Genomic DNA, 57,671 nt, shown 5'->3' on the forward strand with positions numbered 1-57,671 from the left:
GGTATTCCTAACGTTAAGTTTAAGCCTGTTGCTGTGGCTGGTATTCCCAACGTTAAATTCATCAACTCTGCAACGGCTTAAGTTTAAAGGAAAATCATTATGTTGAAATCAATAAAGAAAGCTCTTGGACTTAATAACAAACCCGAACGGAAAAAAGTCAAACTACCACCAGGTCTGGATCGTCTAGAAGTAATCCCAGCTAAGGGATGGTGGAATTAATTCGCATCTTCAAGCAAGGGCTCACCAAATACAATCACAAAAAAAGGAGCATTTATGCTCCTTTTTCGTGATAGTAGTAATAACCGAGTGACTAAAGCGCTAAGCATTACAGGCGGATAATTGCAGCACCTTTACCTTGAGCACGCTTGATAGCTAAACGCTTATGAGTTGCTAACAAGGGGTAACCAGCCGGACCAATAAGCAAACCTAATAAGGCCCAACGTTTAACCCCAAGCCCAGCGCGAAACGCCATATTGCCCATGACCACACTACTAAATGTGAGAATACTACCTACCAATACAATCACTTAAACCCTCAACTGTTAACTTATTGACCCACTACTGCTCATCACTTGTGTCATGACACATTTAGCCATGTTTGCCCCAACGACTTTGCCAAGCATATTTACCAGCAGGCATGATAACGAAACCAAAGTGACAAGTGAATAAAAAATAGGCAATCATTTTCCTTAAGCCAAAAAAACGCGGCATAATGTTGCCGCGTCGTTAACAATAACCTATCATTTTACATTAAGGTTTGTATGGTTACTTTCAATTATTAACAAGCTCACTTATTAATGAAATTGTGCACCTGAAGTCGCCATTTCCAATAGGGTATCGCATGGTTTAAATCGTTCACCATGGACATTGGCATAGCGGTTCAATTGCTCTACTAATTTATCTGCCCCTAAGGTATCGATGTAGCGGAAAGGCCCACCTAAAAACGGCGGGAAACCTATCCCAAATATTGCACCGATATCACCATCACGTGCTGAAGCAATAATTCCCTCTTCTAAACAGCGCACCGCTTCATTGAGCATCTGCACAACACAACGTTGTGCCAATTCAGTGGCATCTGTACTGGCAGATGGACTTAACCCCAACAGAGTATATACCGTCTCATCGACCTGTTTCTTTTTCGATTTAGACCCGTATTGATAGAAACCTTTGCCATTTTTACGACCCTTACGCTCGTCAGCGAGCAACTTATCAAAGGCTGCTGGCGCCTTAAAACGCTCGCCAAGTTCTTTCTCTAAAATAGGCGAAATCTTAGCCCCAACATCAATGCCGACTTCATCGAGCAACGTCATGGGTCCAACCGGAAAACCAAACTTGACTAAGGCTTTGTCTAGATGATCAACACTTTGCCCTTCCAACAATAAGTTTGCAGCTTCATTCATGTACAAGGCTAAAATACGGTTGACATAAAAACCAGCGCCGTCTTGCACGACAATTGGTGTCTTGCCTTGCTTACGCGCAAAGGCCACTGTGGTCGCAATCGTTTGTGCCGAGGTTTTTTCATGGGCTATCACCTCGACAAGAGGCATCTTTTCGACTGGCGAGAAATAGTGTAAACCAATCACATTTTCAGGACGCTCTGCCGCCTCTGCAATTTGCGAGATAGGCAATGACGAGGTATTTGAGGCAAAAATGGTCTCTTCGCCACATTCACGCTCAATATCTTTAACCATCTGATGTTTTAAGGCTAAATCTTCAAATACCGCTTCAACAACGATATCTGCATCTTTAACGCCTGTATACTCAGTGGTCGTGGTCATCAGAGACATGATATTATCACGCACGGCCGGCGTCATGTGACGCCGCTTAACCCCTTTATCCAGTAGCTTGTAGGCATAGGATAATGCGTTGCTTAATCCAGTTTCATTGATATCTTTGACCCGCACCGGAATTTTAGCTTTAGTCGTGGTCACTGACGCAATGCCACCGCCCATTAAGCCGCCGCCCAAAATCACCGCTTTATGAACGGGTTTAGGCTGCACGTCACCTGCACCCGACTCTTTTTTCATCTCTGTGGTAGCAAAGAAAATACTTCTTAACGCTGCCGACTCGGCCGACACCACTAAGTCACCAAAATGACTCGCTTCGACATCAAGGCCTACGACCATGCTTTTGGTCATGCCTTGACGTACGCAATCGATGATTTTAGCGGGTGCAGGATAGTTACCTTGAGTCTTTTTATTCACTTGCTTTAACGCTTGATCGAACACAATATTGCGCCCAACAGGCGTGCCTTCTAGCAGACGATTGACCAGCGACACTTTACCTTTAGGCGCTATTTTTTTGCCCGTGAGCGCCATCTCTATGGCCGTTTGCAACAAAATCGATTCTGGTACCACATCGTTCACTAAGCCCATTTTCAAGGCTTGTTTAGGGCGAACTTGCTTACCCGTCAACATCATATCCAGCGCGGTAGTGATCCCCACCAAACGCGGTAATCGCTGGGTCCCGCCGCCGCCGGGTAATAAGCCTAACTGTACTTCAGGCAGTCCCATCATGGTTTTATTACTGTCACTGCACACACGCTGATGACAGGCCAATGCCAACTCTAATCCACCACCTAAGCAGGCACCATGAATGGCGGCAACCACGGGAATATTTAGCGACTCTAGAGCCTGAAACACCTCATGACCCTGTTTGGACAGTTGTCTTGCATCTTCGGCGGTTTGACACGCTGCCAACATAGAAATATCTGCACCAGCCACAAATGAATCTTTTTTACCCGATACCAAGACGATGCCACGGATCTGTGGGTCCGCTTTTATCTCGGCCAACATTTCACAGATCTCTGGGCCAAATTCGGCGCGCAGGGTATTCATTGTTTCACCAGGCACATCCATTGTCAGAACGGCAATACCATTTTCCAGACGGTTTAAACTAAAACTCTTTTCCATGAGATCACTCCACTTCTACAATCATTGCTGCACCAAGACCACCCGCGGCGCAGGCCGTGGCAAGGCCCGTGCCCCCACCGCGTCGTTTCAATTCACGGCACACTTGAGTGATCAAACGCGTACCTGTGGCGGCAAAAGGATGACCATAAGCCAGCGAACCACCCAGCACATTAAATTTACTCATATCAATTTCACCGATGGCGCGATCACGGCCGAGCTTTTCTGCGGCAAATTTCTTCGACGCGAACATCTGCATGTTAGCCAGAGTTTGCGCCGCAAATGCTTCGTGCATCTCGATAAGGGTTAAATCTTCCAGCTCCATTCCCGCTCGCTTAAGGGCTAACGGCGTAGCGTATGATGGGCCCATCAACATATCTTGCCACACATCAATGGCGGTAAAAGCGTAGCTCTTGATATAGCCAATGGGTTGATAACCTAAGGCTTTAGCACGACTTTCGCTCATCAACAACACCGCCGAAGCGCCGTCGGTTAATGGCGTACTATTAGCAGCGGTGACTGTGCCATGTTTACGATCAAACGCGGGGCGCAGTTTGGCATAAGACTCTAGAGATGAATTTTGACGAATATTATTATCCCGATCGATAAAGGACTTATAAGGCGGCACATGGGCTGTCATCACTTCATCGCGTAAGTTACCTGAATCCCATGTTTCTGTCGCCAAGGTGTGCGAGCGATGGGCCAGCGCATCTTGATCGGCGCGGCTAATATTATAGGTTTTAGCCATCTGCTCTGCCGTTTGCCCCATTGACAAGCCGGTTGAGTATTCGGCGACCGCAGGCGGAACGGGTAATAAATCTTTTAAACCAAGGCGTCTAAAGATAGCCAGTTTTTGGCTAAAAGTACGGGCTTTATTCAAATCCACTAGCGCATGAGCCAGTTTTTTTGACACACCTATAGGTAATACTGAAGAGGAGTCGGCGCCACCAGCAATGCCGATGTCGATATTGCCCGTCATGATAGATTCAGCCACATTCACGGTCGACTGGAAACTGGTCGCACATGCTCGCGTCACGCTATAGGCATCGGTCGCTACGCTCATGCCTGTGCCAAGCACTATTTCACGTGCAATATTGGGTGCTGCAGGCATCTGCACCACTTGCCCATAAACCAGTTGCTCAATCTCCTTGGGATCCAGCTCTGAACGGGCAAGCAGTTCGTTAACCACCATTTTGCCCATATCCAACGCCGATACACCATGAAACGCACTCGCTTGCTTAGCAAACGGGGTTCTCAGCCCCATTACAATCGCAATACGATCGCCCTTTGCATTCCTAACTTGCTGTAGATGACTCATTTTTTGCCCTCGTGTCACGCCTATTCGAATAAATTCTCATGGCGCAATTATTATTGTTCCCTTACCCACAGATTCAGCTCATTAACCCAAGCAATCAAACAGGTCAGACCATGAAAGTGTGATCTGATTCTAACTTCTTATTCCAAAGTTTTAAACACTTGTTTGGTTTATAGACAGTGAAATTAAAAAAATTCTGTGTTAACAATGTTTAATAAACTAATTACTCTGAGTGATTAGTGTAATTTCCACCACAAGCATGCTAACTTATTTTGTTTCTATGCCATTGCAATGGACAGCTCGAGGCCAATTGGTCCTGTATTTAGACTAGCCAAAACTGGTCTGAATTTTTTACCATATGCGCTGTCTATAGCTCACACAAATTAATATAACTGAGTAGCATCATGCCTTTAAGTCGATTTCATGCATTACGCGAATACCTAGACAATGTCATTCTAGGTCAGCCTGTTCTTACCGAAAATTTACTGATCGCATTAATTGCCGATGGACACCTATTAGTCGAAGGACCACCAGGTTTAGCCAAAACCCGCGCGGTGAAAGCGCTCAGTGATGGCGTTGAAGGCGATTTCCATCGCATTCAATTCACCCCCGATCTGTTACCAGCCGATCTGACCGGCACTGATATCTACCGCGCCCAAACGGGCACCTTCGAATTTGAAGCAGGCCCCATCTTTCATAACCTGATTTTGGCCGATGAGATCAACCGCGCCCCCGCCAAAGTTCAATCGGCGCTTCTCGAAGCTATGGCAGAAGGCCAAGTGACCGTTGGCAAACACAGTTATCCTTTACCTAAGTTATTTTTAGTGATGGCCACGCAAAATCCGCTCGAAAATGAAGGCACTTATCCTCTGCCCGAAGCGCAACTCGACCGGTTTCTAATGCACCTTAACTTAGATTACCCGAGCGCCGAAACTGAATTTAAAATCATGCGCTTATCACGTAGTGAAGCCCTAACTCACGATGCGCCCAGTGTCAGCCCAATTGCGCAAGCAGATATTTTTGCCGCCCGTGAAGCCGCACTTGGCCTCTACCTTGCTGAGCCGTTAGAGCAATACATAGTCAATATCGTGATGGCAACTAGGCAGCCGCAGCAATACAGCGACACTCTTGCCAGCTGGCTAGAATACGGCGTGAGCCCACGTGCCACTATTGCTATCGAGCGCTGTGCGCGTGCCCGCGCCTGGTTAATGGAGCGCGACTTTGTCTCTCCTGAGGATATACAAGCCGTGGTGCCCAACGTATTACGCCATCGATTGCTACTCAGTTATCAGGCTCAGGCTGAGGGCGTCTGCAGCGATCAGGTGATCAACCACATTCTTAGCCAAGTCGCGGTGCCTTAATGTCTGTCAGTGAATTACCGCTATTTGCCGATGGCGTATCACTCAATCAAAAAGAGCTACTTGCATGCCAGAATATTGCCCGCGCTCTGCCTGAAACGCCGACCAAAGCTCGTGCGGCTCTGGCAGGCCACCGCGCGAGCAACATCAGAGGCCGAGGCATGGAGTTTGCCGAAGTACGGCACTACCAAAGTGGTGACGATGTGCGCACCATAGATTGGCGCGTGACCGCTCGCACAGGTAAAGCCCATACTAAATTGTTTGTTGAAGAACGCGAGCGGCCAGTGCTGCTGCTACTGGATTTAAGCCATAGCCTCTATTTTGGCTCAAGCCTAATGCTGCAAGCAGTGCAAGCCGCTCATGTGGCAGCGACTTTAGGCTGGCGCGCCGTGGGCCATGGCGATCGACTCGGTGCGCTCATAGCCAGTGAGCAACAACATATCGAGCTCAAACCCCGTAGCCGTCAAAGTGCTATGCTGCCATTGATCTCGGCGATGCAAACGGTTCATCAAGCGCAGCTTGACGGTATGGGAGCTCACGTCAGCGAACCTGAGCATATCTACCGCGCCTGCCTGCGTTTACGCCGCATAGCCAAGCCCGGCTCACTGATTTGGATCATCAGTGATGGCAGCCATTTCACACCGCAATGCCTGCAGCCATTAACTGAGTTATCACGCCACTGCGATATAGGCGCCTTACTGATCACCGATCCCCTCAGACAAGGAGAGCTGCCTTTACCTGCTCAGTTTCAGCTGCCAGTTAAAGACGGCGCACAAGAGTTAGTGCTCAATCGAGCCAGTTATAACGGTTGGCTAACCCGCCAACACGCCCAGCAACAAGGTTTTATCGATATGATGCGCCAACTTAACGCGCGTTTACGTACAATCAGCGCAGCACAACCATTGAATCAACAGATTGGAGCCTTAAGATAGATGCAAACGGCCAACAATCCAGCCCTTGCTGCCATGAAAGACATTCAACTGCCCGAGCCTATCCATGCCTGGCCACCCGCTTACGGTTATTGGCTGGTACTGGCCGCATGCCTTACTATTTTGGCTGTCTGCCTATGGTGGTTCATCAAGCAATATCGACATCGCGCCGCGAAACGTGAAGCATTAAAGCAGTTAGCCCATCTGGCGCTCAACCACCCACAATTCGCTATTGAAGTTAACACCATACTCAAACGCAGCGCCATGAGCTACCTGCCCCGTGAACAGGTGGCATCACTTGAAGGTGAAGCCTGGTTACAATGGCTACAGCAGCAGGTCACCCACATAGACGATAACTTGCCGCTGTTATTAGCTAAACGCTACCAGTCCAAGGCACTCACTCCCACTCAAGCAGAGCAACTGCGCCAAGCTGCCATAGGCTGGCTTAAGCAGGCTCTGCCACTCAAGCACCGCGCATCGGAGGAGGCAGCATGTTCACATTAGCCTGGCCTTGGCTATTACTGTTACTGCCATTACCCTTGATGTTTAAAGGCTCAGGCGCCCAACAGCATCAAACGGGTGGCCATTTACACCTACCCGGTGTTGCCGATGTCGGTGCGCAGGTTAGCCAGCAGCGGCCACAGCGTCGGCGCTTACCCTATTGGCTCATTTGGTCACTGTTGGTGCTGAGCGCCGCGCGCCCATTGTGGATTGGCGATGCTATCGAGCTGCCCAGCAAAGGGCGCGACTTGATGTTAGCCATTGATTTATCTGGCAGTATGCAGATTGAAGATATGGTCGTCGAGGGTAAAACGGTGGATCGTTTTACCTTAGTGCAAGCGGTTATGAGTGATTTTATCCAGCGCCGTAAAGGTGACAAATTGGGCCTCATTTTGTTTGCCGACCATGCATACTTGCAAGCGCCGCTGACACAAGATCGCCGCTCTATCGCCCAGTTTTTAGCCGAAGCCCAGATAGGTCTGGTGGGAAAACAAACAGCCATTGGCGAAGCCATCGCCCTGGCGGTTAAACGCTTCGACCAACAGCAACAAAGTAACCGGGTGCTGATCCTCCTCACCGACGGCTCGAATAACTCGGGCAATATTAGCCCAGATCAAGCCGCCGCCATTGCCGCCAAACGCGGCGTGACCATCTATACCATTGGGGTCGGAGCCGAGATAATGGAGCGGCGTACCCTATTTGGTAACGAGCGCGTTAACCCGTCGATGGATCTTGATGAAGCCCAATTGACGGCGCTGGCCAGCGCCACAAACGGACGTTACTTTCGCGCCCGCAACGCCACCGAACTGGAACAGATTTATCAAATGATCGATAAGTTAGAGCCGACCAACAGCGATCAACTCACCTATCGTCCTCAATCAGAGCTGTTTTATTATCCATTAAGCGCTGCCTTACTTATCAGTGTTCTGCTGATATTGTGGCAGTTGCCGTTATTTCAGTCGCTGCCATGGTTAAGATCACGGGGAGCCTTATGATCCATTTTTTACGTCCCGAATGGCTATTGGCCCTATTCCCCTTGGCACTATTATTGTGGTTTGCCCGTCGTAGCCAATACCAGGTATCAAGCTGGAATCGCTACATCGCGCCTCATTTGGCCAAGGTACTGGTATCTAGCCAAACACAGTCAGGTAAACGCCATCTGCATGTGATTGGTTTTAGCTGGTGTATCGCGGTACTCGCGTTGTCAGGTCCTGCTTTTACCAAGCAAACCCTACCGGTATTTGAAACCAACCAAGGACGCGTGATAGTGATGGATATGTCACTGTCAATGTACGCCACCGACTTGGTGCCTAACCGCTTAACTCAAGCTAAATTTAAAGCCAACGATCTTATTACTAGCCTCACCGAAGGTGAAACGGGCTTAATTGCCTATGCTGGTGATGCCTTTACCATTAGCCCACTGACCCGAGACAGGGCGACCCTGTTGAATCTATTACCCACCCTATCGCCAGAGATCATGCCAGTCCCGGGCTCTAATTTGCCTGCGGCTTTAACCCAAGCAACCACTTTGCTTAAGCAAGGGGGCCATCTGCACGGCGATATCATATTATTCACCGATGGGGTAGCTGTAGAGCAAATTAATCAAGCCAAAGCACATTTACAAGGCAGCCAATATCGGCTCTCAGTGCTTGCCTTTGGCAGCCCACAAGGCGCCGCAATTCGTTTACCTGACGGACAATTAATGCGCGATCGCAGCGACCAAGTAGTGGTAGCCAAAACCGATTATCAACATTTAAGTGAATTAGCCAGCGCCAATGGCGGCAAGGTATTTACTTATCGCGCCGATGGCAGCGATCTCAGCGCGTTAAACCTATGGTTAGCCCAGAGCACAGCAACTAAAGCCAGCGACTTAGAAGGTGAACTGTGGCTCGATGCTGGCCCATATATCGCTTTATTATTGTTATTGCCAGCACTATTAAGCTTTCGACACGCCATTGCAGCACTTAGCTGCATCATCTTGTTCAGCCAACCTACGCCCGCCTACGCCAACAGTTGGCAACATCCTTGGCAGACAGACAACCAACGTGCCATGCAAGCTTATGAAAACCAAGATTATCAGCAAGCGGCAAGCTTGTTTTCCGATCCTAATTGGCAAGCGGCCGCCCGGTATCGCGGAGGCGATTACCAACAAGCCCTTAAGCTGTTTGAGCAAGACACAACTGCAACAGGCTTTTATAATCAAGGTAATAGCTTGATGCAGCTGCAAGATTATCCGGCTGCTATTGAGCGCTATCAACAGGCGCTAGCTCAAGATAACGACTTTAGTGATGCGCAGCATAATTTAGCCTTGGCCCAACAACTGCTGGCGCAGCAACAAACTGATAGTGAGCAGCAAAGTCAGAGCGAACAAAATCAAGACACGCAACAGCAAGCAGAGTCTGACAACAATCAGCAGCAAGGCGATGGCGAGTCAGGCGATAAACAACCAGATGAGCCAGACAGCAATCAGCAGCAAGGCAATGACAAGTCAGGCGATAAACAGAGCGCAAGTGAACAAAGCCAGCCGCCATCGGCTCAACAGCCCAGCGAGCCATCATCACAGCCGGATAATACGCCCTCCACTGGCGATGATGAACCAAATAACGAAGCGCCAATGAGCGCTCAAGCACCCAAGCCTGGTGAGAATGATGAGCAGGCTCAGCCAGATCAAGCACAAGCGCGCAGCGATACCAGCGCTAACGAAAACGACAGTTCCAATGCAGCTGAAGCGCTAAATGAAGACTCAAATAAAGACCCTAATGATCATACGCAGGCCCAAGCTGTTAGTCAGTCACCTCCGCCCGAGGAGCTGCCTGCCGAGATGCAACGCGCACTGAGCGGCGTCGTAGACGATCCGCAGGTTCTGCTGCGTAATAAGATGCTATTAGAGTATGAAAAACGCCGCCGTCAGGGCACTACATCAAAGGAAAGTGAACAGTGGTAAATCGATATTTTTTAACTTTCGCCTTATTGGCTCTGACTCTCGTCCAGCCAGCTTTCGCCTTAACTCTACTTGAGACCTCGGTTGACAGAAATCCTGCTATCGAGGGCGAATACTTAGTACTGACGATTAAGGCCGACGATGATATCAGTAACGGCAGATTAGACACCTCGGCGCTATTAAAAGACTTTATCGTGGGGCGCACCAGCGTCAATCGCAGCACCCAAATAATCAATTTTGATGCACGTAAAGAGACGCGCTGGCAAGTGTTATTGGCCCCCAAACGCACAGGGCAGCTGATCATTCCCGCGCTCACCATCGACAATGTCAGCTCCTCGCCCATCACGCTGACGGTCACGGCGCCTGGCAGTCAACCTGCGCAGATGAAAAACCTATTTATCCGCAGCTCGCTCTCCACCGAGCAGGCTTATGTCGGTCAGTTAGTTACCTACAAGGTAAAACTCTATCTGGCCGTTGAGCTGCAACGTGGCGTATTGAGCGCTCCCAATGTGGAGGGGGCGCAACTCAAGCAGTTAGGCGAAGACAGTGATAGCAGCGAAATTGTCGATGGGCGGCGCTATCGTGTCATCGAGCGCAGCTACAGCATTGTGGCCGATAAAGCCGGCACCTTACACTTATCGGGTGCGACTTTTTCTGGTGATGTATTAATTGAAGCCTCGCGGCGTGGTGGCATGTTCTCATTTAATGAAAGTCGCCCCATGCAAGCCCAAGCGGCGCCGAGTGAAATCACGATTTTGCCCATTCCTAGCCAATATCACGGCCAATGGTTAGTGAGCGATCTGGTGGTACTTAAAGAAGATTGGACTGATATCGATACCATAGAGGTCGGCACGCCCATCACCCGCAATATTACCCTGCTGGCCTCTAATACCGAGCAAACCAGCCTGCCAGCATTAACCATTGGGCTACCCGATGGCTTTAAAATGTATCCTGAAAAGCCCAAACGAGAAACCTTTGTGCGCGACAAACAGGTGGTGTCACAGCTAACACAAACGGCGGCGATAGTACCGACTCAAGCGGGCAACTACACCTTACCCGAGATCCGCGTGCCTTGGTTTAATTACCTCACTCAAACCCAAGAGTTTGCCACCTTACCAGCTCGCACAGTCAACGTGATAGCCGCCAGTGCCAACCCGGTAGCGCTCAACCCAAGTGCCACCATAGTGCAACCCAGCGCTGGCTTTTGGCCTTATCTGAGCGCATGTTTGGCACTACTGTGGCTACTGACTCTACTGCTGTGGGCTAAGGCGCGTGGTAAAACGGTGGGCAAAAGCATCTCGCCCACGACATCAGCACCTCAACGGACGACAACGGGCTTAAACGCGCTGCACCAAGCCTGTCAAACGGGTCATGCTGGGCACATTATCTTGGCCTTACAACAGTATTTTAGCCTGCAACAAGGTATGCCCATGTCCTTAAGTGACATAGCGGCACTCAGCCCTGCACTTAAACATAATATCGATAATATTCAACGCCACGCATACAGCCCTGCGGCACAGCCCATAGACACTGCAGCGCTACTTGATGCCGTCAAACAAGTTACAACGGCAATGCAAACGCAACCACCCAGCGCCTTGTCATCGTTAAATCCGAGCTAAGTCACTTGCTTTACCCAAACCAACAGGAATAAGGTTATTCCTGTTGGTTTGGCACCATATCAATGACGTGAACACCACGTATGCATCATAGCGAGTAAAAATGTTTAGCCTTAAACGAAAGAAAGTGCCGAGTCCCTCGGTCAATAATGACATGCTAAGTAAACAACGACGATACGATAGCCTTGTCAGGGCACTTCATGGCGATCTTTACCGTTACGCCTATTGGCTTTGCGGCGATAAACATATCGCAGAAGATATCACCCAAGAGACCTTTTTAAGGGCTTGGCGCTCACTCGAATCCCTTAAGGATGATAAAGCCGCGAAAGCTTGGTTAATTACCATTTTACGTAGAGAAAATGCCCGAAGGTTTGAACGCAAACAGTTTGACTACTCTGATGTCGAACAATCTGAATTGGCCGACAAAGTGTCGCTATCAACTGAAGACAATATGGAGCAACATCTGCTTCGACGGCAAATCGCTCGTCTTGAAGTCGAATACCGAGAACCATTAATCCTGCAGGTTATCGGTGGTTTTACCGGCGATGAGATTGCCAACATATTAGACCTTAACCGCAATACCGTTATGACGCGCCTCTTCAGGGCTCGCAACCAATTAAAAGATATGCTCGATGATACGCAAACAAGGGGGCACTCCAATGGATGAGTTGAAATTCCGCCGCGAGGCCTATGAAAATCCGCAGCGTCGTGATGCCGACTTCATCGCAGCCATGGGAGAGTCGAGCCAACGCGCTCAGTTTGTCAATGACTTAAAGCGCTTTGACAACCAAATTGAAGCGGCACTTAATATCGATGTCCCCACTGGCTTAGAAGCAAAACTGCTATTAAATCAACAGTTACATCAACACCAAGTACGTCGCCGCAAAATGGGCTTCACCTTGGCCATGGTCGCTTCGGTGGCTTTTGTCGCAGGCATCAGTTTTAGCCTATTTAGGCTGGGACCGGTCGATTTGGGTGAACATGCCCTAGCCCATGTTGCTCACGAGACCGTTGCGATGCAAAGCAGTCTCGATATCAGCTATAACACCATAAATAGTCAGTTAGCGTCACTGGGAAATTTTGCTAATGCTCGTTTTACAGAGCAGCCAGGGCGAGTGTTTTTCAGTACCTATTGCGACTTTCAAGGGGTGAGAAGTTTGCATTTAGTGATGCAAGGTGAGCAAGGCAAAGTCACCTTATTTATTGTGCCCATTGAAGAGCGCATGATCTTAGAACAAGCCTTTGCCGATAACCGTTATCAAGGGGAAGGCTTTACAGCAGACAACGCCTACATGTTATTAGTTGCCGAACATCACTCCGATATCGACAACATTAAAAACGAAATTCAGCAAACTTTCATCTAAAATAATTACAACCTATGGCGAGTTTTACTTGCCATAGGTTAGATCTTCATCACATTAGCCGCCTTTATTGAGCTGCAGAGCCAACATCTGCTAGCATAGCGACCTCTCAAAAAACATAACTATAAAATGGCACAAGCATGACTATTGAATTACCCATATTAATCACTTTTTTTGGCTATCTTGCCTTAATGATGGGGATAGGCCTATGGGCCTATAAAGCCACGGATTCGGTTGATGACTATATTTTAGGGGGCCGCTCTATGGGCCCTGCGGTTACCGCATTGAGCGTTGGCGCATCTGACATGTCGGGTTGGCTACTATTAGGCTTACCGGGCGCTGTCTATCTCGGTGGATTAGGAGAAGCCTGGATCGGTATTGGCCTAGTTTTTGGTGCATGGCTTAACTGGCTGTTTGTTGCCAAGCGCCTACGCATCTATACCCAATTTACCGACAACGCGCTAACGCTACCTGACTTTTTTGAAAAACGTTTCGACGATAAACATGGCGTGTTAAGGCTGGTCTCTGCGGTCACCATTTTGGTGTTTTTCACCTTTTATGCCTCCTCTGGTATGGTCGGTGGCGCCATACTGTTTGAGAAAGTCTTTGGTCTAGATTACACCTTAGCCCTTGTGATAGGTTCAACTATTATTGTGGCTTACACCTTTGTCGGGGGCTTTTTTGCAGTAAGTTGGACCGACTTTTTTCAGGGCTGTTTAATGCTTATCGCCTTATTGTTCGTCCCTGTGGCCATTTTCAATCAACCCGAAACCCAAAATGGATTACACCAGCTCGATCCCGCCATGCTATCAATGATAAACCCTGACGCTACAGTGTTTGGCATAGTGTCATTATTGGCTTGGGGACTGGGTTATTTTGGTCAACCCCATATTTTGTCACGCTTTATGGCCATCGCCAGCCCAGATGACATTGCAGTCTCCCGTCGTATCGCCATGAGTTGGATGGTTGTTGCCTTAATTGGCGCACTCGCCACAGGACTCGCAGGCTCGCTCTATTTTGCCGATGCGCCATTGGCAAACCCAGAGACAGTATTTATCCATTTAGCGCATGCCGCCTTTAACCCCTGGATTGGCGGATTGCTGATCGCCGCCATTTTATCGGCCATTATGAGTACTATCGACTCGCAGCTACTGGTGTGTTCGAGTGTGGTCACTGAAGACTTTTATAAAAAATGGCTGCGCCCAGAGGCGAGTAGCAAAGAGTTGATGCTAGTCGGCCGCATTGGAGTGCTCGCTATCGCGCTTATTTCAGGCATTATCGCCCTTAACCCAGAAAGCAGTGTTTTAGGCCTCGTCAGTTATGCATGGGCCGGATTCGGCGCCGCATTTGGCCCTGTGGTGTTACTGGCACTCTTTTGGAAACACTACAGCCGTAATGGTGCCATTGCCACCATTTTAGTGGGCGCGTTAACCGTGGTGTTGTGGAAACAAGTCAGTGGTGGAATATTCGAATTGTATGAGATTTTACCTGGATTTTTGTTCGCCACCCTTGCTGGCATAGTCGTGAGCATACTGTTTAAACCCACTGAAGAGATCACTGAGCAGTTTGAGCAATTTAGTCACAAGCTATGATGCGATGACAACCAGGCCTTGTCGCAATAAATCGTCGATGCCAGTCAAAGTTAAATGCAGTTTAAATCGACTACTGATGGTTAACGACTCAGTCAAATGACTGAGTGACACCCAAAAAGCGTACACATGTACGCTTTTTTTATTCCTGTCACTTTTTACAAAAAACCTCTTCATTACAATCTATTAACTTGTTAGTTAAACATGCTAGAACTCATGAATCACGCCATATCTAGTGTCACAAGCTAATTTCAGTCGCCATGCAATTTTTTTAATCATGCAAGTATTTTTATTCACAAAAAAACAACATAAAACTCGATCTGGTCGGAGTTGTTGGCGCATCGCCCCCCCCCTACTATGCACCCGACTAACAAAAGGATCTCGAGAGATTGCTCAGCCAACTCACTAATAACACGAGACCGATAATAATGAGAATTGATTTATGAAGCCTTTTAACAAGACAATATTAGCCGTTGCTGTTACGCTCGCGAGCTCACAAACGATGGCAGCCGGATTTCTGCTTAACGCACAATCAGCCACCGGTGTGGGCCGAGCCTTTGCCGGTGATGCCGTTATTGCCGATAATGCATCGGTACTCGCACGTAACCCAGCAGCGATGGCGCTGTTTGACAAAAAACAACTATCAATGGGATTGAACTACGCCGATGTTGAAGTGACTGTTAGCGATGTCTATATCAACGAAATTGATTACGGTGGTGTCGATGACGCCGCCGATGCCAAAATCATCCCTAACTTTTACTACGTTAGCCCGGTAAACGATAAATTCGCCTACGGGGTGGCGCTGTTCAGTAACTTCGGTACAGGTACCGATACCACAGACTTATCGACACAACTCGTGGATGGTACGCTACCCGCGCCGCTCGACCTATTAGGCAAGACTGAAGTCACCACGCTTAACTTCAACCTAAGTGCATCATATCGCTTTAATGACCATTTTAGTGTCGGTGCAGGCCTTGATATGATCTACGGTGAAGGCACGCTCACTCGTGGCGGTACAGTGCCCACGCAAGCTGGTAGCATTGAGCTAGTTGATGTCGATGCCGATGGCGTGGCGTTTGGTGGTATTATCGGTGCTGTGTATGAAATCAATGCCGATCACCGTTTTGGCATGAGTTACCGCTTTAGCCCAGACTTTAAAGCCTCGGGTGATATTAATATCTACAACTCTCAAGCACAGGCAGCTGTAGCCTTTGATGAGATCAATATTCCCCTGCCCGATATTTTCCAAGTAGCTGGTTTTCATCAGTTAACCGATAAGTTTGCGCTGCACTATACTGCGCAGTTAACCACTTGGGGTGATTTCCACGAGTTAACGGTAAACGATGGCACTTTAGGGCCAGTATCAGTTGGCTCGAGCAGCTTAAAAACCTACGCATGGGATGACTCGTGGTTGTTCAGTGTCGGTGGTACTTATAGTCTAAACAACACATGGACCCTGCGCGCTGGCTTTATGGCTGATGAGGGCGTTGTGGGTGAACTGAGTTCAATCTCTATCCCAGACTCTGATCGCAAATGGTATACCGCTGGCGCGACCTACGCCTTATCGACCAACACCAGCATCGATTTTGGTATCGCCGTGGTGCGTGGTGAAGATGTTCACTTAATTGAAAACAGCTCATTCACGGACGAGTTACCTATTGGGCCAAACACTGGTTTGGTCAATGCCACGACGCGCTCAAATGCAACCTATTATTCAATGCAGTACAACTACACGTTTTAAGTACAAGACTGTTGAAATTGTACTGAGCGATAACTGCAATAAAAAAACCGCACATCTGTGCGGTTTTTTTATATTGTAGCCACCATGCTCATATTCAAAAAATAAAATAGACCATATAGTCACAAAGCTGAATAAGACCAGCTTATCAGACAACCTTGATAATCAAAGCCATTACAAGCCTAATCTCATAAGAGTCAGGGTTGGCAAATAAACAGGCTGCCCCATCACAAGACAAGCCTAAAAAAATAGGCTAGATAAAATACCTTAACAAGCATATGCTTTATAAAGCACAACAAGCAATTAGGACGCTTTTTTATGCAAAAATCACTCTCCACTGTACTACTGGGCGCGTTTATCTGTATTGGTCTCTATCTGCTGGGCAGCCAAGTGGGTAATAGCCTCATCACTATGCGCGCCATGGAGCGCACCGTCACGGTAAAAGGCTTGGCTGAATTGGAAGTCAATGCAGATACTGCCATTTGGCCCATCCGCTTCACAGAGGTGGATAACGACTTAAATAATCTCTACCTCAATGTGCAAAGCAAAACCGATAAAGTGGTTGCCTTCCTAATAAAACAGGGTTTTAGCAGTGATGAGGTGTCGGTCTCATTGCCTTCAATTCAAGACAGGCAAGCGCAAGGCTATGTTGACCCTAATGTGCGTTATCGCTACGCCGCACAAGTGACTATCTCCCTTTACACTCAGCGCGTTGAATTATTACTGCGCATACAAAGCAATCTATTGGAATTAGCCAAAGAAGGTATTGCCATATCGAGCCAAGATTATGATAGCCGCACCGAATTTATTTTTACTCAGTTAAACGACATTAAACCGCAAATGGTGCAATCTGCCACTGAGAATGCGCGCCAGACAGCAGAAAAATTTGCCATCGATTCGGCCTCAAAACTGGGCAAAATCAAACAGGCTTCTCAAGGGCAATTTACTATTTCCGATCGCGATAGCAATACACCCAGCATCAAAAAAGTAAGAGTGGTCTCGACACTGACCTATTACCTTAATGATTAAGCGCACAAACAGAATCTCGAACAGTACCACTGACCTAACTGGTGTAAATGCAATATGAAATACCGTAAGTCCTTACATGAGGTCGTCAAATGTCTTAGATGAAGTCGAAACGTAACGCTATCGCATAACTTCATCGCATTTTTCTAATAAAAGATTGCACAAGCTTGAAAAGTTCATTAGAATTTTCTTATGAAACTTTTGGAGGTCGTTAGTCTCATGCGTATTCAACATCTATTATCAATCACATTGCTACCATTACTGCTTAATGTTGCAGCGTCAGCTAATACCTTACAGACGCTAACCGTCACCGCAAAAGCGCACCCCCAATGGGTCACCTTAGATGCGCAGCTTGAAGCGGTAAAATCTGCCACCGTATCGGCGCAAACCTCAGGCAGGATAATTAAGCTGTATTACGATGTGAATGACATTGTCCCCCAAGGCGCGCCGTTACTCGAGATCACCAGTAAGTCTCAAGGTGCAGAGCTCGCCGCAGCCGAAGCCGAGTACGCCCGAGCCCGCGCACAAAATGAAGAAGCGCAAAAACAACGTCACCGCTTTGAAGAGCTGTTTCCACAAGGCGCCATTTCACAAGGACAAATGGATCAAGCCATTGCCACCGCCCGCTCCGCCGCGCAAGCCGTGAGCGCCGCCAAAGCGCGGATCGTGCAAGCCAATGAGTCATTGCAATATACCGTGGTCAGCGCCCCTTTTGCCGGCGTGTTGACTCAGCGTTATGTTGAAGAGGGTGAAACGGTCGCCCCGGGCCAAGCGTTACTCAGTGGATTTTCAACCGAGCATATGCGCGCCGTGACCCATGTACCACTGCGTTATATCGACGCCCTGCGCAATCAATCGAGCGTTGAACTACAGCTTAGCGACGGCCAACAAGTGATATCACAACAGTTAACCATCTTCTCCTTTGCCGATCCTTTGAGCCATAGCTATAAAACGCGCATTGATTTACCTGAAGGCATGAGTAACTTAATGCCGGGCATGTGGGTTAAAGCCAAGTTTATTGCAGGCCAGCGCAGCACTATTACCATTCCTCAATCGGCCATTATTTATCAAAATGAGATGAGTGCAGTCTACCTTGAGCAACAAGGGACATTCCAACTCACCCAAGTGCGCCTAGGCGCGCAACGAGATGATCAATTTGAAGTGCTTGCAGGCTTAACCGCAGGCGATGTCATCGCGACTGACGCTTATCAAGTCCGACTTAATCTAGCCCAATAATATGAGCGCTGTAATGGACTTGGCCGTTTAATAGGAATCGTAAATAAGATGAAGCCGTCACATAATCAAGATAGCGACAAGCAACAAAACCAGCCCTATTCACTGGGTTTTTCCGGGCGAGTGGCCGCACTATTTCAACTCAGCGCCATCACACCGCTATTGGCATTGCTCGGCATTTTACTGGGGCTATTCGCGGTACTCGTCACCCCTAAAGAGGAAGAGCCACAGATAGATGTGACCTTTGCCGATGTCTATATTCCTTTTCCTGGCGCAACTCCGAGTGAAGTCGAACAATTAGTCACCCTGCCAATGGAGCAGGTACTGTCGCAGATCAAAGGGATAGATACCCTGTATTCGTTTTCACAACCTGATGGCGCCTTACTGATCGCCATTTTTGAAGTGGGTATTCCCCGCAACGAGGCGATTGTAAAGCTTTACAATCAGGTCTACTCCAATATGGATAAAGTGGCCACTCAAGCCGGAGTCGGCGAGCCCCAGATCAAGCCACGTGGTATCGATGATGTGCCCATTGTCAGCCTGACCCTCTGGTCAAAGTCGACCTTAACCTCGGCCGAACAGTTAACTCAAGTGGCTAAGGGGCTCGAAACTGAGCTAAAACGCATTCCAGGTACCCGCGAAATTTACACTGTTGGTAGCCATAATGTGAGCCTTAATGTACGTATCGATCCGGCAAAAATGAGCTTTTACGGCTTAACCTATGACGCGATCAGCCATAGCCTTGCCAGCAATAACCATGTATCCATGCCGGTATCACTGATTCAAGATAACCAAGAAATTAAGATTCAAACCGGGCAGTTTTTACAATCCCAACAAGAAGTTGAGCAACTGGTTGTCGCCGTCTATCAAGATGAGTCCGGCCGCAGTGCGCCTGTGTATCTCGCCGACATAGCCGATATTAGCCTTAGCAGCGATATCCCGACCCAAAATGCGTGGCACAGCGACAAGCAGGGCACCTACCCTGCGGTAACGGTTGCGATTGGCAAACAACCTGGCGAAAACGCAGTTGATATTGCCAATGAGATCTTGGCTCGCGTCGATGCGGTCAACAACGTGTTAATTCCTGCCGACGTAGAGGTGACGGTATCGCGTAACTACGGTAAGACCGCCGGAGATAAAGCCAACACCTTAATCTTAAAATTGGTGTTTGCCACCTCGGCTGTGGTGGTATTGGTATTTCTTGCCATGGGGTTACGCGAAGCCATCGTGGTCGGTATTGCCATTATTATTACCTTGGCCATCACCCTCTTTGCCTCTTGGGCATGGGGTTTCACCTTAAACCGAATCTCATTGTTTGCACTTATTTTTTCAATAGGGATTTTAGTGGATGACGCCATAGTCGTGGTAGAAAATATCCACCGTCATATGGCGCTGGGGCAACGGGAATTTACCCAATTAATTCCGATTGCCGTGGATGAGGTCGGTGGCCCTACGATATTGGCCACCTTCACCGTCATTGCCGCCCTAATGCCGATGGCTTTTGTGTCTGGGCTCATGGGTCCTTACATGAGCCCAATCCCCATTAATGCCAGTATGGGGATGTTAATCTCACTGGCGATCGCCTTTATTGTTACCCCGTGGCTGGCCACTAAACTGTTAAATAAATCTCACAAACACCAGGAGAGCAGCGACACCTCCAGCAGCAATCGTATGGTGGCGATCTTTACGGCGCTCATCTCACCCTTTGTGCACGGTAAACAAGCGGGTAAAGCTCGTCTGGGTCTGGCTGCTGGGATTGTGGTGCTCATTGCCATTGCTATCTCTATGCCTGTGACTCAACTGGTGGTACTCAAAATGCTGCCTTTTGATAATAAATCAGAATTTCAAGTGATGCTTGATATGCCCGAAGGCACGCCGGTGGAACAAACTCAGCGCGTACTTAAAGCCTTAGGACAGCAGCTTAACCAAGTAGCCGAGGTCGAGAATTACCAGCTATATGCAGGCACCAATGCACCGATGAACTTTAACGGCTTAGTGCGCCATTACTTTTTACGCCAAACACAGGAGCTTGGCGATATTCAGGTCAATTTAGTCGATAAATCTAAGCGCGATCGTGACAGTCACAGCATCGCCGTAGCGGTGCGCGAATCACTGCAAGCTACTGCGGCGCGCTATAATGCCAATGTAAAGGTGGTTGAAGTCCCTCCTGGCCCACCGGTATGGTCACCCATTCTGGCCGAAGTGTATGGGCCAAACGAAGCGCTCAGAGAAACCGCCGCCCTGCAACTGCAAGCGTTATTTCATCAAACTCCAGATGTGGTCGATATCGATATCTACCTGCCTGCGATGCAACAAAAATGGCAGGTGTCTATCGATCGTGCTAAGGCCAGTTTATTAGGCGTGCCTTACAGCAATATCGTTGATCTGGTGACCACCTCCATTGGCGGCAAGCGGGTGAGCTACTTACATAAACCCAATCAAACCACACCTGTGCCAATTAAATTGCAGCTTGAGGAGGCCGCCAAGATGGATCTTGAGCAGGTACTAAACCTCAGACTCACCACTCAAAGCGGTGACTCAGTGCCGGTGTCTGAATTGGTACACATAAATAAAGGCAGCATAGATGCGCCCATTATTCATAAAAACATGATCCCCATGATCATGGTGGTTGCCGATATGGCTGGGCCGCTAGACAGCCCGCTATACGGTATGTTTGAGATGGCCGCCGATATCGATAGCGAGACAGGCTTGGGCTTTAAGCAACATTATGTCAACCAACCCTCAGGTTTAGACACCATTGCAGTATTGTGGGATGGTGAGTGGAAAATTACCTACGAAACCTTCCGAGACATGGGGATCGCCTATGCAGTGGGTATGATTGCGATTTACCTCTTGGTGGTGGGTCAATTTCGCTCCTACTCGGTTCCGCTGATCATTATGGCTCCCATCCCGCTTACCATTATAGGAGTGATGCCAGGCCATGCCCTGCTTGGAGCTCAGTTTACCGCCACCTCAATGATCGGCATGATCGCCCTTGCCGGGATTATTGTGCGTAACTCAATATTACTGGTCGACTTTATTAACCAGGAGACAGAGTCGGGCGTGCCCTTTGAACAGGCGGTTATTCACTCTGGTGCCGTACGAGCAAAACCCATTATGTTAACAGGCCTTGCGGCCATGATTGGTGCCTTATTCATTCTGGACGATCCCATTTTTAATGGATTAGCCATCAGTTTGATCTTCGGCATCTTAGTCTCAACCTTGCTTACCTTGGTTGTGATCCCTGTGCTCTATTACACAGTGATGCGCCACCGCATACCACAAAAAACGGCAAATACTGCCGCTTAATTAAGGAGTTAATTATGTCTATCGAACGTAGTATTTTCGCTTTTGCTGGCTTTATGGTGTTACTGTCTCTCGCGTTGACTGCATTAGTACACCATAATTTTATCTGGCTTACCGCCTTTGTTGGCGCTAATCTATTACAAAGCGCTTTTACTGGGTTTTGCCCTGCAGCCATGATAATGAAAAAACTGGGTGTAAAGAGTGAAGCCGAGCTCGAACGCGCTAAATCACAAAGTTAATACCAAGGAGTTTACGTGGGACAAGCCACTACATTACTTAGCCGATACGGCACAATGATTGCGCTCTTTTTTGTAGCCGCTATCGGCTTATCGTCACCGAGCATCGCGGCTGAACAAGACATTGAAACCACCGCATGGCAGATGATAGATAACGGCGCCATGATAGTCGATGTGCGTACCCCTGAAGAGTTTGCCCAAGGGCATTTAGCCAATGCGATTAACATCCCATTTGAAAATATTGCCGCAGAATTTGCTAAACGTAATATAGATAAAGCGACCAATGTAGTGCTGTATTGCCGTAGTGGACGTCGCAGTGATATTGCCCAAATGAGTTTAATTGAGCAAGGTTATACCAATACTCATAATGGTGGAGGCTACCAGACTCTGAGCCAGCAGCAGCCCAAATAAGCTGCATGCCCTGTTTAAATCAATAATAAAGGCACCTTAGGTGCCTTTATTATGAAACTTGACGTCCCCCCCTTTTAACTTCACATCCTTTAAGCTGAATTGATTGGTTATCAGCACAAAACGCCAAGCATGCGTCAGTGCGAACATGCAAGAAGGCAATCTACTACCGATAAATCCAATAACGCTAAAACGGGAAGTTGGAGCCAGTGCTTTTTATCAACCCACCCCCATATAAACTGATATAATCAGCCTAATTTACCTGGACAATCGCACAATATGACTCAAGCAAATAATCCTCTGCACGGCATTAAACTCGAAACACTGCTCACCGATTTAGTCGACCATTATGGGTGGGAAGAACTGGGCGCACGGATCGACATTCGTTGTTTTAATCACGACCCTAGTATTAAATCTAGCCTTAAGTTTTTACGTAAAACGCCTTGGGCCAGAGAAAAAGTAGAATACCTTTACCTCAAAATGAATAAGCTACCACTGCCTAAGCCGAAAGCGGACAGTGAGGGGGGCACATCAACTCGAATGACAAGCCCTACGAGCGGTAACAAGAGTGCAGCTAAGGACGCCAATTCTGGTAGTACTAACGTACATATCTGGGGAAAGCGTTAAGCTGGCATATTAGCCGGCTGTAGCGCCGTCATCCTCAGCTTATCGCATAAGATGACCCGCTCAAATAGCCTGGTTGCGACTCGCATAGATAGGCACTAAAGCCAAAAGTGCTATGAAAGCACGACACCACAACTATCATTTTGAGGTTGCAGGTTTTGCAGGTTTTGCAGGTTTTGCAGGTTTTGCAGGTTTTGCAGGTTTTGCAGACAGAGAGTAAAGAAGCTAAGCGCGGCAAACAAGGACACTGCCGCAATCGCCGCAGTGTCTTGATAGCGTTAACACACTAAAAAAGTACGAACGTTACTCAGCCTTAGGGGGCTTAACGACGTTTGCTTCTTCAGTAAAATGATACTCAGACATCATATGTCCCAGCTCTGTTGACTTGGTTTTTAAATACGCTTCATTGTAGCGATTTTTACCCACTTGTAGCGGAACACGTTCAACCACATCAATGCCGAGCTCTTTCATTGCTTTGACTTTACGAGGGTTATTGGTCATCAACTTAACTTGATGTACGCCAATTTTCTCCATCATCGGCTTGATCATGTCATATTTGCGCATGTCGGCTTCAAAACCGAGTCGCTCATTTGCTTCGACCGTGTTAGCGCCTTGATCTTGTAGTTCATAGGCACGGATTTTATTGAGTAAGCCTATGCCTCGCCCCTCTTGGCGAAGGTATAAAATAAACCCTTGTCCTGCCTCGGCAATATTTTGCATCGCCGTCTGTAGTTGAAAACCACAATCGCAACGCAAACTAAACAGTGCATCGCCAGTTAAACATTCTGAATGAATACGCCCAAGTATGGGGCTATTGGCATCGAGTTGACCAAAAGTGAGTGCGACATGTTCTTTGCCAGTGTCTGTGTCTTCAAAACCATGCATGGCGAATACGCCCCAAGGCGTTGGTAATTTTGAAGTGGCGACATACTTAATTGACATGAAATAACCTTTACTACTCGCTCTGTCCGAGTCAAAAAAAGAGGTAGAAAATAACTAAGGCTAGGATGCGGCCTTACTGTCAGACTGAGCATTTTATGTGTTTTTGCCTTACAGTGAAATAGCCGAATAATTGAATCGGTTATTACTTCACTCGCAGCGTATTAAAGAGCGCTAAGCATACGCCGAGCGCACGATAAACGATATGATATCGCTCACGTACGCTAATCAAATGTCGGCAATGGAGGATTAAAACGCTTTCGGGGCAAAGCCTGTGACTTGGGTTAAGCCCATTTCACGTCCTAATGCAGTCATCGGATGCACAACCACTAATCCTTTGACTGATTTCTTTAATTTGCCCATATCGGCTTGTTCAGCTTTAGTCAGTGTGCGACTAAAAGGCAGTGACTTTACATCGGTGCCTTTTTTGTTCAACAAGCGAGTCTGTTGGTTTTTAACATGGGCAATCTGTTTCGTTACAGCATTGATCTCTTGCTTAAACTGCAAAATCACCGCGTGATCACCGCGTTTTTCTGCCGCATCTAATTTACGACGACATTTGTCGAGTCGGTCATTAAGTTGCTGTAACTCTTGCTTTAAATTCATTAACTTGCCTTAAAGTAAATCGATAATACTCGGCCAATCAAGCAAGATTGCTGACTGCGCCTATCTGTTTGGCCGACATTATATCACTATTGCTTGAAATGGTGGATCACCTGATTGCTACTGCCACGAAATCTTAAGCTTGGATCGGCAAGCGATTGTTCAAATTTGCCATCCACCAGCACATCCACATAATGCAGTACCTGGCGCTGGACTGTCGATAATTCATCTAAGCGATAACCGCTCCACAGCCAAATATCCTTATCTGGACACTCATGCTTAACACGTTTTACTAACGCAAGTATCTGGGCCACATTTTGAGGGTAAAGCGGATCGCCGCCCGATAACGATAACCCCCGGCGCACGATACGTGTATCTTGCAGATCCGTGATGATCTGCTCAACCATGGCGGCATCGAATAGATGACCCGCTGCCGGACTCCAAGTCGACTGATTATAACAGCCGCGGCATTGATGCTCGCAACCAGACACAAACAGGGTCGCTCGCGTACCAGGGCCATTGACCACATCGACTGGAAAGTATTGCTGGTAATTCATCTAAGCCTCGAGCTTATTAACACTTAGGCGCGCATCAGCGCGCCAACCGTTACCACTTAACGCCTACAGGTGTTTTACCCGGCGCTTAACCTCTTCTTGCTTACCATAGTTAAATGGCCGCGCATCTGGGCTGCCTAAATAACCGCACACTCGACGCGTCACTGAGACTCGACTGGGCTCATGATTACCGCATTTAGGACAGGTAAAGCCCTTACTGGTACAGCTAAATTCACCGGTAAAGCCACAGTCATAACACTCGTCAATTGGCGTATTTGTGCCGTAATAAGGCACGCGGCTATAACTGTAATCCCACACGTTTTCGAGCGCTTCAATATTATGCTGCATATTGGGGTATTCACCGTAGCAGATAAATCCACCGTTGGTCAGTGCTGGATAAGGCATCTCAAAATCCAGCTTATCGTAAGGGTTGACCTTTTTTTCTACATCTAAGTGAAAACTGTTGGTGTAGTAACCTCTGTCGGTCACGCCATCAATCACCCCAAAAGCCTTAGTGTCGAGTTTACAAAAACGGCTACACAGGTTTTCACTCGGTGTGCTGTATAAGCTAAAGGCATAACCGGACTCATCACGCCAGCGCACTGTTGCCGCTTTAAGATGTTCAATAATGGCAATCGCTTTGGCGCGTAACTGCTCACTGTCAAACAGGTGAATTTGATTGCCATAAAGCGCATTAACGGTTTCATGTAGTCCTATATAACCTAACGAAATTGATGCGCGGCCATTTTTGAAAATCTGACTAATATCATCATCGGCGCGCAAACGTACACCACACGCCCCTTCCATGTACAAAATCGGGGCAACGCGCGCTTTCACTCCTTCTAGACGCTCGATACGTGTATCTAATGCGCGTCTGGCAATGGCTAAACGTTGATCTAAAATGGCAAAGAAACGCGCTTCATCACCATTGGCTTCTAAGGCGACTCGCGGCAAGTTTAAGCTCACCACGCCGAGGTTATTACGCCCATCATGGACCAGTTCACCCTCTTCTTCGTAGGTACCTAAAAAGCTACGACAGCCCATTGGCGTCTTAAATGAGCCAGTGACTTTTTCCACTTGCTCATAGTTTAAAATATCTGGATACATACGCATGGTGGCACATTTTAACGCTAACTGCTTGATATCGTAGTTACAATCGCCACTCTTATGGTTTATACCATCTCGAATCGCAAACACCAATTTAGGGAACACTGCCGTTTTGCGATTTTTACCCAACCCAGCCATCCGCACTTTCATCATTGAGGATTGGATTAATCGCGACTCCCACGAGGTGCCTAAACCAAAGCCAAAGGTCACAAATGGTGTTTGTCCATTAGCAGTATGTAAGGTGTTGACCTCATACTCCAATGACTGGAACGCATCGTGACACTCTTTTTCGGTCTGCGCGGTGGCAAAGGCTTTGGCATCTGTAATGCCCCACTTTAAGGCCACTTGATAGTGTTTGTCATAGCTTTTAGCCACAAATGGTGCTAACACTTCATCGATGCGGTTAATGGTGGTGCCGCCATAAATATGGCTTGCTACCTGAGCAATAATTTGTGCCGTCACTGCCGTGGCCGTGGAGATCGATTTTGGGGTTTCAATTTCGGCATTGCCCATCTTAAAACCATGAGTCAGCATACCGGCTAAATCAATTAGCATGCAGTTAAACATCGGGAAAAAAGGTGCGTAATCCAAATCGTGATAATGGATCTCACCCGCTTCATGGGCCGACACCACATCTTTGGGTAAAATATGGCGAGTCGCATAATGCTTGGCCACGATACCGGCGAGCAGATCGCGCTGGGTGGGGATCACCTTTGAGTCTTTATTGGCATTTTCGTTAAGCAAAGCTGCATTACTTTGTTCAACCAGACCACGAATATCACGATTAAGTCGGCTGCTTTGCTCTCGATGAATATCTCTATCATGACGATATTCGATATACACGCGTGCTAAGGCCTTATAGGGTCCTTCCATTAGTTGATTTTCGACTGCATTTTGCAGGTCGTGGATATCCACTTCGGCCATATCGGCCATGACGAGACTCACTTGTCGCGCTACTTGAGTCGCATAGGTAACATCATCAATACCTGCTGAGTTTGCAGCGGCAACTACAGCGTCTCTGATCCTTGTTTCGTCAAAAGGCGTGCGGTAACCATCCCGCTTAATAACTACTGGCATTGTTTAATATCTCCTCAAGTAACGTTCAAAATGACACCATATATAGTGCCAATAAAACGTTTAAGCACAATATGTAGCGTATTAGGCTACAAAGTCACTCGAAGTACCTTGATCCAGATCATGGTTTTACCGATGGTATTTAGCGACAAAAGATTACTGCCAACTAGGCCACTTATCTCAAAAAGTGACCTTGACCGAACATCGAAACAAGGCTAGATAATGTAAAAAGTCGGGACAAGCTGTGAGTAAGTGTTAGTAAATTACGTAAGTCGCTTAGATAGCGCTAAATAACTGTTTAACTGGCCGCTCGATTGTTGTGAATTTCCCATAGAAGCGGCCAATTGCATGGTCGATTTCAACCCCTGCCATTGCTCTTTGTCCATTGCGGGCATATTAGTGTCGGCGTTGATCAACACAGTTAACTGAGCCGAAACCCGGGCGGCGGTTTGGCTGTATAACGCACCATCTATACCGTCCATGTTATTAAGCACGGTTTTGGCATCATCGAGCATTTTATGTAGCGCCTGATCGGGCTCCGATTGCGTTAATCCCTCTTGCTTACTGTCAATAAAGTTCAGCAGTGATTGCGGCGCATCATTGGGCTCTGGGATCTCAAATCCTGCTGAGCTTAAGCGGTTTAGTTGGCTATCTGACAGGATACCATCTTGATGTAACCGCTGTATAAGCTTAGGAATATCATTAATACTAAACGCACCAGCACTGAAGAAGTCGTCTGCCATCGCCTCAATTTTTTGGGCTCGCTGCGCCCGAGGCGATAATGACACCTCTTCTTGGGCGATCGCGCTACCGTTTGTTTGCGCCGGACGAGTTCGCTCGCCTAAGCTTACCGTGTCGGCCGGTGCATTCGCGCCTTGAGTTTGATGCTTAAGCACGCCACCATAGGCGTCGGTTACCTGTTGAGAATTAGAGGTTGTTGGAAGCTGACTGATTGGATTCATTGTCAAAATGTCGACGACTGCTAAACGATATCATGTTAAAGCAAAAACTAGGCCGCTTTTAAAAACAGGTTTAGGGACTCGATCAACTTAGCGTCTCATCGAATCCTTCATCGCGGCATACTAACTCAGTCAAGCCCCTCACATTATCTGACAACGCTAATCCTAATCATTAGCGACCGGGGGTTTCTGGGTATTCTTCGAGTACAGTGGTGATAATATGAGCCACTTTTTTAACCGCTTGCTCACCTGCCTCTATCGCTTCGTTCGCGCGATGAAACTCCATGGTGCCAATATCGGCAACATTAGGGGTGATCAACAGATCGGGAGGATCCCCCATTAAACGTACCCGTTTATGGCGTTGCTCTAAAATATCCATAGACTGTGACATCACCGCCAACATCCCCGGCTGATTACGATTACCAAGAGAGAACTTATCGGTTAATCCCGACACATAATCTCGGCCTCGCGCCAGCAGATCCATGAAGCCAACATCTTGACCTTGAGTCTTGATTTCCTCTGCAGTCGGCACCGACACTTGCGCACTGGATGACAACGACACAGGCAGTTGTTCTAGGCGTGTCTTGCGATGACCGTAAAGATCGACGGCGATAACCACATCAACCCCCATAGCTCGGCTCACCGATATCGGCACAGGGTTAACAACTGCGCCGTCAACTAACCAACGGTCGCCAATGCGCGCCGGAGGCAAAATGCCTGGCATGGAGCACGACGCGCGCACCGCATGACGTAAGTTACCGCGTTGAAACCAGATCTCTTGCCCGCTATACAGGTCAGTTGCCACTGCGGCAAAGGGACGCTTCATCTGTTCAATGTCGAGCACGCCAATGTGTTGCTGCATCACATCAAACACCTTTTCACCGCCAATTAAACCACCTTTCCCCCAACTTAAATCCATTAAGCCAAGAACATCCCAACTCGAAAAGCCACTCACCCATTGCTGCAGTTCACTGAGGTTATCTTGGGCATAGGCAGCACCGACCACTGAGCCAATAGAGCACCCCGCCACTTTGTCAGGTTTAATCCCCATTTTAGCTAATTCGTTGAGCACCCCAATATGCGCCCAGCCCTTAGCGGCGCCGCTACCTAACGCGATACCGATAGTCGCCATCTATTATCTCCCTTACTCATCACTGCCCAGTATCAATTAAAGGCATAACCCTTATCTGCCATCATAGGCTAAAGCATGACGCGCGAAAATGGCTTATTTAGCTTGATTGCGATATCCGTTATCCACGACTGCTAATCCTAATGGCTGAAAGCACCAAGTCGATGTATAATGCGCTCTTATTGATATTTTGGAGCACACCCTTGCAATTTTCAGATTTTTCACTCGATAAACGCCTACTAACCAGCCTAGAACATATGGGCATCGACAAGCCGACCGAGATCCAAGAGCAATCGATACCTGTAGGCCTATCGGGAAAGGATCTAATGGCATCGTCTAAAACCGGCTCGGGTAAGACCTTGGCGTTTTTACTGCCTGCTATGCAGCGTATTATCTCGACCAAGGCATTGAGTAAACGCGATCCTCGCGTACTCATTTTATTGCCAACTCGAGAGCTGGCAACGCAGGTATACAGCCAGTTACGACTGCTGGTCGCCAATACACAATACAAGGCGCTTAAAATTCTTGGTGGCGAAAATTTTAATGACCAAGCGAAAGCCCTCGCCAGAGACCCACATATTGTGGTGGCGACACCTGGTCGCCTGGCCGACCATCTTAAACAGCGTCATCTGTACCTCAACGGGCTTGAATTACTTATCCTTGACGAAGCCGACCGTATGCTCGACTTAGGCTTTGCCGAGCAGCTGCGCGCTATTAACCAAGCGGCCGATCATAAACGTCGTCAAACCTTGATGTTCTCTGCGACGCTAGATCATGGTGAAATTAACGAGATAGCGGCTGAGCTGCTAAAAGAGCCCGTGCATGTGTCGATTGGGGCTTCAAACGTTGAAAACCAAGATATTACCCAAAAAGTCTATCTGTGCGATAACTTAGGTCACAAAGAAAAGCTGTTACTGACGCTACTAAAGCAAGAACAACATAAGCAAGTGATCATCTTTACTGCCACCCGCAGTGATACCGACCGTCTAGCCACAAAACTGGCCGATGAAGGCTTTACCACCGCCTCACTGAGCGGCGAGCTAAAGCAGTCAGCCCGTAATCAGATAATGGATCAATTTAGCCGAGGTCAACAACAGATCTTGGTCACCACAGATGTGGCTTCACGCGGCTTAGACTTACTCAACGTCTCTTTGGTGATTAACTTCGATATGCCCAAGTTAGCCGAAGAGTACATTCACCGCATTGGCCGTACTGCCCGTGCAGGTGCTAAAGGTGATGCTATATCACTCGTGGGGCCAAAAGATTGGGATAACTTCAAACAAGTGCAGCTATTTTTACGCCGCACATTTGAACTAAGCGAAATAGCAGGATTAAAACCCAAGTTTAGCGGCCTCAAAGCCAAACCTAAAGGTAAGCCCGCCACCGCTAAAAAAGCAGCGCAAAACAAGACTAGACCCGCTAAGCCTAAATCGACCACTAAGACCAAAGATAACCGCGATAAACGCTTTATCACAGGTGTCGATATTGGCGATGCGCCTATGCTGCGCAAACCTAAGTCTACCTTGCAAGACACCCCTGAAGAATAACCGTACTTTGTAAAATGAGCGGCCAACCCGCCGCTCAACGCTTTGGGATCCCTTGCATAACGGCTAGGATTTACAGCAAAAGATGATTTTTATGGCGTAATTTGTTTTAGCAACTGCTGCTCATTATGCCAATTAAGGTTACAATAACCCCCATTACAGTTTTATTATTAGGTTTATCATGAGAGTTTGTGGCGTTGAGTTAAAAGGTGGCGAAGCCATCATCAGTTTATTAAGTTATGAAGGTGAAACCTTTAACGTGCCAGAATGCCGTTCTCGTTCATTAACGGTATCAAATTCGGCTAAAACAGAATCGATTAAAGAGTTTCATTTTGCCTTTTGTAAATTGATGGAAGACTACAAAGTCGATGAAGTGGTTTTAATCGAGCGTGAGCAAAAAGGTAAGCTTGCTGGCAGTGCCACCAGTTTTAAGATGGAAGCGGCCATCCAGTTGTGCGGCCTACCAGTACACCTGATCTCACCTGTGACCATCAAAGAGCAACTCAAGCGCAACCCGCCTATGGTGGATTTTGATGGGCTCGACCTTAAGCGTTTCCAAAAGAATGCCTTTGAAGTGGCTTACGCTTATCATAACCAACGTATCTTTGCCAAACCTGAATAATTGCCGCCATCGCGCAAGCTTTATTCATCAAAGCACGCCGGGCACCCTAGCCCGGCCGATATGAGTTCGACTAAGATCACATGACCCATCTTCATTACCTACAAGGTTACCGCCCCGAGATAATTACTCAGGTCGAGGCACTTATTGCACAAAATCGACTCAAGAACGTCCTGCAACAGCGTTATCCCGACATTCACGATATCCGCAGCGACAAAGCCCTGTACTATTACACTATCGCGCTTAAAAACTGTTATCTCAAAAAGTCGCAACCACTCAATAAGGTGCTCTACGATGACAAGATCACCTTAAAGAAGCAGGCCTTGGGTTTACACAGTTATATCGCTAAAAATCATGGCGGCAAAACCAAGACCAAAAATGAGATCCGCATCTCCTCTAAGTTACGTTATGTCCCCGAACCCTTGCTACGCATGGTGGTGGTACATGAATTGGCGCACTTAAAGGAGAAAGATCATAACAAGGCGTTTTATCAACTCTGCTGCCATATGGAAAATGATTACCACCAGCTAGAGTTTGATTTACGTTTGTGGCTCACCATGCTCGAATTAGAGTCCAACGTAACGACATAAAAAAGCCGCTATCTTAGCGGCTTTTTTATAACGAGATGTGTTGGGTTAAACAACTAACGCGCTTGGGAACACTAGCTTTGTCCCATGATCATTTTGCGCACCTTCACTAACTGCGCAAACTCATTCATCTGTTTATTGGACAATTTACTCGCCATGGGAATATCCGCTTTCATCGGATCGACTGGGCGACCATTAACGTGAAACTCATAATGCAGATGTGGACCAGTTATCCGTCCGGTTTTACCTGATAACGCAATTACCTGCCCCCGAGAAACTCGCTGACCTTTATGCACTAATGCTTTGGACAAATGCAGATAACGGGTGCGATATTTGTTGCCATGCTCAATCACCACATACTTACCTGCATAGCGATGATCTGTCACCAACGACACGATCCCATCACCGGGTGCCACGATTTTGGTGCCCACTGGTGTGGCAAAATCGGTACCATTATGCGGTGCAGTGCGCCCCGTCACTGGATGGTGGCGGTGACGGTTAAATCGAGAGCTGATGCGATAATTTTTTTCTAACGGTATCCGTTGAAATGCTCTGGCTAAGCTGCGGCCTTGTTCATCATAAAAGTTACCATCACTGTTTTGATAAGCATTAATACTGTTGCGACCACGCTGAATGTTCACCCCTAAGATGTCACGATTCCCCGTGACTTCACCGTCAATATACTGCTCGCTCATTAATACAGAAAAGGTATCACCGGCACGCAAATCACGAGCAAAATTGAGTTTTTCTTTTAGTAATGATTCGATACGTTGAATGTCAGCAGCATTAAGCCCCACGCGCTGCGCCGACAGATAAAATGAACCTTGAATATCACCGGCCAGTGAGCGATTTTGCCAAATGCCATCGATATTGATCTCTTCGACATTAAAACCACCTTCCTCGTAACGGCTGAAAACCACTTGACGAGCAGCATTAAAATACAGTTCTAGTTGCGTTAATTGACCACTGTCATCGAGCCAAAAACGAATAATATTACCCGGTTTTAATGTATCTAAAGCCAGAATATTGAGATCGGCTTCGAGTACCTTATACATGGTTTGATGATCGACATTGGCATCTAAAAACAAGCCGCTTAGGGTATCACCACTGACGATAGTTTTGACGTAATCAGGACGAATAGCGACGCCTGACTCTGCCATCATCTGCTCTGCTGGCAACACGAATGACTCGATATCAAGCGCGACAGGGATCCGCTGGGGTAACATTTGTTGCTGACTCGGCCATAAAAGCGCGATGCCGACTAGACCACAAGAGGCCATTAATAGCTTCTTATGGGGCGACGGCAAGGCGAATAAACGTGCTAGAGACATATTGACCAAAGAAAATTTATTTGTTCGCAACCTATGCCTCTACTTTTATTATGGTTGTTTCAATTGACAGTATTTATCGCTGGATGCGAAAACCGAGGTCAAGTTATATCAAAACTTTCGCCAGATACAAATAGATCTAGAGAATAAATTAAGCTAATAAAATGCCATATGCTCTGACTGGCATTAGCCCATTAAAACCTTTATTTAAATAAATTAAGGTTTTAGGTGCGCTGCCATCTCTGCCCCAATTTTTTTACGCATATCCATTAATCGAATAGCAGACTCACGCATCTCTTTATCACTGTCTGTTTGAGGTATCCATTCAGGCACCTCTGTCGGCTGGCCTTCATCATCAACTGCAACCATGATCACCACGCAATGGGTCGTCAAATGACGTTCGGCATGCTTAGGGTCACCCGCTTTTACATCAATCCCTAAATGCATGGACGTACGTCCGGTATAAACCACTTTGGCGCTAACTTCGACAATATTACCCACATGGATAGGTTTGACAAAGCGGATGCCGCCAGCATAAACGGTAATGCAATATTTACCACTCCATCCAGCTGCACATGCATAAGCCGCTAAATCGATCCATTTCATCACGGCGCCACCGTGAACTTTCCCGCCAAAATTGACATCGGCCGGCTCGGCTAAAAATCGTAGTGTGATGTTTCTTTCTGTTCCAGCCATGTAATTGAACTCTGTATGATTCACTTGGCTAAAGTGTACTGTAAATAGCGTAAATCGAATATCTAAGATTAACGATTTACGCTGTAATGTTAACCAAACATCATCACTAACACGCATGAAAAGACAATTAACGGTAATGCAAGGCGAAATAACCACAATTGAATCGAGGCGCTAATAAAGCGTTCAAGTTTTAATATTGGATAAGCTAACAAGCCCCCCATAAACAGCAACAATACCTCAACACCTGCAAGCGTGTTGGTATCACCACCGGCATAAATCGCTGTGACTAACAGCGCAAACCAGACAGACGCAAACGCCGTCGCGGCACAGACAAAGGTCTTCATTCCTATACTGAGTTTTATTGCGCTTTCGCCACGGATCATAGTACTTAAATTCGCAGTCAAAGCCCCCACTAACGGCATTAAAGGCACAACGAATAAATTTAGCACGATAGGTTCCTAATCATAGCAGTAACATAAATAGAGCCGAATTATCTGCTGATATCGACAACTTGCCAATAGAGATGAATTAAGCTTAATCCACCTGCCATCTAGTGTTAATCACCCATAAAAAAAGCACCCTAAGGTGCTTTAATAAAACAAGATGGTTTATTCACCACGTTTAAACAATAACGAGCCGTTGGTGCCACCAAATCCAAATGAGTTACAAAGTGCATACTCAAACTGATGTTGGCGGGCTTTATGGGCAACGAAGTCCAAATCGCATCCCTCATCAGGATTATCCAAGTTAAGGGTTGGTGGCACTATCTGATCTCGTAGGGCCAACAAGGTAATAATCGCCTCAACCGCACCAGCAGCCCCTAAAAGATGGCCTGTCATCGACTTAGTTGAACTCACTAATAGCTCATAAGCATGCTGCTCAAATACTGATTTAACCGCTGCGACTTCGGCTTTATCACCAGCTGGGGTCGACGTACCATGAGCATTAATATAACCCACTTGCGCCTTATCAATACCGGCATCGTTGATCGCGTTAACCATAGCTGCAGCAGCGCCTGCGCCATCGGCTGGCGGCGAAGTCATATGAAAGGCGTCGCCGCTCATACCGAAACCGACCAGTTCACCGTAGATAGTGGCACCGCGCGCTTTAGCTCGCTCATATTCCTCTAACACCATCACACCAGCACCATCACCGATGACAAAACCATCACGATCTTTGTCCCATGGACGACTAGCCGCTGTTGGATCATCATTTCGAGTCGAAAGTGCTTTAGCTGAAGCAAAACCGCCGACCGCTAACGGACAAGTTACATCTTCTGCCCCGCCAGCAACCATCACATCAGCATCGCCATAGGCAATGGTGCGGGCTGCAAAACCAATATTGTGTACACCTGTAGTGCAAGCGGTGGTTACCGCAAAATTAGGGCCTGTCATGCCATATTTTATCGACAGGTGACCGGCTATCATATTGATAATGGTGCTAGGAACGAAAAAGGGTGAAATCTTGCGGGGGCCACCTTTTAATAGCGCTGAGTGACCCGCCTCGATCAGTGGCATGCCGCCCATGCCTGCACCTATCGCGGTACCCACTCGGGTTGGATCTTCTTGCTCCATATTTAATCCAGCATCTTCTATGGCTTGGATACCTGCAGCCATACCATACTGAATAAACAGATCCATCTTACGCGCTTCTTTTTTGGGCAGATATTGCTCAACATCAAAATCTTTTACCGACCCACTAAAGCGGGTGGAAAATTCAGATGCATCAAATTTTGTGATTGGCGCGATACCGCTCTGTCCTGCAATTAATGCTTTCCAGGACGTCTCTACGGTATTGCCTACAGGAGTGACGAGACCAAGACCTGTTACGACTACACGACGTTTAGACACGTTTTCACCTTTTGACTAAAGTAATGACGATATGCCTCAAGAGGCAATGAAATGATTGGGCTTACTAATCTTATAGCACATTAAGGGGCGAGAGTTGCCTCTGCACACGGACGGTGCTGAGCATGTTCATAAGCCGAAAACAAAAACAGGCGGCATAAATGCCGCCTGTTTTCTAGAATTCAGTATTACTGATTCTTAGAAACGTAATCGATCGCTGCTTGAACAGTGGTGATCTTTTCAGCTTCTTCATCAGGGATCTCAGTGTCAAACTCTTCTTCTAGAGCCATTACCAACTCAACGGTGTCCAGAGAATCTGCACCTAGGTCGTCAACGAAAGATGCTGCTGGTTTAACGTCTTCTTCTTTAACGCCCAGTTGCTCGATAATGATTTTCTTTACACGTTCTTCGATGTTGCTCATTAGTTTCTTTCCTATTCAAATTACGCACTTGCGTAAGATTGCGAGTAGTTTATTCAATTTGGCACACAATGCAAGCTTAACTTTTGTGGTCTAACCACGAAACCTACGCAAATTTACGCCCAAATTCAATCAAAATCAGCCAGTTATTTTAACTGACGATTACACCATGTACATGCCGCCGTTCACATGCAGAGTTTCCCCTGTAATGTAAGCAGCTGAATCCGAGGCTAAAAATAGTACGGCATTCGCAATTTCTTGCGGTTGACCTAATCTTTCCATCGGAACTTGCGACATGATACCTTTTTGCTGCTCTTCAGTCAGCTCATCTGTCATATCAGTCTGAATAAATCCAGGTGCTATAGCATTCACTGTTATTTGACGAGATGCAACCTCTCTGGCCAGAGATTTTGTAAATCCGATCAATCCTGCTTTAGCCGCGCAGTAGTTAGTTTGACCTGCATTGCCCATTGTACCGACAACTGAGCCAATGTTAATAATACGACCCTGACGTTTTTTCATCATAGAACGCATCACTTGCTTAGAGGTGCGATAAACAGATGTCAGATTGGTATCGATAATATCGAGCCACTCATCTTCTTTCATGCGCATTAACAAGTTATCACGTGTGATACCTGCGTTATTGACAAGAATATCAACATCGCCAGCTTTTTCTTTGATCGAGGTAAACAATTGGGCCACTGACTCACTGTCGGTCACATTTAATACTAAGCCAAACCCCTTGTCCCCAAGATAATCTTGGATAGCTGCCGCACCGCGCTCACTGGTAGCGGTACCAATAACGGTGGCACCAGCCTGCACTAACGTTTCAGCCACTGCGCGGCCAATACCTCGGCTAGCTCCTGTGACCAAGGCAACCTTGCCTGTTAAATCAATAGTAAAACTCATTAATAACTCCTTTATTCACTCAGTGCTGCAACTGTGACAGGGTCGTTTGCCACTTGAGCACTTAGTGATCGATTAATTCTTTTCGCAAGACCGGTTAATACTTTACCTGGCCCCACTTCAACCAACTGTGTTACGCCATCTGCTGCCATAGCATCTACCGTTTCAGACCATCTTACTGGGCAATAAAGCTGACGCACTAAGGCATCTTTTATGGCGTCAGCCGCTTGTGGCGCAGCGACATCAACATTATTGATAACATCAATGACAGGTATGTTAAATTCAATGGCAGCTAAGGCTTCAGCTAATTTGTCAGCTGCGGGCTTCATTAACTCACAATGGGAAGGCACGCTCACAGGCAGTGCCACTGCCATTTTAGCACCAGCCGCTTTACATGCTGCTGCGGCACGTTCTACCGCGGACTTTTCACCCGCAATAACCACTTGGCCAGGACTATTATAGTTAACGGGGCTAACAACGGCGCCTTGTGCGGCTTCATCACAAGCCGTTTGGATCGCCTCATTATCTAAACCTATAATGGCATACATAGCACCGGTCCCAGCTGGAACGGCTTGTTGCATCAACTGTCCACGAAGTTCAACCAGTTTTACCGCATCGGTAAAACTCATCACACCAGCGCAGACTAAAGCTGAATATTCACCTAGGCTGTGACCAGCAAGTATGGCAGGCTTAGGTGCATTGGTTGATGCAATCACACGCCAAATAGCAACACTTGCTGTTAGCAATGCTGGCTGGGTTTTATCGGTTTGATTAAGGGTTTCATCGGGTCCCTCTTGAACAAGTTGCCATAAGTCATAGCCTAATACCTGGCTCGCTTCAGCAAAAGTTTGTCCGATAACATCATGCTCAGCGGCTAAATCGGCCAGCATTCCTACGGCCTGAGAACCTTGCCCAGGAAAAACATAAGCAATCTTTTCCATTTTATATACCTTTACTCAATCTATATCTTGTCAACAACAATACTAAAAGCGCACTAGCGCACTGCCCCAAGCAAATCCGGCACCAAAGGCTTCTAGCAACAATAGCTGACCACGTTGAATGCGACCATCACGCACCGCTTCATCCAGTGCAATCGGCACGGAAGCGGCTGAGGTGTTGCCATGTTTTGCTAAAGTTAACACCACTTTATCTAAACTCATATCGAGCTTTTTAGCGGTCGCTTTTATAATGCGGAAATTAGCTTGATGAGGAACTAACCAGTCGATATCAGCTTTATCAATTTGATTAATACGTAATGTTTCGGTGACTACGTGCGACAACTGCGTGACGGCAACTTTAAAGACATCATTGCCTTTCATCGTCATGTAACCTAACGCTTCAGAACTTTCACCCGCTCGTGGTGGGAATGAACATTTGAGCAGGTCACCCTGACGACCATCGGCATAGATGTGAGTCGATAAGATACCCGGTGTATCAGAGGCACCTATCACAGCCGCGCCAGCACCATCACCAAATAAAATAATCGTTGAGCGATCTTCAGGTTGGCACAGACGTGATAATACATCAGCACCAATGACTAACACTTTTTTAGCCGCACCAGTTTTAACAAACTGATCTGCAACCGATAAAGCGTAGACAAAACCTGAACAAGCAGCAGCGACATCAAATGCGGGAATGGTGTGAACACCGAGTAAAGCCTGTATCTCACATGCAGCGGCAGGAAAAGCATTACTGGCACTGGTGGTGCCGCACACTATCATGTCTAACTCACTTGCTGCTATACCTGCCATTTCAAGCGCTTTAACTGCCGCTTGATAACCCATGGTCGATACAGATTCATCTTTGGCCGCTATTCTGCGCTCTGAGATACCGGTACGTTCAACAATCCACTGGTCACTGGTTTCCACCATTTTTTCCAGATCGTGATTACTACGGACTTGCGCTGGCAAATAACTACCAGTTCCGAGAATTTTTGTATGCATAAGGAGATATCAGTTATTTATGTCTAAAAGGATCGACTCAAGACGTTCTTCAATCATCTTGGGGAGTCGACGTTGCGCTTCGGTTACAGCCAAACTAATTGCTTGCAAATAGGCAGACTCATCCGCGCTTCCATGACTTTTTACTACAATTCCGCGCAATCCTATCAGACTTGCCCCGTTATAGTGGTCGGGGTTCATCTGATTTAAAACACTATTGATGCGCGGAGCGATTAACTTGGCCATTAACCGAACAAAAAAGCCTTGAGTTAATCCTTTCTTTAACTGATGCACGAGGAGCCTTGCAATGCCCTCGGAGGTTTTAAGCGTGATATTACCGACAAACCCATCACAGACGATGACATCAACATTACCTAAATAGATATCATCACCTTCAATAAAGCCGGTGTAATTAATTTGTGGACTCTGTTGCAATAACTGCCCAGCTTGCTGAACTTGATCGTTACCCTTTATCTCTTCAATACCGACATTGAGCAAAGCCACTTTAGGTGAAGGGTTCTTATCGACCGCTTCACATAATACCGACCCCATCACCGCGAATTGAAATAAGGTTTCCGAGCAACATGACACATTTGCCCCTAAGTCGAGTAAGTAAACCGGTTTTTGATTTACCGCAGGCAGACAACTGACTAGAGCAGGCCTGTCTATGCCGGGTAAGGTTTTCAGTAATACTTTAGAAATTGCCATTAACGCACCGGTATTCCCGGCGCTGATACAGGCTTGTGCCTTGTTATCACGAACTAATTCAATGGCGAGGCGCATTGAACTTTGCTTACAATTACGCAAAGCATGCACTGGGCGATCACACATTTTCACCACTTCAGTGGTATGAATAATTTCAATTCGTGACAGTAACGACGATTCACATTGGCGTAATAGAGGCTCTATTTGCGATCTATCGCCAACCATAATGACATTTAGGAAGGGGTATAAACGAAGTGCCTGCAGGGTTGCAGGCACTGTGATGCAGGGGCCAAAATCGCCCCCCATCGCATCTAACGCAAGCGTCAGATCAGTCATATAATTATCAACAAATTACTTGTTGATAACCTTTTGACCGCGGTAGAAACCGTCTGCTGTCACATTGTGACGACGGTGTAGTTCACCACTCGTAGCGTCCACTGACAATTGAGCAGTGCTCAATGAATCGTGTGAACGGCGCATACCGCGCTTTGAACGAGATTTTTTATTCTGTTGTACAGCCATTTGACCTGTCTCCTAGATTACTTGCTCTTCAGTTTTTCTAACACTGCAAACGGATTTGGACGCTCCAGTTGAGCGGGTTCAATCTCGCCTACTACTATATCTTGATCGCCCAAGCTGCAACTTCCGTCAACATGCATAGGGATCAGAGGCATAGCTACGATCAATTCATCTTCAATCAATTGATGCAGACGAACTTCACCTATCTCATTGCACTCAATAGGGTCATACGCATCCGGGAGCTCATCGATTTCTGCCTCAGACCCACAAGGGCTAAAACAAAAGTCGACCGTAACCTCTGTGGTAAATAGTGTCATGCAACGTTGACAATTCAGAGTGAGCTCCGTCACAGCCTTCCCTTTCAGGTAGACTATCCCCTGTATATCTACGCCACATTCAAGCGACACTGCCACATCGGAACAGTCGCCGGCACATAATTCATTTAACCGTTTTAACTGCACACCAGGAATCATGCCTTCATAAGAAAGCTTGCTTGCCGCCGCGCGGTTTGGATCAATTGAAACCGGTATCTTTACTGTTTGCATAAGGCGCGCATATTATAGTTTGAATTACTCTTAGTCAAAGGAAAATTCACTACCTTTACCATTCAAGGTAGTTATTCTTAAAAACTCATGAATAAATCAAAAATTATTGGAGGCAAAATTCTACCCAAGCGCTCAGTGATACTCAAGCCCCGCGCGCTTAAAATAGAAGCATTCATTCACTAATTTTAGTCGAATACTAACAGATTTTAGTTGGTGGTCGCATAGTATGACACAATGAGACATTAACTGATGTGCCAACCAGCCATTGTTAGTAAGATTGTATGCCATTATCTTATCTTGAAATAGTTTAACTAAGGCCCATTAATGACACCGCTCATTGTTTTAGCATCAACCTCTAGCTACCGTAAATCACTGCTGGAAAAATTATGTATTACTTTTGATACTTGCGCGCCCGAAGTGGACGAAACCCCAAACATCAATGAAACGGCTCCTGATTTGGTGACGCGCCTAGCAATCGCCAAGGCAAAGGCTGGGGCCAAAGGTCAGTCTTCGGGACTCATTATTGGCTCAGATCAGGTTGCAGTGGTTAATGGACAAATCGTGGGTAAACCATTAACCCAAGAAAACGCAGTAACACAACTGATGAACGTCTCAGGCAAAAGCGTTACCTTTTATACTGCTATTGCGCTCTATAATGTGGTTACTGACAGTGTCGAAGTACGATGCGAGCCCTTTATTGTCCACTTTAGAGTGCTGACAGAAGCGCAGATACGCTATTACATAGCAAAAGAACAGCCACTTAATTGCGCCGGCAGCTTTAAATGCGAGGGTTTTGGTATCGCCCTATTTACTCGCCTTGAAGGACGCGATCCCAATACTTTAGTGGGGCTACCGCTTATCGCACTCACCGAGATGCTGCTCAATCAAGGGGTCGATATCCTCACCCCGCCTGCTGACGCTAGGTTGATCTCCGGTTAAACAAGCCAAATAAGTGATTAAGTATGGTTGTACAAGCTAAGCTCAATATCGCATTAAACACATTGTTAAATACTCAAAGTATCCTTGATATCGCAGAGGCAATGAATGGCTTTAGCCCCCCAGTAAACGGCCAGCAATACAAATTAAGAAATCGTAAAATTCCTGAGTAAAAACGACTCATCAACGCCAATTTACGCCTTTAGCTTAATATCATCACGACTGTGGCTATGTATCAGGCGTCAGTGCAACAATTTAGCAGGAGTAACTAACGCTGAGCAGTGATCGCAACATATAGATCAGGGGTTGATGAGACAATAGCAACAGGTAAGGCCGCACTTAATCGCTCTGCACTATGGGCACCATAGCTCACACCAATGGCATCCATTCCTGCATTACGGGCCATATTGAGATCATGAATTGAATCACCAATCATCACCGCCTTTTCTGGTGCCACCGTCAATTGTTGTAATAATTGCTGCAACATTTGTGGGTGCGGTTTACTGTGGGCTTCATCGGCGCAGCGACTCGCAACAAAGTGCTGGGTAAATCCGGTCTCATGCAACACTCGGTTTAATCCAGCTCGGGCTTTGCCAGTTGCTACAGCCAACTGGTGACCCGATGCCTTTAAGGATAACAGTAACTCTTCTGCCCCATCGAAGACAGGGCTTGGTGTTTGGTTGAGCTGCAAATATTGTTCACGATAAACATTAATCATGTTCTGACGAGTCTGATGAGAGGCGCTCGGATACAACACATTTAATGCTTCATCCATGGACAAACCGATAATATCGCGCACGGCCGTCTCAGTAGGCACCAATAAGTTCAACTCTTTTGCCGTTTGTTGCATACATGCCACAATTTTACCGACCGAGTCCATTAGCGTACCGTCCCAGTCGAATATGACTAATTCGTATCGTTTCATACTTTTTCCAATTTCGATAATAGCTGTTCTAACGCCTTATCTAATGGCGCCTTGACCTGCATAACCTCTTCCGTACTCGGATGAATAAATTTCAGCTGCGCTGCATGCAAAAATAAACGATTAAGCCCTAATGCTCGCATCGAATCATCAAAATTCTGCTCACTGTACTTGTCGTCACACGCTATGGGATGGCCTGCATATTGGCAATGCACTCGAATTTGATGAGTTCGACCAGTAACTGGGCTTGCCTGCACTAGCGTCGCCCCTTTATAACGCTGCTTTATTTTAAAGCGCGTCTCAGAGGCTTTTCCCTCTTGATTAACCCGTACAATCCGCTCACCCGATTTTAGAGTCAGTTTTAATAGTGGCGCATTCACGACTTTATCATGGCTCTGCCACTCCCCCCGCACTAGTGCGTAGTAATCTTTCTGCATTTTTTTATAACGTAATTGATCATGCAGATGTTTAAGCGCACTGCGCTTCTTGGCGATCAGTAGAACGCCCGAGGTGTCTTTATCTAATCGGTGCACTAATTCAAGAAATTTTTGTTGTGGCCTGAGTGAGCGCATCGCTTCAATAACACCAAAATCGACGCCACTCCCCCCATGAACCGCAATGCCCGCGGGCTTATTAAGCACAATAAGCCAGTTGTCTTCGAATACGATACGCGCTTCAAGTTGCGAAACCTTGGTTAACTTAGCGCTCGGCGCGGGCTTGTCATCACTGGCCGATACCCGAACAGGCGGGATACGAACAATATCGCCATCTTGTAATTTATACTCAGGTTTAATCCGTTTCTTGTTTACCCGCACTTCACCTTTACGCACGATACGATAGATCATGCTCTTAGGAACGCCCTTGAGTTTAGTCACAAGAAAATTGTCGATTCGTTGACCTAAATGATCTTCATCTATAGTAACCAATTCGACTTTATTTAGAGGTTGTTGATTATTCATACTACGCCTTGCTCTCGTTCAAGCCGCTTATTGTACACAACTAACAACTTTTATGCCTTTCCATTTGCTGAATTTCTGGTTTGTTGCTATATTTGCCACGCCAATGGGGTTAAATGATGAATAAAGTGTTCACGCTTCCCCCAAAGCATGCGCTAAAAGCGGAGAGTAAAAAACATTACTACTGAGTAGCAAATCATTGATTTACAAGTCGTTGCATCAAAAATAAACCGAGAAAACGCGTTTGAACGACTAAACCCAGTATCTATGCCACATTTCAAAGAGGTTTCTCCAGCAAATAGCGCTCCAAATTCGAAGTTTAATTCTAACTCGTCATCAGACTGACGCTTATCGATTTTGGCATTACAGGAAAGTACATAGAATTTATGGGGTTGGTTGACGTTTTACAACGAATTCCTTGTTTTTAGTAATATTAAAAAATAAGCCATAAATAGGTTGCGACACGCAGTGATTGCGTTTTACAGACAATGCGCACCTTAGCCCAGAACCAAGCCGCGAGGCTTCACTCATCAAATCTGGGCCCGTAATGCATCGAAATTTGCGAGTCTGATGACCCTATTTTAAGAAGAAATACGTCATCATGAAACGGATGTTAATTAATGCAACTCAATCTGAAGAGTTGCGCGTTGCCCTCGTTGATGGGCAACAACTGTATGACCTAGATATCGAAAGCCCAGGTCACGAACAGAAAAAAGCCAATATTTACAAAGGTAAAATTACCCGCGTAGAACCCTCTCTAGAAGCCGCGTTTGTAGACTATGGCGCCGACCGCCATGGCTTCTTGCCATTGAAAGAAATTGCGCGCGAATACTTTCCTAACGGTTACTCGTTCCAAGGCCGCCCTAACATCAAAGAAGTGGTGAAAGAAGGTCAAGAAGTCATTGTTCAAATAGATAAAGAAGAGCGCGGCAATAAAGGCGCAGCATTAACGACCTTTATCAGCTTGGCCGGCTCTTATTTGGTACTGATGCCAAACAATCCTCGCGCTGGGGGTATTTCTCGTCGTATCGAAGGTGATGAGCGTACCGAACTAAAAGCGGCGATGTCTGAGCTTGAAGTGCCACAAGGCATGGGGCTTATTGTCCGTACCGCCGGTGTAGGTAAAGATGCCGCGGAATTAAAGTGGGACTTAAAAGTCTTGCAGCACCACTGGACCGCAATTGAAGAAGCAGCTAAAACACGTCCAGCGCCATTTCTTATTCACCAAGAAAGTAACGTTATCGTGCGTGCTATCCGCGATTACTTACGCCGTGATGTAGGCGAAGTCCTTATCGACCATCCGCGTATTTATGAGCAAGCTAAACAGCATGTTGCACTCGTTCGCCCTGACTTTGTCGACCGCATTAAGCACTATGATGCCGAAGTACCACTGTTTACTCACTTCCAGATTGAAACCCAAATCGAATCGGCTTTCCAGCGTGAAGTGCGTCTGCCATCTGGTGGGTCAATTGTTATCGACCCGACCGAAGCATTAACGTCAATCGATATTAACTCTGCCCGTGCCACCAAAGGCGGTGATATTGAAGAGACAGCTCTGAACACCAACCTTGAAGCCGCCGACGAAATTGCACGCCAATTACGTTTACGTGACCTAGGTGGTTTGGTGGTGATTGATTTCATCGATATGACCCCAGTCAGACATCAACGTGAAGTTGAAAACAGAATGCGCGATGCCGTTCACCACGACAGAGCGCGCGTACAACTAGGGCGTATTTCGCGTTTTGGTTTGATGGAAATGTCACGCCAACGCTTGCGTCCATCACTGGAAGAGTCTGCTGCCCACTTGTGCCCACGTTGTCATGGTCAAGGTACGATTCGCGGTACCGAATCATTAGCGCTGTCCATTTTGCGCCTAATGGAAGAAGAAGCGATCAAAGAAAACACCTCGCAAATTGAAGCCGTGGTACCTGTGGATGTTGCTGCATTTCTACTCAATGAAAAACGCAAGGCAATCCGCATCACCGAGCAGCGTCACAACGTCGAAGTGTATGTGATCCCAGATCCCAACATGACCACACCCGATTATCGTGTTTCACGTCACCGTAAAGATGACCAAATTAGCGAATCAAGCTACAAGCTACTTGAAAAGCAAGAGTCTAAACTTTATGAGCCACGTAAACTTGAACGTGCCGCTTCACCAGAGCCAGCATTAAAAGGCTACGCAGCGCCAACACAAGAGCCAAAGTCTGAGATTCCTGCTCAGAAGCCTGTACAAAAAGCCGCTGACGTTAAACAGCCTGGCTTATTGTCAAAGCTGCTTACTGCTGTGAGTAATCTCTTTAGCGCCAGTGAGCCAAGCAAAGAAGAGACTGAAAGCAAATCTCAGCCTCGTCGTAATACACAAAGCCGTAGTAATGGTCGTCGCAACACCCGTCGTAACGATACTCGTAAAAATCGTGATGACAGCGACAACAAAGAGACTGATAACAAGCGCACCCGCTCGCCTAAGGCTGATGCAAGTGATGCTCGCCCAACTAAAGCGCGTAATGACAACAAGCGTGTTAAACGTGACGATACCAAAACACGCAGCCCACAAAAGGCCGCTGAAGAGGTTAGCACTGAGCAAGAGCAGCAACCTAAACAGGAAGCCGCAAGAGAGCGTCGTCAACGTCGTAACATGCGTCGTAAAGTCCGTGTTCAGACCGAACAGCAACAAGCTGATGAAGCAGCGTTAGCATTGCAAGCACAAACTCAAGATGTCGAGGTTGAGCCAAAGTCTGATACCAAACAAGCTGATGTAGCAACGCCACAAGATGAGCAAAATGCCCGTCCAAAGCGTCAACCTCGTAAAGCTAAGCCAAAGCAAAATAAAGCGGCAGATAACGCAGCAAATGCTTCGGAGTCTAGCGCTGTTGAATCAAAAGCTGTTGATACTGATGCTGAATCCTTAAAAGCTATTGAACCAAAACCAGCGCAAAACGCTGACTCGGCTAACGAGATGCAATCTACGCAAGAGCAGGCTCAGAGTGATAATGAAACAGCAATTCAAGCTCAAGCGAATAATGATGACAACTCAGCCGACAACAATGACGCAGACGCCGATAACAAACGTGAGCCACGTGATGGTCAACGTCGCAGTCGTCGTAGTCCTCGTCACCTGAGAGCAGCAGGCCAACGTCGTCGTCGTGACGAAGATGGCGACCAAGAAAGCCGCTCAGACAATGGCCAGCCAGCGTTCATCCCCAATGATGTTGAAACCGCGCCAATCCTTGATAATGATGTGGCTCAGTCTGGCACCACGAACCCGGTGAACAAGATCGAGCCTGTGCCGCAAACCTCTGGTGAAACGGCTGCGTCAGATGAAGCACCAGCGAAAGTCACGGTTAACGCAGAAACTACCGAAGTCAAAACGACAGAAGCTAACGCATCAACTGATACTGTAGCTCAAGAGACTCAGCCTGTAGCTAAAACTCAGGCTGTAGTTACCGCGACAGATGGTTCAGAGAACCGTGACGCAAAAGCTGACAAAAAGGCCTCTAAGCCTAAAGGCCGTGCCACTTCATCATCAAGTGCATCAAACACTTCAGCCAATACCACTGCCGACAGTGTCAAGGCTGATAATGTAGTTGATAGTGTTAAAGCTGACGATGTACAGGCGGCTAACGCGCAAGTAGCGACTCAAGAGCATGTTGCAACACCGGCTGCAACAAAAGTAGAGCCAGCGGCAGAATCGATAACAATCGAACCTAAAGTTGCAGCACCAGCCGAGGCTAATACCGCTGCGGTATCGACTCAAGCTTCGCCTAAGTCGGTTTCTGCGCCTATGGCCAAGCCAGCTAAGATTGAAGCAACGGCAGTATCTACTCAACCTAAAACTTCGGCACCTGCAGTGGCAGTGTCGGTAGCAAAGGCTAAAACGGCAGCTAAACCCACCAGCCGTTTTGGTACTATGGTCAGTTCGAGCATGACTAAGCCAACGATAGAGGCTCGTCCCAATGTTGACATCCCCACTGGGCGTCAATATGAGGCGTCAACAAAAGAAGCAACGACTGAGCCGACAACTCGTGGTAATAGTGCCAATTCGGAGATGGCTCGTCCTTAAGGGGTAGCCATTATTGAACTCAAAAAGCCATGCTGAGCAGCATGGCTTTTTATTTTACTGTGGTCAAAATTTTGCTAGTATGCGCGACCCATTCCACTTCAACCTATCATTTAATATCAGAGGCTAAATGTTCGATCTTATTCGCCACAAAACCGCTAGCCATAGAGCCGATTTACTTTCGGGGTTAACCGTTGCGTTAGCCTTGGTACCAGAAGCTGTCGCCTTTGCATTCGTTGCTGGCGTAGAGCCCATGGTTGGTCTTTATGCAGCCTTTATCATGGGACTGGTCACCGCATTGATTGGTGGACGCCCAGGAATGATTTCAGGTGCAACTGGCGCCATGGCCGTCGTCATGGTGGCACTGGTAGCCGAACACGGTATTCAGTACCTATTTGCAGCCGTCGTACTCGCTGGACTTATCCAGATTAGCTGTGGCCTGCTCAAATTAGGCAAGTTTATTCGCATCGTGCCTTACCCTGTAATGATTGGTTTCGTCAACGGCCTTGCGATTGTGATTTTTCTGGCACAGCTTGGTCAATTCAAAACCCCCGATGCTAATGGAGTACTGACTTGGTTACCGCAAGATCAACTCATACTGATGTTAGGGTTAGTAGCATTAACAATGGCGATTATTCAGTTTTTGCCTAAGCTGACAAATGCTATCCCCTCTTCTCTGGCGGCTATCCTCACGGTAACGGCCTTGGTAGTCTATTTCGATCTTGATACCCGCAACGTATTAGACTTCTTAAAGTCTATGAGTGGTGATGACAATGCCACCATAGCAGGCTCGCTGCCAACATTTGCCATCCCTGAAGTGGCCTTTAACTTAGAAACCTTATACATTATTTTGCCCTACTCCTTTATTCTTGCTGCAGTCGGCTTAATCGAGTCACTGTTAACCCTCACAGTGATCGACGAAATGACTGGCACTCGTGGCAAAGGTAACAAAGAGTGTATTGGTCAAGGCATTGGTAATATGACCAGCGGCTTCTTTGGTGCCATGGGCGGTTGTGCCATGATTGGTCAATCGATGATTAATATCAACTCTGGCGGGCGTGGACGTCTCTCGGGGATCACGGCTGCTGTAGCACTCCTGGCCTTTATCTTATTTGGCTCATCTTTAATCGAAATGATCCCTCTGGCGGCGCTAGTTGGTGTGATGTTTATGGTTGTTCTCGGTACGTTTGAATGGGCCAGCTTTAAGGTAATGCGTAAAGTGCCTAAGCACGATGCTTTCGTGATCATCTTAGTTACCGTTGTCACCGTGTTTACCGATCTTGCGTTTGCTGTATTTGTGGGCGTGATTGTGTCCGCCTTGGTATTTGCTTGGGAACATGCAAAGCACATCAACGTGGATGTGAGCCAAGATGCTAACGGCTGGAAAGTGTACAAGCTCAATGGTCCGCTCTTCTTTGGTTCGGTGGCTCACTTCTTAGAACTGTTTGATGCTAAATCTGATCCACAAGATGTTATCGTTGACTTCCAAAACTCACGGGTGTGCGATCACTCCGCGTTAGGTGCAATCGACACTTTAGCCGAACGTTACGTGAGCAGTGGTAAAAAACTGCATTTACGTCACTTAAGCCAAGATTGTAAGCAATTGCTGCACAAAGCAGGCGATCTGGTTGAGGTTAACTTTATCGAAGATCCGCACTACAAGATTGCCGATGATAAACTCGACTCATAGGCAGCCCTACTCATAGGCGCTCATGATATTAATTAATGCTTGTCTATTATGAGTAGTTAAGAGCGACTCATAGTAGCTACCTATTCGTGGCTAACTTTGCTTAATTTTATCGGCAAAGCGCATCTTAAACTTATCCACCTTAGGTTTAACCACCAACTGGCAATAAGGTTGCTCACCATTGTTGGCAAAATAATCCTTATGATAAGCTTCCGCCGGATAAAAATGTTGAAACGCCACTAATTCGGTCACTATCGGCGCATCAAATAGCTGGGCTTCAGTAAGCTTGGCTATCAGGGCTGATGCGGTATTTATTTGTGCTTCATCATGGGCAAAAATGACCGAACGATACTGTGTTCCAACATCATTGCCCTGACGATTTAACGTGGTGGGGTCGTGACTATTAAAAAATACATCGAGTAATTCAGCAAAGCTAATTTGCTCTGCATCAAACTCAATATGCACTACCTCTGCATGGCCAGTCGTCCCAGTGCACACCTGTTTATAATTGGCGCTGGTTTCATCACCACCACTATAGCCAGATTGTACCGATGTCACCCCATCAAGCTGAGCAAAAATGGCCTCTAAACACCAAAAGCAACCACCACCTAGGGTAGCCCATTGATGCTTGTTAGTAACAGGCGTTGCAATTGCCGGTTTAAACACCATAGATACCGAATTAACACAATGGCGGGTATTTTTCTCCGTTAAATATTCGCCTTCAAATACATGGCCCAAGTGCGCGCCACACTGCTGACAGACTATTTCGGTACGCTGACCGTCGGCATCGGCTAAACGTTTAATAGCACCTGGGATCTCATCATCAAACGCAGGCCAACCACAATGGGCATTAAATTTATGCTCACTGCGATATAAAGGCGCATCACACCGCTTACAATGATAAACGCCTAAGGCATCATGATGGTTATATTCACCACTAAAAGGCTGCTCAGTGCCCTTGCCTTCGATAACATACTGCTCGAACTCGGTTAATTCACGCATAGATAACTACTCTCTATTGATTCTCTTTTTACGGCTAAATGGCGCCACCAAGATGCCGATACACTAACACACGGTAACAGATTAAAGACCGACTGATTGAGTCTGATATTACACTATAGGCTAGGATCCTTCAGTGTTAATACTATCAGTTAACCACCCAAATAAAGGCCAGTGATCATTACGAAGCACACGGGTTATAGGGACAATATTAAGGTGATATGCATCACACTTAATTTGCCCAACAGCAGCGACAACGGTAAACTCTCGCCAAGATATACTAGGGCCTGTTGATCTTTGCTGGTTAAATGTTGTTCGAAACAAAAACCTTTTAATCAGGCGAGTGGATTGCAGCCTAGTCATCTAAGCAAAATTCACTTAACTAAAGAGTAAAACGTTTTTAGCCGAACCCTTCGGGCAGCGTTTGTTGGGTATTTTTACTACGTTCTCAGCTTTTATGTAGAATAAATACACTACAAAGCTTCTGCCTTGTATAAATACCCAGCAATTCGCTGCAAAAACAACCTTGAAAGTTCAACAGGCCCTAACAAGAAAACCAAATATGAAATTAGAAACAATCGATTATCAAGCACCCGATAGCGCTGCGCGTTTTGTCCAATCGCTGCGCGATACCGGCTTTGGCGTATTATCCAACCACACTATCGACAAAACACTGGTTGAAACCATCTATAGTCAGTGGCAAGCCTTCTTTAACAGTGATGAAAAACAGGACTTCCTGTTTAAAGCAGAAACCCATGACGGCTTCTTCCCTGCCAGCATCTCTGAAACCGCTAAGGGTCATAGCGTTAAAGACATCAAAGAGTATTATCATGTTTACCCTTGGGGACGCATTCCAGACTCGCTTAGAGACAATATTCTCGCCTATTATCAACAAGCCAATAGCCTAGCAGCCGAGTTACTCAGTTGGGTAGAAATGCACACACCAGCAGAAGTGGCGATCAACTACTCTATTGCACTGCCTAAGATGATAGAAGATAGCCATAAAACACTACTGCGGATTTTGCATTATCCACCGATGTCAGGCGATGAAGAGATGGGCGCGATACGAGCTGCAGCGCATGAAGATATTAACTTATTAACTGTGTTACCCGCCGCGAGTGAGCCCGGTTTACAAGTACAAACCAAAACAGGTGAATGGTTAGATGTCCCCAGTGACTTTGGCAACATCATCATCAATATTGGCGATATGCTACAAGAAGCCTCAGGCGGTTACTTCCCCTCGACAACTCATCGAGTGATTAACCCAGAAGGGATGGATCGTAATCGCTCGCGTATCTCGCTTCCCTTGTTCTTACACCCTAAACCTGAAGTGGTACTCTCTGACCGTTACACTGCAGAGAGTTATCTAATGGAGCGTTTACGCGAACTCGGCGTTATCTAGTCACCTCAGCCTATAAAAGCGTCTATTGACGCTTTTTATTTGTGATTTTTATACCATATCAAGGTAAAATTACGCTCAACATCTGTTAGTAAGTAGAGTATAAACATGGCAATTCAGTGGTATCCCGGTCACATGCACAAGGCACGTAAAGAGATTGAAGAGGTCATGCCTCAGATCGATCTCGTGATCGAGGTGCTCGATGCTCGCATCCCCTTTAGCAGTGAAAACCCCATGGTAAAAACACTGCGCGGTGACAAGCCATGCATAAAATTACTCAATAAATCCGATCTCGCCGACCCTGCTACCACACAGTTATGGATCGATCACTTAGAGCAGGAACAAGGTGTAAAAGCCATGGCGATCACCACCTTACAAGCCGCGCAAGTACGTAAAGTTCCTGATCTGTGCCGTAAGCTGGTCCCCAGTCGAGACACCACAGAAAAAGATATTCGTACCATGATCATGGGTATTCCTAACGTTGGAAAATCTACTATTATCAATATTTTGGCTGGTAGAGTCATAGCTAAAACTGGTAATGAACCCGCGGTGACTAAAAGACAGCAACGCATCAATCTTAAAAACGGTATTGTGCTGTCTGACACACCCGGTATTTTATGGCCAAAAGTGGACAATGAAGCCAGCAGCTACCGCTTAGCCGTCACCGGTGCGATTAAAGATACTGCGATGGAATATGAAGATGTCGCTATGTTCGCCGCTGAGTATTTTTTAACGGCTTACCCTGAGGCTATAGCTGAACGCTATAAACTAAAAGCGCTCCCTAAAGATGATATCGGCCTGCTGGAAGCCATTGGCCGTAAACGCGGCGCACTCAGACCTGGCGGACGTATCGATCTGCATAAAGCCTCTGAACTACTATTACATGAATTTCGCTCAGGTAAGATAGGCCAATTATCACTAGAAACCCCCGCCATGGCTGAAGCAGAAAAGGCAGAAGTCGCCCGCATATTGGCCGAAAAAGAGGCGCTAAAACAGCAAAAGCTGGAAGCTGAACGACTCAAGCGTTCAGGCATTCGCCATAGCTAACCGCTAAGCGCTCAATGCGGATATAACGACCCGCATTGAGCCTATTGAGATATTTTTATCACAAACACCTGATATCAATAATATTTATTATCTGACACACCATGCTGGTTAAATAGCAATCAAACCAAGTCAATCAAACCATTAAATAGAGTTTGTCACATCATTATTGTGTTCACTTATCCAACAAACACATGTTCCCATAACTTTTTTGTGGATTAATATCACAATTTAAAAATTAGGCCACTCTCAGCAGTTATCGCTTTTCGACCAACCAAACAGATTAAAATTTACCCTAATCATTCAAATAAGCCTCATTTAGAGTCTTAAATCAAACTAGGTTATCACTCAACATCCCAACAATCGCATCTTATGCGCAACAGATACAAACAAAGCAAAACAGCCGTATCAGAATGTAACGCGTTGATCATAAATACAAAATAATTTATAACACACATCACATTTATTGATATGCTTAATAGCTGGATGTGGTGATGTTTAAAAATTTACGGTTAGCAGTAAAAATAGGTGCGAGTTTCTTTATTGTACTATCGTTACTATCGTTAGTACTTATAGTTGGAATCGTCTCGCTCAATAAAGCCAACGACGGGATCAGCAGTTACCAAGATTTAAGCCAAGATACTAACATCGTTAGTGATCTACAAACCACCATGCTAATGGTGAGAATGAACGTTAAAGATTACCTCATCACCCACAGTCAGAAAGACCTCACCGAATACCAAGAATACTTAGATAAACTTAGTCAATTACTCGTAACGGCTAAAACCGAAATCCAAGAACCTCAACGCGCCAATTACATCGCCAATATCGACACAGAACTCCAAACCTACCAACATACCTTTACCGAAGTGGTTAATTTAATATCAAAGCGAGATCAGATTTTAGCAAAAGAAATTTTGCAACCAAGCGAAACCATGCTTCAGACAATCGATGACATCATCCAATCTGCCCATGTAAATAATGAAACCGACCTGTTTTTTTACGCCACCGAAGTGCAAAAGTCACTCTTGTTCGGGCGTTTATTTTCCTCTAAATTTTTAGACTCGAATAATGAAGCTGACTATAAGGCAGCCCTTGATAAAATGGGGAAAAATTTAAACGAAGACATTGCAGCACTTAAACCCTATGTACATCAACCCCAGCAGCAAGCAAAGCTGACAGCATTCACTCAAGCTCAGCTCTCTTATCTCGATGGCTTAAAGCAAATCCATCAGCTGATTGACACCCGAAATGATTTAATCAGCAACACTCTTGATCGTATCGGACGTAGCGTGGCTAACAATGCCGAACGTACCAATAAATCAGTCATAACCGATATGGATCGCTTAGGTACCGAAGTAAAAAATAGCACCAGTAACAGTATTCGCCTCACCTTACTATTATCATTGGCAGCGGTCGTTTTAGGCAGTGTAGCGTCGTATGTGCTTACCATTTCGATAACCCGACCAATTAGCCAGGCCGTCGCCGCCGCGCGCCAATTAGCACAGGGAGATTTAACCATTGAAATCCAGAGTCGCAATAAAGATGAAACTGGCATATTGATAGACTCAATACAGGAAACGGCAAGTAACCTACGTAATATGGTGACCACAATCTCATCTGCCAGTATTGAATTAGCGACCGCCTCAGAAGAGCTGGCTGTCGTCACCGAACAATCGAGTCTTGGGGTGGTACAGCAACAGAGTGAAACCGACTCTGTCGCCACCGCCATGAATGAGATGACGACGACTGTAAATGATGTCGCCCAAAATGCTGCAAGAGCCGCTGATGCCGCTAATCGGGCCGATAGCCAAGCAAATATCAGTCGTGATGAAGTAGAGAAAACCATCATAGCTATCAGCGCCCTAGCTGATAGGGTTAATGAGTCATCTGAAAAATTGGGCGATGTTGTACTTGAAACCGCCAATATCGTAAAAATATTAGACGTCATCCGCGGCATCGCCGACCAAACCAACCTACTGGCACTTAATGCCGCAATTGAAGCCGCTCGCGCAGGAGAACAAGGTCGAGGGTTTGCTGTGGTTGCCGATGAAGTGCGAACGCTGGCGCAGCGCACACAGCTCTCAACACAAGAAATTCAAAATATCATTGAACAATTGCAAGCAGGCACCCAAAGCACCGTACTCGTGATGCAACAAGGTAAAGATCAAGCCGCACTCAGCGTGGAACAAGCCAACAAAACCGGCAATGCTTTAGCCGTCATCACCCAAGCGGTAAGAGTTATTAACGACATGAATATTCAGATCGCCAGTGCCTCAGAACAACAGACTTCGGTGGCAGATGAGATCAATCAAAATGTACTCAACGTTAAACGCATCGCCGAAGAAAATGCCGTATCGGCCAATCAGACTAAAGGGTCAACCATAGAAATCGCTCAGCTGTCTGAGCAGCTAAAGCTGATGGTGAATCAATTTAAGGTGTAAACCTAGCCATGTAAGCGCTAAGCGTAACCAATTTGCACGACACCTTTGGACCATTGTAATAATCGACACCGTATTTTAACGGTCTGCCACATTCCTGCAAACGTAAGGGGATGTGGCATTTTGATTAGGTGCTCTGGCTAATGTGATGCATTTCTCCATGTTCGCTTACTTTAATCTTGATTAAATAACCTATTGGTTAGACCTAACACGCATAAAGCTGGCAAATCGAGGCACGCCATTACTGGTTACACCATAATATTTATAAGTCACGATACTGCCCAATACGGGAGGATTTCGCCGCTCGGCATCGGTCAGGCCAGACCCCAATTTAAAGCGAATTCCGCTGGGTGTTTCGACTTCTAATGCCCCAAGCATCCCCAGATACTTACCTTTGCCTTGATGATAACCGACCACCTCAGCCTCTGCGTCTTCATAGCGTTTCAGTTTTACCAGATCCTGATTACGACCTTGATGATAAAGAGCTGATTTTCGATGAAGCATTAAGCCTTCACCCCCCTCTTTTATCACCTGAGTCAGGTGAGCATCTAACGCCACGGCGTTAGTAAATTGCCGCTGCACTATAACGACTAAATATGGAGAAATATCGGTAAATTGTTTCTGTGCATAACCATAACGCATAGCAAATGGCTGTGCTAACTGTGGCACATCAAAGACCATAAACTTAACCTTGCGCCAGTCTGACTCATCGGGAGCACTTTGGCGAACTAGCGCTGAAATTTCATCGAAACGACCGTGTCCAATCCATAACTCACCGTCTAAGGGCTCATCAGGAAACCCGTCAGTAAACCACATGGGGAGGTCGATCGGCCGACCGCTACGACTATACATGGCACTACCAGACCAAAATCCCCGAACGCCATCGAACTTTTCACTCACTAAGTACTCTGATATAGCAACTTGCGCCGTCATCGCTCCTGCATGCTGTAACTGCTGTGCAATGTTGGGTGGGGCTTGATGAGAGGTTGGATCAGCGTAAACGCTTGCTGCAAATAAGTAAGGCCCTAATAATAAGCCGCTTAAAATCAAACGATATAAAGAAAACACCATAAGCTCCTCCTTGAGCAGGGTGATGGTTCAATACTTCGAACAAATCACAATAAGTGTAGACTAATGGAGGTTAAGTTAAATGTTATCTACATAGCTAAGTCGCTCGATAAGGTTTATATCAGCGCCTAAAATGTGTCTTAATGTAGTGATTTGAACACAATGACTTTGGGTTAAGTCACTTTATTAGTGGTATCTTAATTAACTATAAATTGAATTTTAGCTGAATCTTATTTGCAATTCGTTATCTCAAATAATTGATGTTGCATAACATATGTCGCAATTCGCTCACCTTATACAAGCTGTACTGAGCCAAACTCAGTTTTTTACAATGGAATATTATGAAACCAGAAAATAATCACGGCATAAAACGTGTTTTTAGAGCTACGGGCTTTTCAATCCAAGGACTAAAACTTGCGTGGCGCTGTGAAGCGGCTTTCAGGCAGGAACTCGTGCTTGCACTATTTATGCTCCCAATTGCCACCTTCCTCGATGTATCGACAGTTGAACGCATCTTACTCATCATGACACTGTTTATAGTGTTAATTGTCGAGCTGTTAAACTCAGCCATTGAAGCTGTAGTCGACCGTATCGGCGATGAAATCCACCCCTTAAGCGGTCAAGCAAAAGATATAGCCTCTGCCGCAGTATTTCTCAGCCTATTATTGTGTGGCATCACTTGGATGATGATCATCTGGCCATTACTCTATTAATTAATAAAAACAAATCTGTAACTTAAAATTAATCATATCAAGGTTTGCTCTGTTCGCTATCTGATGAGCCCAGTTCAGGAACAGCAAGGCTCACGCCCTTATTACAGTAGGTGGGTAAGCGCTTAGGGCGAGCATCCACGGTTACCTCAGATTATAGAAAAAACAGCTGTTCTACACATTTTTTGATACAAATCATTTAACAAATACGGTAACCTGCTAAACTTGTTAGCACATATAAAAGGCTAACACAATACAATCAGTGACTTATAATAAGTATGATTTAACGGGGTATTTTTTGGCTTACAAACTCTTACCATTACTGACGTTGGCCGTTCTC

51 protein-coding genes (1 of these 51 running past the window's edge) are annotated in these 57,671 nt (G+C 46.5%); 27 read left to right on the forward strand and 24 right to left on the reverse strand.

Features of this window, described 5'->3' with window-relative positions:
* Positions 1 to 325: 325 nt before the first annotated feature.
* From DVO77_RS15295 to fadI, 3 genes are all read right to left on the reverse strand, one after another.
* Positions 326 to 526: a hypothetical protein gene (locus DVO77_RS15295; RefSeq protein ID WP_110456112.1), complete on the reverse strand. Its 201-nt coding sequence runs from the start codon at positions 524 to 526 to the stop codon at positions 326 to 328.
* A 267-nt stretch (positions 527 to 793) separates the two neighbouring features.
* On the reverse strand, positions 794 to 2,911 hold the full coding sequence (gene fadJ / locus DVO77_RS15300) for a fatty acid oxidation complex subunit alpha FadJ (protein ID WP_119978924.1): 2,118 nt from the start codon (positions 2,909 to 2,911) through the stop codon (positions 794 to 796).
* A 4-nt stretch (positions 2,912 to 2,915) separates the two neighbouring features.
* On the reverse strand, positions 2,916 to 4,226 hold the full coding sequence (fadI, locus tag DVO77_RS15305) for an acetyl-CoA C-acyltransferase FadI (protein ID WP_110456114.1): 1,311 nt from the start codon (positions 4,224 to 4,226) through the stop codon (positions 2,916 to 2,918).
* A 401-nt stretch (positions 4,227 to 4,627) separates the two neighbouring features.
* Here fadI and DVO77_RS15310 point away from each other — a divergent pair, with 401 nt between their 5' ends.
* From DVO77_RS15310 to DVO77_RS15385, 16 genes are all read left to right on the forward strand, one after another.
* Positions 4,628 to 5,584 carry an AAA family ATPase gene (locus DVO77_RS15310; RefSeq protein WP_119978925.1) on the forward strand — a complete coding sequence of 319 codons (957 nt, stop codon included), beginning with the start codon at positions 4,628 to 4,630 and terminating at the stop codon, positions 5,582 to 5,584.
* The gene (locus DVO77_RS15315; RefSeq protein WP_119978926.1) at positions 5,584 to 6,513 is read left to right on the forward strand and encodes a DUF58 domain-containing protein; all 930 of its coding nucleotides are present in this window, start codon (positions 5,584 to 5,586) and stop codon (positions 6,511 to 6,513) included. Before DVO77_RS15310 ends, DVO77_RS15315 begins: the two co-directional genes overlap by 1 nt.
* Complete coding sequence (locus DVO77_RS15320; RefSeq protein ID WP_119978927.1) at positions 6,514 to 7,014, forward strand: DUF4381 domain-containing protein; 501 nt, start codon at positions 6,514 to 6,516, stop codon at positions 7,012 to 7,014.
* Entirely contained in the window at positions 7,002 to 8,006 is a 1,005-nt protein-coding gene (locus DVO77_RS15325; protein ID WP_110456118.1) for a vWA domain-containing protein, read from the forward strand. Before DVO77_RS15320 ends, DVO77_RS15325 begins: the two co-directional genes overlap by 13 nt.
* Positions 8,003 to 9,955: a VWA domain-containing protein gene (locus tag DVO77_RS15330; protein ID WP_119978928.1), complete on the forward strand. Its 1,953-nt coding sequence runs from the start codon at positions 8,003 to 8,005 to the stop codon at positions 9,953 to 9,955. Before DVO77_RS15325 ends, DVO77_RS15330 begins: the two co-directional genes overlap by 4 nt.
* Positions 9,949 to 11,571, forward strand: coding sequence for a BatD family protein (locus DVO77_RS15335; protein ID WP_119978929.1), 1,623 nt, complete (start codon positions 9,949 to 9,951; stop codon positions 11,569 to 11,571). The genes DVO77_RS15330 and DVO77_RS15335 overlap by 7 nt, the downstream gene beginning before the upstream one ends.
* A gap of 100 nt (positions 11,572 to 11,671) precedes the next feature.
* Entirely contained in the window at positions 11,672 to 12,235 is a 564-nt protein-coding gene (locus DVO77_RS15340) for a sigma-70 family RNA polymerase sigma factor (protein WP_119978930.1), read from the forward strand.
* The gene (locus DVO77_RS15345; protein WP_119978931.1) at positions 12,228 to 12,932 is read left to right on the forward strand and encodes a DUF3379 domain-containing protein; all 705 of its coding nucleotides are present in this window, start codon (positions 12,228 to 12,230) and stop codon (positions 12,930 to 12,932) included. The genes DVO77_RS15340 and DVO77_RS15345 overlap by 8 nt, the downstream gene beginning before the upstream one ends.
* Before the next feature lie 137 nt (positions 12,933 to 13,069).
* Positions 13,070 to 14,521, forward strand: a complete 1,452-nt coding sequence (putP, locus tag DVO77_RS15350; RefSeq protein WP_119978932.1) for a sodium/proline symporter PutP — start codon at positions 13,070 to 13,072, stop codon at positions 14,519 to 14,521.
* A 439-nt stretch (positions 14,522 to 14,960) separates the two neighbouring features.
* Positions 14,961 to 16,259, forward strand: a complete 1,299-nt coding sequence (locus tag DVO77_RS15355) for an OmpP1/FadL family transporter (protein ID WP_119978933.1) — start codon at positions 14,961 to 14,963, stop codon at positions 16,257 to 16,259.
* A gap of 315 nt (positions 16,260 to 16,574) precedes the next feature.
* On the forward strand, positions 16,575 to 17,285 hold the full coding sequence (locus tag DVO77_RS15360) for an SIMPL domain-containing protein (RefSeq protein ID WP_119978934.1): 711 nt from the start codon (positions 16,575 to 16,577) through the stop codon (positions 17,283 to 17,285).
* Positions 17,286 to 17,501: 216 nt separating this feature from the next.
* On the forward strand, positions 17,502 to 18,518 hold the full coding sequence (locus tag DVO77_RS15365) for an efflux RND transporter periplasmic adaptor subunit (protein WP_119978935.1): 1,017 nt from the start codon (positions 17,502 to 17,504) through the stop codon (positions 18,516 to 18,518).
* A 48-nt stretch (positions 18,519 to 18,566) separates the two neighbouring features.
* The gene (locus tag DVO77_RS15370; RefSeq protein WP_119978936.1) at positions 18,567 to 21,824 is read left to right on the forward strand and encodes an efflux RND transporter permease subunit; all 3,258 of its coding nucleotides are present in this window, start codon (positions 18,567 to 18,569) and stop codon (positions 21,822 to 21,824) included.
* 14 nt (positions 21,825 to 21,838) lie between these two features.
* Positions 21,839 to 22,060 (forward strand): YgaP family membrane protein, encoded by a 222-nt coding sequence (locus tag DVO77_RS15375; RefSeq protein ID WP_110456128.1) that lies wholly within the window; start codon positions 21,839 to 21,841, stop codon positions 22,058 to 22,060.
* Positions 22,061 to 22,114: 54 nt separating this feature from the next.
* Entirely contained in the window at positions 22,115 to 22,468 is a 354-nt protein-coding gene (locus DVO77_RS15380; protein WP_119978982.1) for a rhodanese-like domain-containing protein, read from the forward strand.
* A 276-nt stretch (positions 22,469 to 22,744) separates the two neighbouring features.
* The gene (locus tag DVO77_RS15385; protein ID WP_110456129.1) at positions 22,745 to 23,092 is read left to right on the forward strand and encodes a VF530 family protein; all 348 of its coding nucleotides are present in this window, start codon (positions 22,745 to 22,747) and stop codon (positions 23,090 to 23,092) included.
* 300 nt (positions 23,093 to 23,392) lie between these two features.
* Here DVO77_RS15385 and ribA read toward each other — a convergent pair whose 3' ends face one another.
* The 6 genes from ribA to rssA form a co-directional block, all read right to left on the reverse strand.
* Positions 23,393 to 24,031, reverse strand: coding sequence for a GTP cyclohydrolase II (ribA, locus tag DVO77_RS15390; protein ID WP_110456130.1), 639 nt, complete (start codon positions 24,029 to 24,031; stop codon positions 23,393 to 23,395).
* Positions 24,032 to 24,277: 246 nt separating this feature from the next.
* Entirely contained in the window at positions 24,278 to 24,634 is a 357-nt protein-coding gene (locus DVO77_RS15395; RefSeq protein ID WP_110456131.1) for a YibL family ribosome-associated protein, read from the reverse strand.
* A gap of 86 nt (positions 24,635 to 24,720) precedes the next feature.
* Positions 24,721 to 25,188 (reverse strand): anaerobic ribonucleoside-triphosphate reductase-activating protein, encoded by a 468-nt coding sequence (gene nrdG / locus DVO77_RS15400; protein ID WP_119978937.1) that lies wholly within the window; start codon positions 25,186 to 25,188, stop codon positions 24,721 to 24,723.
* Positions 25,189 to 25,251: 63 nt separating this feature from the next.
* The gene (gene nrdD / locus DVO77_RS15405; protein ID WP_110456133.1) at positions 25,252 to 27,369 is read right to left on the reverse strand and encodes an anaerobic ribonucleoside-triphosphate reductase; all 2,118 of its coding nucleotides are present in this window, start codon (positions 27,367 to 27,369) and stop codon (positions 25,252 to 25,254) included.
* A gap of 260 nt (positions 27,370 to 27,629) precedes the next feature.
* Entirely contained in the window at positions 27,630 to 28,328 is a 699-nt protein-coding gene (locus tag DVO77_RS15410; RefSeq protein ID WP_110456134.1) for a hypothetical protein, read from the reverse strand.
* Between the two features lie 169 nt (positions 28,329 to 28,497).
* A complete protein-coding gene (gene rssA, locus DVO77_RS15415; protein WP_110456135.1) occupies positions 28,498 to 29,457 on the reverse strand; it encodes a patatin-like phospholipase RssA in 960 nt (319 codons plus the stop codon).
* A gap of 200 nt (positions 29,458 to 29,657) precedes the next feature.
* Between rssA and DVO77_RS15420 the strand changes: the two genes are divergently transcribed.
* From DVO77_RS15420 to DVO77_RS15430, 3 genes are all read left to right on the forward strand, one after another.
* Positions 29,658 to 31,001 carry a DEAD/DEAH box helicase gene (locus DVO77_RS15420; protein ID WP_119978983.1) on the forward strand — a complete coding sequence of 448 codons (1,344 nt, stop codon included), beginning with the start codon at positions 29,658 to 29,660 and terminating at the stop codon, positions 30,999 to 31,001.
* A 178-nt stretch (positions 31,002 to 31,179) separates the two neighbouring features.
* Complete coding sequence (locus DVO77_RS15425; protein WP_110456136.1) at positions 31,180 to 31,620, forward strand: DUF3010 family protein; 441 nt, start codon at positions 31,180 to 31,182, stop codon at positions 31,618 to 31,620.
* 80 nt (positions 31,621 to 31,700) lie between these two features.
* On the forward strand, positions 31,701 to 32,207 hold the full coding sequence (locus tag DVO77_RS15430; RefSeq protein WP_119978938.1) for a M48 metallopeptidase family protein: 507 nt from the start codon (positions 31,701 to 31,703) through the stop codon (positions 32,205 to 32,207).
* 71 nt (positions 32,208 to 32,278) lie between these two features.
* Here DVO77_RS15430 and DVO77_RS15435 read toward each other — a convergent pair whose 3' ends face one another.
* From DVO77_RS15435 to yceD, 11 genes are all read right to left on the reverse strand, one after another.
* A complete protein-coding gene (locus tag DVO77_RS15435; RefSeq protein ID WP_211328824.1) occupies positions 32,279 to 33,565 on the reverse strand; it encodes a peptidoglycan DD-metalloendopeptidase family protein in 1,287 nt (428 codons plus the stop codon).
* Between the two features lie 183 nt (positions 33,566 to 33,748).
* A complete protein-coding gene (locus tag DVO77_RS15440) occupies positions 33,749 to 34,228 on the reverse strand; it encodes an acyl-CoA thioesterase (RefSeq protein ID WP_110456772.1) in 480 nt (159 codons plus the stop codon).
* Between the two features lie 89 nt (positions 34,229 to 34,317).
* Complete coding sequence (locus tag DVO77_RS15445; protein WP_110456139.1) at positions 34,318 to 34,677, reverse strand: hypothetical protein; 360 nt, start codon at positions 34,675 to 34,677, stop codon at positions 34,318 to 34,320.
* Positions 34,678 to 34,836: 159 nt separating this feature from the next.
* Positions 34,837 to 36,078, reverse strand: coding sequence for a beta-ketoacyl-ACP synthase II (gene fabF, locus DVO77_RS15450; RefSeq protein ID WP_110456140.1), 1,242 nt, complete (start codon positions 36,076 to 36,078; stop codon positions 34,837 to 34,839).
* 185 nt (positions 36,079 to 36,263) lie between these two features.
* Entirely contained in the window at positions 36,264 to 36,497 is a 234-nt protein-coding gene (gene acpP, locus DVO77_RS15455) for an acyl carrier protein (protein ID WP_011865403.1), read from the reverse strand.
* A 159-nt stretch (positions 36,498 to 36,656) separates the two neighbouring features.
* Positions 36,657 to 37,403 (reverse strand): 3-oxoacyl-ACP reductase FabG, encoded by a 747-nt coding sequence (gene fabG / locus DVO77_RS15460; protein ID WP_110456141.1) that lies wholly within the window; start codon positions 37,401 to 37,403, stop codon positions 36,657 to 36,659.
* An 11-nt stretch (positions 37,404 to 37,414) separates the two neighbouring features.
* Positions 37,415 to 38,341 (reverse strand): ACP S-malonyltransferase, encoded by a 927-nt coding sequence (fabD, locus tag DVO77_RS15465; protein ID WP_110456142.1) that lies wholly within the window; start codon positions 38,339 to 38,341, stop codon positions 37,415 to 37,417.
* 42 nt (positions 38,342 to 38,383) lie between these two features.
* Positions 38,384 to 39,343 carry a beta-ketoacyl-ACP synthase III gene (locus DVO77_RS15470; RefSeq protein WP_110456143.1) on the reverse strand — a complete coding sequence of 320 codons (960 nt, stop codon included), beginning with the start codon at positions 39,341 to 39,343 and terminating at the stop codon, positions 38,384 to 38,386.
* 9 nt (positions 39,344 to 39,352) lie between these two features.
* Entirely contained in the window at positions 39,353 to 40,381 is a 1,029-nt protein-coding gene (plsX, locus tag DVO77_RS15475) for a phosphate acyltransferase PlsX (RefSeq protein WP_110456144.1), read from the reverse strand.
* Between the two features lie 15 nt (positions 40,382 to 40,396).
* The gene (gene rpmF, locus DVO77_RS15480) at positions 40,397 to 40,567 is read right to left on the reverse strand and encodes a 50S ribosomal protein L32 (protein WP_020913118.1); all 171 of its coding nucleotides are present in this window, start codon (positions 40,565 to 40,567) and stop codon (positions 40,397 to 40,399) included.
* Between the two features lie 17 nt (positions 40,568 to 40,584).
* The gene (yceD, locus tag DVO77_RS15485; RefSeq protein ID WP_110456145.1) at positions 40,585 to 41,109 is read right to left on the reverse strand and encodes a 23S rRNA accumulation protein YceD; all 525 of its coding nucleotides are present in this window, start codon (positions 41,107 to 41,109) and stop codon (positions 40,585 to 40,587) included.
* 324 nt (positions 41,110 to 41,433) lie between these two features.
* Between yceD and DVO77_RS15490 the strand changes: the two genes are divergently transcribed.
* Positions 41,434 to 42,048, forward strand: coding sequence for a Maf family protein (locus tag DVO77_RS15490; protein WP_119978940.1), 615 nt, complete (start codon positions 41,434 to 41,436; stop codon positions 42,046 to 42,048).
* Positions 42,049 to 42,313: 265 nt separating this feature from the next.
* On the opposite strand, the gene DVO77_RS15495 is transcribed toward DVO77_RS15490, so the two are convergent.
* Both DVO77_RS15495 and rluC read right to left on the reverse strand, forming a co-directional pair.
* Entirely contained in the window at positions 42,314 to 42,970 is a 657-nt protein-coding gene (locus DVO77_RS15495) for an HAD-IA family hydrolase (protein WP_119978941.1), read from the reverse strand.
* The gene (rluC, locus tag DVO77_RS15500; protein ID WP_110456148.1) at positions 42,967 to 43,926 is read right to left on the reverse strand and encodes a 23S rRNA pseudouridine(955/2504/2580) synthase RluC; all 960 of its coding nucleotides are present in this window, start codon (positions 43,924 to 43,926) and stop codon (positions 42,967 to 42,969) included. Before rluC ends, DVO77_RS15495 begins: the two co-directional genes overlap by 4 nt.
* A gap of 598 nt (positions 43,927 to 44,524) precedes the next feature.
* Between rluC and rne the strand changes: the two genes are divergently transcribed.
* Both rne and DVO77_RS15510 read left to right on the forward strand, forming a co-directional pair.
* Positions 44,525 to 47,986, forward strand: coding sequence for a ribonuclease E (gene rne, locus DVO77_RS15505; protein WP_119978942.1), 3,462 nt, complete (start codon positions 44,525 to 44,527; stop codon positions 47,984 to 47,986).
* A gap of 127 nt (positions 47,987 to 48,113) precedes the next feature.
* Complete coding sequence (locus DVO77_RS15510) at positions 48,114 to 49,673, forward strand: SulP family inorganic anion transporter (protein WP_119978943.1); 1,560 nt, start codon at positions 48,114 to 48,116, stop codon at positions 49,671 to 49,673.
* Positions 49,674 to 49,763: 90 nt separating this feature from the next.
* Here DVO77_RS15510 and DVO77_RS15515 read toward each other — a convergent pair whose 3' ends face one another.
* Positions 49,764 to 50,672, reverse strand: coding sequence for a bifunctional methionine sulfoxide reductase B/A protein (locus DVO77_RS15515; RefSeq protein WP_119978944.1), 909 nt, complete (start codon positions 50,670 to 50,672; stop codon positions 49,764 to 49,766).
* A gap of 559 nt (positions 50,673 to 51,231) precedes the next feature.
* On the opposite strand from DVO77_RS15515, the gene DVO77_RS15525 reads away from it, so the two are divergent.
* The 3 genes from DVO77_RS15525 to DVO77_RS15535 all read left to right on the forward strand — a co-directional run bounded on the left by DVO77_RS15525 (position 51,232) and on the right by DVO77_RS15535 (position 55,556).
* Positions 51,232 to 52,071, forward strand: a complete 840-nt coding sequence (locus DVO77_RS15525) for an isopenicillin N synthase family dioxygenase (protein WP_119978945.1) — start codon at positions 51,232 to 51,234, stop codon at positions 52,069 to 52,071.
* Positions 52,072 to 52,176: 105 nt separating this feature from the next.
* Positions 52,177 to 53,115, forward strand: coding sequence for a ribosome biogenesis GTPase YlqF (gene ylqF / locus DVO77_RS15530; protein ID WP_119978946.1), 939 nt, complete (start codon positions 52,177 to 52,179; stop codon positions 53,113 to 53,115).
* Positions 53,116 to 53,606: 491 nt separating this feature from the next.
* Positions 53,607 to 55,556 carry a methyl-accepting chemotaxis protein gene (locus DVO77_RS15535; RefSeq protein WP_119978947.1) on the forward strand — a complete coding sequence of 650 codons (1,950 nt, stop codon included), beginning with the start codon at positions 53,607 to 53,609 and terminating at the stop codon, positions 55,554 to 55,556.
* A gap of 189 nt (positions 55,557 to 55,745) precedes the next feature.
* Here the strand turns inward: DVO77_RS15535 and DVO77_RS15540 are convergent, their stop codons facing one another.
* The gene (locus tag DVO77_RS15540; RefSeq protein WP_119978948.1) at positions 55,746 to 56,624 is read right to left on the reverse strand and encodes a DNA ligase; all 879 of its coding nucleotides are present in this window, start codon (positions 56,622 to 56,624) and stop codon (positions 55,746 to 55,748) included.
* Positions 56,625 to 56,962: 338 nt separating this feature from the next.
* On the opposite strand from DVO77_RS15540, the gene DVO77_RS15545 reads away from it, so the two are divergent.
* Both DVO77_RS15545 and DVO77_RS15550 read left to right on the forward strand, forming a co-directional pair.
* Positions 56,963 to 57,334, forward strand: a complete 372-nt coding sequence (locus tag DVO77_RS15545; RefSeq protein WP_110456156.1) for a diacylglycerol kinase — start codon at positions 56,963 to 56,965, stop codon at positions 57,332 to 57,334.
* Between the two features lie 295 nt (positions 57,335 to 57,629).
* A protein-coding gene (locus DVO77_RS15550) for a DUF481 domain-containing protein (RefSeq protein ID WP_119978984.1) crosses the window boundary here: on the forward strand, positions 57,630 to 57,671 show its 5' end (the start). It continues 861 nt past the right edge of the window; the window shows 42 of its 903 coding nt (coding positions 1-42); the start codon lies at positions 57,630 to 57,632; the stop codon falls past the right edge of the window.

The organism is Shewanella algidipiscicola, from assembly GCF_003605125.1.
Classification (GTDB): Bacteria; Pseudomonadota; Gammaproteobacteria; order Enterobacterales; family Shewanellaceae; genus Shewanella; species Shewanella algidipiscicola.

Coding starts and splice junctions, on each gene's coding strand:
- fabG (WP_110456141.1), bottom strand. CDS start 37,403: ATGAGTTTTACTATTGATTTAACAGGCAAGGTTGCCTTGGTCACAGGA.
- DVO77_RS15545 (WP_110456156.1), top strand. CDS start 56,963: ATGAAACCAGAAAATAATCACGGCATAAAACGTGTTTTTAGAGCTACG.
- DVO77_RS15370 (WP_119978936.1), top strand. CDS start 18,567: ATGAAGCCGTCACATAATCAAGATAGCGACAAGCAACAAAACCAGCCC.
- DVO77_RS15345 (WP_119978931.1), top strand. CDS start 12,228: ATGGATGAGTTGAAATTCCGCCGCGAGGCCTATGAAAATCCGCAGCGT.
- DVO77_RS15425 (WP_110456136.1), top strand. CDS start 31,180: ATGAGAGTTTGTGGCGTTGAGTTAAAAGGTGGCGAAGCCATCATCAGT.
- rluC (WP_110456148.1), bottom strand. CDS start 43,926: ATGAATAATCAACAACCTCTAAATAAAGTCGAATTGGTTACTATAGAT.
- fabD (WP_110456142.1), bottom strand. CDS start 38,341: ATGGAAAAGATTGCTTATGTTTTTCCTGGGCAAGGTTCTCAGGCCGTA.
- DVO77_RS15410 (WP_110456134.1), bottom strand. CDS start 28,328: ATGAATCCAATCAGTCAGCTTCCAACAACCTCTAATTCTCAACAGGTA.
- DVO77_RS15470 (WP_110456143.1), bottom strand. CDS start 39,343: ATGCATACAAAAATTCTCGGAACTGGTAGTTATTTGCCAGCGCAAGTC.
- plsX (WP_110456144.1), bottom strand. CDS start 40,381: ATGACTGATCTGACGCTTGCGTTAGATGCGATGGGGGGCGATTTTGGC.
- DVO77_RS15385 (WP_110456129.1), top strand. CDS start 22,745: ATGACTCAAGCAAATAATCCTCTGCACGGCATTAAACTCGAAACACTG.
- DVO77_RS15315 (WP_119978926.1), top strand. CDS start 5,584: ATGTCTGTCAGTGAATTACCGCTATTTGCCGATGGCGTATCACTCAAT.
- nrdD (WP_110456133.1), bottom strand. CDS start 27,369: ATGCCAGTAGTTATTAAGCGGGATGGTTACCGCACGCCTTTTGACGAA.
- rpmF (WP_020913118.1), bottom strand. CDS start 40,567: ATGGCTGTACAACAGAATAAAAAATCTCGTTCAAAGCGCGGTATGCGC.
- DVO77_RS15395 (WP_110456131.1), bottom strand. CDS start 24,634: ATGAATTTAAAGCAAGAGTTACAGCAACTTAATGACCGACTCGACAAA.
- DVO77_RS15355 (WP_119978933.1), top strand. CDS start 14,961: ATGAAGCCTTTTAACAAGACAATATTAGCCGTTGCTGTTACGCTCGCG.
- DVO77_RS15490 (WP_119978940.1), top strand. CDS start 41,434: ATGACACCGCTCATTGTTTTAGCATCAACCTCTAGCTACCGTAAATCA.
- ylqF (WP_119978946.1), top strand. CDS start 52,177: ATGGCAATTCAGTGGTATCCCGGTCACATGCACAAGGCACGTAAAGAG.
- DVO77_RS15310 (WP_119978925.1), top strand. CDS start 4,628: ATGCCTTTAAGTCGATTTCATGCATTACGCGAATACCTAGACAATGTC.
- DVO77_RS15375 (WP_110456128.1), top strand. CDS start 21,839: ATGTCTATCGAACGTAGTATTTTCGCTTTTGCTGGCTTTATGGTGTTA.
- DVO77_RS15535 (WP_119978947.1), top strand. CDS start 53,607: ATGTTTAAAAATTTACGGTTAGCAGTAAAAATAGGTGCGAGTTTCTTT.
- DVO77_RS15320 (WP_119978927.1), top strand. CDS start 6,514: ATGCAAACGGCCAACAATCCAGCCCTTGCTGCCATGAAAGACATTCAA.
- DVO77_RS15380 (WP_119978982.1), top strand. CDS start 22,115: ATGATTGCGCTCTTTTTTGTAGCCGCTATCGGCTTATCGTCACCGAGC.
- acpP (WP_011865403.1), bottom strand. CDS start 36,497: ATGAGCAACATCGAAGAACGTGTAAAGAAAATCATTATCGAGCAACTG.
- DVO77_RS15430 (WP_119978938.1), top strand. CDS start 31,701: ATGACCCATCTTCATTACCTACAAGGTTACCGCCCCGAGATAATTACT.
- DVO77_RS15325 (WP_110456118.1), top strand. CDS start 7,002: ATGTTCACATTAGCCTGGCCTTGGCTATTACTGTTACTGCCATTACCC.
- DVO77_RS15515 (WP_119978944.1), bottom strand. CDS start 50,672: ATGCGTGAATTAACCGAGTTCGAGCAGTATGTTATCGAAGGCAAGGGC.
- putP (WP_119978932.1), top strand. CDS start 13,070: ATGACTATTGAATTACCCATATTAATCACTTTTTTTGGCTATCTTGCC.
- DVO77_RS15330 (WP_119978928.1), top strand. CDS start 8,003: ATGATCCATTTTTTACGTCCCGAATGGCTATTGGCCCTATTCCCCTTG.
- DVO77_RS15510 (WP_119978943.1), top strand. CDS start 48,114: ATGTTCGATCTTATTCGCCACAAAACCGCTAGCCATAGAGCCGATTTA.
- DVO77_RS15365 (WP_119978935.1), top strand. CDS start 17,502: ATGCGTATTCAACATCTATTATCAATCACATTGCTACCATTACTGCTT.
- DVO77_RS15495 (WP_119978941.1), bottom strand. CDS start 42,970: ATGAAACGATACGAATTAGTCATATTCGACTGGGACGGTACGCTAATG.
- nrdG (WP_119978937.1), bottom strand. CDS start 25,188: ATGAATTACCAGCAATACTTTCCAGTCGATGTGGTCAATGGCCCTGGT.
- DVO77_RS15440 (WP_110456772.1), bottom strand. CDS start 34,228: ATGGCTGGAACAGAAAGAAACATCACACTACGATTTTTAGCCGAGCCG.
- fadI (WP_110456114.1), bottom strand. CDS start 4,226: ATGAGTCATCTACAGCAAGTTAGGAATGCAAAGGGCGATCGTATTGCG.
- rne (WP_119978942.1), top strand. CDS start 44,525: ATGAAACGGATGTTAATTAATGCAACTCAATCTGAAGAGTTGCGCGTT.
- rssA (WP_110456135.1), bottom strand. CDS start 29,457: ATGGCGACTATCGGTATCGCGTTAGGTAGCGGCGCCGCTAAGGGCTGG.
- DVO77_RS15525 (WP_119978945.1), top strand. CDS start 51,232: ATGAAATTAGAAACAATCGATTATCAAGCACCCGATAGCGCTGCGCGT.
- fadJ (WP_119978924.1), bottom strand. CDS start 2,911: ATGGAAAAGAGTTTTAGTTTAAACCGTCTGGAAAATGGTATTGCCGTT.
- DVO77_RS15540 (WP_119978948.1), bottom strand. CDS start 56,624: ATGGTGTTTTCTTTATATCGTTTGATTTTAAGCGGCTTATTATTAGGG.
- DVO77_RS15360 (WP_119978934.1), top strand. CDS start 16,575: ATGCAAAAATCACTCTCCACTGTACTACTGGGCGCGTTTATCTGTATT.
- ribA (WP_110456130.1), bottom strand. CDS start 24,031: ATGTCAATTAAGTATGTCGCCACTTCAAAATTACCAACGCCTTGGGGC.
- yceD (WP_110456145.1), bottom strand. CDS start 41,109: ATGCAAACAGTAAAGATACCGGTTTCAATTGATCCAAACCGCGCGGCG.
- DVO77_RS15340 (WP_119978930.1), top strand. CDS start 11,672: ATGTTTAGCCTTAAACGAAAGAAAGTGCCGAGTCCCTCGGTCAATAAT.